Source organism: Parapedobacter sp. SGR-10, assembly GCF_011030405.1.
Classification (GTDB): Bacteria; Bacteroidota; Bacteroidia; order Sphingobacteriales; family Sphingobacteriaceae; genus Sphingobacterium.
In genome coordinates this window covers 1-57,671 of the sequence record NZ_JAAJTJ010000022.1, presented here as the reverse complement: position 1 = coordinate 57,671, position 57,671 = coordinate 1, and the positions used below count along the sequence as shown (strand labels likewise).

The following is a 57,671-nucleotide window of genomic DNA, read 5'->3' as shown; positions in this document are numbered from 1 at the left end:
GTGAAAAGGTACAGTTCGAACTTGAAGGAGCGCCTACATCGCTGGAATTCTATTCCGGTGAATCGGGGCAAGAATACGATCTAAAGAATGGAGAGCTGCGGCCTTCGGGTATGGAGCTGGACTTTTCGATACGTTTTCATTTATCCGCCTCAAGCTGGCCCGTACATAATCCCGAATGGGGCACTATTCCCTGGGACAAGCTTTCCCTGTTGGTGTCCAAGGATTTTGACGGCGATTACAGCTTTGCAGGGGTAAAGAAGGCGACCTGGATAGATATTTCAGACCGGGTTAAGTTTCCGACTGTACAGGCGCGCACGGAACCGGCAGGTCCGATAAATCTGTCGGATCTGGCTGAGGTAGGCAAGCCCTTCTATTTTGCCTTCAGGCTGAAAGACGATCATCCCAAACGGCCTGCATTTTTGATACAGAAGCTAACGTGGAATACGATAATGCCGGGAGGTAAAGAATTGATCGGCCACCTGAAGGCAGGTGATCCGGGAGAGGATACGATCAATCTGCAGCAGGTAGATGAGGATCCCAAAAACCGAGCGGAGGTAAAATATTTTGAGGGACCAAAATATAATGACCGGTTTACGATACGACGAAAAAATAGTCGGGGCTCTCTTGGGAAGGAGACGTGGCTTATCAGCAAGAAGTACGATGGGGTAAAGGAAGTCATGGGAGGTGTAAGTGCGCCGGTCTATATCAAATCACTTGCTGACCGGGCTGTTGCGGGCCATAGCCATATCTATACAGCTCCGGGTACTTATGAAGCTTGTTTTGTGACAACAACGTTGACGGCAGATGGGAAAAAGCAAGAGGAGGTCAGAAGAATAACTGTAGTTGTGGAGAAATAAGGCTGCAATTTACGGATAACATTAAAAATTGTGAGAAAAATATTTTTAGCTATTGCTTTCTTATGTGCATTCCTTATGGTTAATGCACAGTTGACGGATCATGGAATCGTTGCTGCGGTTTCTGAAGGTCGCGGCCTTATCGCCCATCGTACGCCGGAAGGCGAACCCATTATTATAACAATATCCGCAGACCGTTCTGAAAAAGGCCCACGTAGCTCGCTGCTGATTGTTCATGCCAGAACAGGTAAGACCGATCAGTACTGGTGTCCGCCTGAGAGCTCGGAAGGTGAAAACGTGACGGGCGGAGAAAGCTTCGCTTCGATGCTGTCCTCCGATGGAAAGTTTTTCTATACCATGTTTGGCGACCTGTTTTTGGAATTTGACCTGGTGAAGCGTGAATGGACATTCAGCAAGAAGATAGAAGGCATGGTCATGTCTTTTGCCGAAGCTCCGGATGGAAAGGTGTTTTTTGCCAATTATCCACGCTCCACGCTGTATTCTTTTGACCCCAGGAGCCGCGATTTCCGTTATTATGGCCGGTTAGATGATGTGGAGAAATATCCATTTTCGCTGGCTGTAGGTAATGATGGATGGATCTACGCCGGTATCGGTACGGCCAAGAATAATCTGGTGGCCTTCCATCCCGAGTCGGGTGTACGTATCGGTTTGATTGGAGAAAATCAACGGGAAACAGGTGAGGGCTATGTCTTTTTGGGTGAAGATGGTGTCATTTATGCCACGCATCAGAAAAAGCAAAAAACACCTTTATTCCGGATGCAGAATGGCCAGAAAATACCGGTAAGAGATTATTCTTTTCCCTTTCCGAAAAAAGCGGTTACCGGGTTCGCGTTTTGGCAACATCGGTTGAATGATTTTCCGGGCGGCGGTAAAGTCGAAAAGTTTGTTTTACGGGATAAGCGTGGACTGGTTGTCGACGAAAGAGGTACTGTCCATGAGATTACTTTTGACTACAAAACCAATGGTGCCGGAATAACCTCCTTGACCCTCGGGCCGGATGGGACAATATGGGGGTCGACTGCGCACCCCTTTCGACTATGGCGGTATGATCCGGGAAAAGATGTTATTGGAGACTGGAAAGGCATTGCGGAGATCCGCGGGGGCAACTTTCCCAATCTGGTGACTTCGGACAAGAAGATATACGGCGCGCTGTACAATGGCGGGATGGTCTGGCGTTTTGATACGTCTAAGCCCTGGGATAAATCTGCCAACCCTTCCTTGTTGGGCCGGTTTAAGGAGATTGCACGTCCGCGGGCCGCGACTAAAACCTCCGATGGCAAACATATTGTTTTTGGAGGCTATCCCGGATATGGAATAGTGGGGGGCGATCTCGTTTTTGTCAATACCTCCAATGAGGAAGCGATCATGGTCAAGATACAAGATCAGATACCGGGCTTGAGTACGATCGTTATGCGGTCTTTGCCGGGAGGACTATTGGTAGGAGGCACGAGTACGGCCGCTCCGGGTGGAGGATCGGCTACAGCGAAGAAAGCGGTCTTGTATCTCATGGATGAGACCAGTCGCCAAATAGTCTTTCAAACCGTTCCTGTAGCGTCGGGCAGGGATATCATGAGCTTGGAAGTCCGGAATGGACTGGTGTATGGCATTACTGCCGACGCGCAGCTTTTCGTTTTCAACGCCGGGAGCAAAAAGATCATATCGCAGACGGATATCAGCGCATATGGTTTGCCGACAAGGCCCGGGCAATCCTTGATACTGGCGGAGGACGGCAATATCTATGGTGTGATGAGCAAGGGCATCTTTAAAATAGGGAATGATTCGGCCATCACCAAGTTGGCTGATCTTCCGGAGAAAGCGACGGCCGGGATTGCCTTCTACAATAGCAGGCTTTACTTTGGTTGTGGCTCTCGGCTGTGGAGCTATAAAATAGACAAAACATCTTTATGATACGAATTATGTGGCTATCTCATCGAAGATTTTACTATATCGTGGCATCCTTATGGCTGATCCTCTCTTCTTGCCATCGGGAGATCCCACAACCTTCGTCTACAGATGTTGAGGATGAAGATGACAATAATGTCGAGACAGTACTGACCGATCACGGTATTGTATCCGCTGTTTCTGAAGGTCGAGGTGTCATCGCACACCGTACTTCCTCCGGCAACCCTATTATTATCGCGGTATCAATGGATCGTTTTCATGGAAGATCACGCAACTCTTTGCTCATCATCGACGCCAGGACGGGGCAGACGGATCAATACTGGCATCCGCTTGATGGGCCTGACGGTGAAAATGCAGTGTCCCGGGAGTGCTATTCGTCGATGCTGGCATCGAATGGTAAGTTTTATACCATGTTTGGCAACGTGTTCCTGGAGTTCGATCTGGATAAGCGGGAGTGGACATTCCAGCAGGAAATAGAGGGAAGAGCCATGTCGTTTGCCGAAGCTCCCGACGGGAAGATATTCTTTGCCAATTTTTCGCAGTCGACACTCTATTCCTTTGATCCGGTCGGGCGGGAACTGCGGTTGTACGGACAGTTGGATGATGTGCAGCAGTATCCGTATTCATTGGCGGTGGGGGATGATGGATGGGTCTATGCTGGTATTGGAACGGCCCGGAACAATATTGTCGCCTATAATAGGGTGAGCGGCGAGCGGCGTAACCTGATACCGGAAAGTGAACGGGTAATTGGCGAGGGATATGTTTTCCGGGGCGCCGATGGTGTGATTTATGCAACGCACTTAAAGGGACAGAAAGCGCCCCTGTTCCGTTTAGAAAACGGACAGAAAATCGAGGTGCTACCCACACCATCGGCTCTTCCGGCCAAAGCCGTGACGGGATTTATTTTTTGGCAACAGCGGATCAACGATTTTCCGGGAGGAGGTCGGATTGTCGAATTTATCTTGCGGGATAAGCGCGGGCAAATAGTAGATGAAAACGGAATTACCCACACCTTTACTTTTGATTACGCGACCGCCGGTGCGGGGGTAACTTCGCTGGCCATGGGCCCGGATGGTGCAATCTGGGGCTGCACAAGCCATCCCATCCGGCTATGGCGTTATGATCCGGACAAACGGACCATGGGCGATTGGAATGGTATCAACGAAATCAGTGGGGGAAATTTCCCCAATTTAATCACCTCGGGAAAACACATATATGGAGCCTTGTACAATGGAGGAATGGTCTGGCGTTTTGACACGTCCCGGCCCTGGAACAACTACAATAACCCGCTCCAGTTAGGGACGTTCGCCGGGATAGCGCGGCCCCGTGCGGCGGCGGTCACTTCAGACCGGGAACATATCGTTTTTGGAGGCTACCCGGGTTATGGCGTAGTCGGAGGAGACCTTGTTTTCGTCAATATCGTGAACGGGCAGGCTATTCCCATCACGGTACAGGATCAGATCCCGGGACTGAGTACAATTTGCCTGCGGGCACTGGACGGCGGACTACTGGTCGGTGGTACAAGTACGGCCGCGCCCGGAGGAGGAATGCCGACGGCGACTAAGGCCGTATTATATCTCATGGACGACGTTTCCCGGCAGATAATTTTTCAAATAGTGCCGATTCCGTCGGGCAAGGATATCATGAGCCTGGTTGTGAGAGGTGGAATGGTGTATGGTATTACCTCCGATTCTCAACTTTTTGTCTTCGATCCCAATACGAAAAAAGTGACTTTGCAAAAGGATCTTCGGGACTATGGAACACCTGTCAATCCCGGACAGACATTGGTGTTGTCGGATGATGGGAACATTTATGGCGTCATGAGTAGGAGTATTATAAAAATAGATGCTGATGCGGACATCGTTAAACTGCTTGATTTATCAGAGCATGCCACCGCGGGAATTGCTTTCGACCATAGAAAGAACAAGGTTTACTTTGCCTCGGGGGCCAATTTATGGAGTTATCAAATTGAACTATGAATATATTTTTTAAAAGGAGATTCCAGACCATGGTCTGTGTACTCGTTCTCCTCTCTGGCACGGTGTATGAGCGCGTGCATGCACAGGATTATACATCGATGATCACGAAGGAAGATGAGGAGAAGAGGTTGGATAAATACGAATCAGAGCTGGAAGGCTATCTCCGGCATTATTTGGTGGATGAATATGAAGAAAGAGCGAAAGCATATTGGGACCGGGATTATTCCAGCATAGCTGCATTTAAATGGAGCGTAGCACCCAACGTATCGCGCTGGCGGGATGTCGTTATCAAACCTCCCCGATTGAGGGTATCGGGCGAGCTCAAACGTACGCCTTATAATATGGATGGCCTGAAGGGCGAATGGATACAGCTTCCCTTAGGAGACAACATGTCTGCACAAGGTATATTGGTCATCCCACCACAGGCGAGTAAAAACAAGCCAGTGCCACTGGTCATTGTACAACATGGTGTGGGGAGTAGCCCCGAACGTCCCTTTGTAGCAGATGGCAGGAGTTATCATGCCTATGCGAGGGCGCTGGTAGAGGCGGGGTTTGCCGTATTATCCCCGCTGAACCTCAGGAATGTGCAAAGGAGAAATAGGATCGAGAGATACACAAGGTTAGCCGATATCTCTTTGCCGGGTATAGAATTTTCCAGAACCCAAAACCTGCTGGATGTCCTACTTCAAGATGAACGGATCGATGCAGCAAAAGTAGGCATGTGGGGTGTTTCCTTAGGTGGGATGGCCACCATGTTTTGGATGCCATTAGATGAGCGGATAAAGGTGGGGGTAGTCTCTGCCTGGTTCAACGAGCGGAATAATAAAATGGTGGTCCAGGACGACCGATGGAGCAGTTTTTCAAAAAACGGAGAAGACTATGCTTTCCTTACAGGTTGGCTGAACGAGTTTGCCGACCGGGATTTGGTTTCTATGATCTGCCCCCGGCCGTTACAAATCCAACATGGGAAAAACGATGGAATCGCCTATTGGCCGGATGTGGTAAAAGAGTTTGAAAGATCCAAAGCACATTATGATAAACTGGGTATAGGAGATAGGGTAGAACTGATCGTTCATGAGGGAAGACACGAAGCTAAAGTGGAAGAAGGTGTGAGGTTCTTGAAAAAATGGATATCTAACTAAAAAAAGCGACATATGTCGCTTTTTTTAGTTAGATATGAAATATCCTACTGCGCATTCAAGAACATCGATTTCTTCGAAACGAGTTCTCTGAAGAATGGATCCTGAAGGTCTTTAATGAAGCGTATAGCCTCACCTGTAGATTTCATCTCAGGACCTAGCTGTTTGTCTACTTCCGGGAATTTGGAGAAGGAGAATACAGGCTCTTTGATAGCCCATCCTGTCAACTTGCGCTCAATCGTGAAATCTTTCAGCTTATTGACACCTAACATGACTTTGGTCGCAATGTTGATATAAGGTACATCATACGCTTTTGCAATGAAAGGAACGGTACGCGACGCACGCGGATTGGCCTCGATGACATAGACATTCTCATCTTTTATGGCAAATTGAATATTCAACAGGCCTTTTACATTCAATGCTTTGGCCAATTTGATCGAATATTCCTCCATTTTATCTTGTACCTGTTGGGATAAACTGAAAGGAGGTAATACAGCGGAAGAGTCTCCGGAGTGGATACCTGCAGGCTCGATGTGCTCCATCATACCTATGATATGTACGTCCTCACCATCACAGATCGAATCCGATTCGGCCTCTTCGGCACGATCTAGGAAGTGATCGATCAAAATGTGGTTGCCGGGAAGGTTTTTCAATAGATTGACGACTGCTTTTTCCAGATCTTCGTCATTGATGACGATACTCATCCCTTGTCCACCCAATACATAGGAAGGGCGTACCAATACGGGATAGCCTACTTCATTGGCCACTTGGATAGCTTCTTCGGCTGATGTCGCTACACCATACTTAGGATAAGGAATATCCAGTTCTTTCAATAGGTCGGAGAAGCTACCCCGATCTTCGGCCAGATCCATATCTGCAAAGGAGGTACCAATGATTTTTACTCCTAAAGCTTCTAAGCGCTCCGCCATCTTCAAGGCTGTCTGACCGCCTAATTGTACGATCACGCCCTCAGGTTTTTCCAGCTCGATGATCTCGCGTACATGCTCCCAGAATACAGGTTCGAAGTACAGTTTGTCTGCCATATTGAAGTCGGTGGACACGGTTTCAGGGTTACAGTTGACCATGATGGCTTCGTAGCCGCACTCTTTGGCAGCTAGCAAGCCATGTACACAGGAATAATCGAATTCGATACCTTGACCGATACGGTTCGGGCCGGAACCCAGTACGATGATCTTCTTTTTGTCCGATACGACCGATTCGTTTTCATCCTCGAAGGTAGAGTAATAGTATGGGGTATGTGCCGGGAATTCTGCGGCACAGGTGTCTACCATTTTGTACACCCGATGGATACCCAGTTGTTTACGGCGTTCGTAAACCTCGTCTTCGGTGACATTGCCCAGCAACCAAGCGATCTGCACATCCGAATAACCTTTTTGCTTCAAGGTCATGAAGAAATCACGTGGTATATTGGAAAGCTGGTAGCGGCGTAATTCTTGCTCCAGAAGCACGAGCTCCTGTATCTGTACCAAGAACCATTTGTCGATCAACGTAGCCTTACGGATAGACTCCAAAGGAACGCCGAGTTCGAAGGCATCCTTGATATGGAAAAGTCGGTCTGCACTTGGATGTTCGAGGCTGTGCATGATTTCCTCCAGGTTGCGGAGTTGACGTCCGTCAGCTCCCAATCCGGCACGTCCTGTCTCCAAAGATTGTGCTGCTTTTTGAAGGGCTTCGATAAAGGTACGGCCAATGGCCATAACCTCGCCTACGGCTTTCATCTGCAAGCCCAGTTCTTTGTTTGCACCTTTGAATTTGTCAAAGTTGAAACGTGGAACCTTGACGATGACGTAGTCTAGTGTAGGTTCGAAATATGCCGAAGTGGTCTTGGTAATCTGATTTTGCAGCTCATCCAAGTTGTAGCCGATAGCCAGTTTGGCAGCGATTTTGGCAATAGGGTATCCTGTTGCTTTTGACGCCAGTGCCGAAGAGCGGGAGACACGTGGATTGATCTCGATAGCGATGATATCTTCGTTTTCAGGATTGACGGAAAACTGTACGTTGCATCCTCCGGCAAAATTGCCAATCGAGCGCATCATGCGGATAGCTTGATTGCGCATATCCTGGTAACATTTGTCCGACAAGGTCATGCCAGGAGCTACGGTGATGGAGTCTCCGGTATGTATACCCATCGGATCAAAGTTTTCGATCGTACAGATGATGATGACATTGTCGTTGGAGTCACGCAACAGTTCCAGCTCAAATTCTTTCCATCCCAATACAGCCTGTTCGACCAGGACCTCGTGTGTAGGCGAAGCGTGCAGACCTCTGTTCAAGGCAGCATCAAATTCTTCTTTTTTGTGGACAAATCCACCTCCTGTACCACCTAAGGTATAGGAAGGACGGATGACCAATGGATAGCCAATCTCCTGTGCGGCTTCTTTTCCTTCGAGGAAGGAATTGGCAATTTTAGATTTGGCCACACCTACACCGATATCTACCATCAATTGACGAAACTCCTCGCGATTCTCAGTCTTTTCGATAGCGGCTACATCGACACCGATTACCTTTACATCGTATTTTTCCCAGAGCCCTCTGTTGGAGGCTTCGATACATAGGTTGAGTGCTGTCTGTCCACCCATGGTAGGCAGTACGGCATCGATCTGTTGTTCTTGAAGGATTTGTTCGATGCTCTCACAGGTCAGAGGCAACAAGTAGACATGATCGGCGACGACCTTGTCTGTCATGATGGTAGCAGGGTTCGAATTGATGATCGAGACCTTGATACCTTCTTCTTTCAGAGATAGGGCCGCTTGGGAACCCGAATAGTCAAATTCACACGCTTGTCCAATGACAATAGGGCCGGAGCCTATGATCAAAACGGAGTTGATGGAAGAGTTTCTAGGCATTATTTTTTTAAATCAAAAAGTTAAAATTCTAGACTGATGTAATCTGCAAAGCGGGGAAAGTGCTTTTAGTAAGAAGTGCTATTCCGACTGCTTTGTCGGAGTGCAAAGTTATGTTTTTTATTTTGAAAAATAAAACCTTACGGATATATTATTGTGCTTTTATTTGATTGTTTTTGTCCGTCTCCGTCGAGCATTAGGATGTAAGTCAAGATAAATGTACTTTTGCACGGTCAGTCTTAGTCGCCTTACATTCTATGGAACGAAAGAAAGTTATATTGCACAATTATTTTAAGTTGGGTCAAGTCTCCTGTTTGGTTAGCCTGATATGTGCATTGATGGCGTTTTCCATCAAGCATCTTACCGAGCATTTTGAGGTGAAGGTTTTTTTATGGGTGCAGTCTCATCACCCGTTTCTTTTTATATTACTACCGACGATCGGCATCACGACAATTTATTTTTTGCGTAAAATTGCTTTCCGGAACCGAAAAAATAAAGGGATCACGGAAATCTATAAAACATTAGATCAACGGAAGGATCATTTACCTTTTTTTAAAATACCGTCTCATTATATTAATGGTTTCCTTACTGTCGTGTCGGGAGGTTCTACAGGTGTGGAGGTGTCTACGGTGGTCGCGACGGCTACTTTGGGGAATTGGGCATATAAGAAGAACTTTTCGGCTAAGCTATATAAAAGGGAACTGATCTGTGCGGGTGTAGCAGCAGGAGTAGCGGTACTGTTTAATAACCCGATAGCAGGTTTGTTGTTTGCTCTGGAGGTGATTGCGAGAAAGGTGAGTTGGCCTATTTTGTTGAGTTGCGTCGTGTCGGCACTGATCGCATGGGGCGTGATTTTTTTCTTGGGACACGGTACTTTGTTTCCTTTTGTCACGCAGGGTTGGAGTTGGGGAGCTTTGCCTTATTTTTTGCTGCTCAGTATTTTTGGGGGAGCAATATCTGTTTATTTTACGAAGTTAATCTTGTTTATTAAGCATTTTTTTTCGGGTATATCCAATAATTTTGTACGAGTGAATCTTGGTGCTCTGGTAGTGGGAGGGTTATTGCTTCTCTATCCTTGCTTGTATGGGGACAGCTATATCGGGGTCAAGGGGATAATGGATCAGGCTCTTGGAGAGACAACGCTTCCATTGTTGGCATCCTTGCTGTTGTTGGTCTTTTTAAAACCTTTGGCAGCTTCTCTGACGCTGGGTGCCGGAGGGGATGGTGGTGTTTTTGCTCCTAGTATTGTTTCAGGTGCCTTTTTGGGATTGTTGTTTGCAGCTGTTTGCAATATGTTCTTGGGAACAAATTTGGTTCTTGTCAATTTTGCGTTAGCCGGAATGGCGGCAGTTTTGTCGGCTTCTATCCACGCACCTTTTACAGCTCTTTTTTTAGTCTGTGGTCTGATCCCTAACGGTTTTACGCTGTTTTTGCCTTTACTTGTTGTCAGTGTATCCGCTAAATTGTTTGCACAATATATGTTGCCGTACAATGTCTACACCTATGATATGCTAAAAGGGAAGAGTGAGGTCGGTCTGCATTAATTCATTCATAAGAGTAGAATTGATGAGGAATAGGTAAAACATAGAACATTGTTTCCTTTTGTGGATAACCGTTAATTAGTGGATGAATCGGAAAGGAGATAAAGAAGTGGGAATTACTGGATTCGAACCAGTGACCCCTACCTTGTCGAGGTAGTGCTCTAAACCAACTGAGCTAAATTCCCATTGAGGTCTGCAAAGATTAGAAAAAAAAATGAATCCTCCTACTATAAAATAGATTTTTTTATTGCAGGTTTTCAACTTCCCGGCGCTGTTGCGCGAACCGAGCGGAGCGAGCTCATCGTAGATAATTCTTTCGTGTGCTATAAAATAACAAGGTTAGTTTCATTTGCCACGGGCTTAAGCCCGTGGCAAATGAAACTAAATCGGATACGCCGTCTCGCTCTTCGTTTCGGACAGGACAAAATAAGTCTGTACGGTATTGACATGTGGCAATACCGCGAGCTTGTGTCGCAGAAACATGTGATAGGCATCCATATCTTTGGTGGCTATGCGTAGCATAAAATCATAGGAACCCGCCATCTGATAACATTCCATGACTTCTGGAAATTTGGCGACCTCATGTTCGAATTCGTTCAGAACTTCAAAAGTATGGGCTTTGAGAAATACCTGTGAAAAGGAGATCAGACCCAAGCCGATTTTGTGCCGATCGAGAATAGCAACGGTCTTTTTGATGTATCCGGCGGATTTGAGTTTTTTGACACGCTCATGTATAGCCGCGATGGACTTGTGTAGTCTGATTGCCAGCTCTTTATTGCTCAATGTGGCATCTTCTTGAAGTACTCTCAAGAGTTTGGTGTCTGTGGGATCGAGTTGCATATCGTATATTTTTCTGAATTAAAGCTAAATTACTAGTTTAAACCGAAATAATTATTATATTATTTATAAAAAACAATATAATTTATTGTTTTTTATAAATAGTATTGAATAATATCTTGTTTAAGTGGAATTTTGTAGAGATTATTTCTCTGATTCTAAAATAGCAAATGATAACAGAAACCATTTTTAGCAAATGTCTTTCTCCGGAGCTGGATAGCCGTTTCCATCACTTGTGGTGTTTAGTGGGCAATACGCCCATGTTAGAACTCCGGTACACCTATAAAGGCAAGCCGGGTCAGATCTACGTAAAATGTGAGAACTATAATCTGACCGGTAGTGTCAAGGACAGGATGGCATTGTATATATTGTACAAAGCGTATATGAATTGTCAGATACGTCCACAGGATATGATTGTAGAGGCAACGAGTGGGAATACCGGAATTGCCTTCTCGGCCATTGGTAAAGCTTTGGGCCATCAGGTCAAAATCATTATGCCTGACTGGCTGAGCAAGGAGCGTATCGATATCATCAAAAGTATGGGAGCAGACATACAGCTGATATCCAAAGAGGAAGGCGGTTTTTTGGGAAGCATTAAGCTTAGCGAGGAATTGGCAGCAAAGGGTGGTGTATTTCTCCCCCGTCAATTTGAAAACCAGTTCAATGCCGAAGCACACGAAATGACGACAGGTCAGGAAATTGTATCGCAGCTGGAGAAGATGGGTATGGTGGCAGATGCCTTTGTGGCGGGTGTAGGTACTGGTGGTACGGTGATGGGAGTAGGCCGGCAGTTGAAGAAATCCAATCGATTTGTCAAAATACATCCCTTGGAACCGGCAGAGAGCCCTACATTGACGACGGGTTATAAGGTAGGAGCACACCGTATACAGGGCATTTCGGATGAGTTTATCCCGGCTATTGTGAAGTTGGACGAATTGGATGAAATCGTTTGTGCTTCAGATGGAGATTCCATCATCATGGCGCAGAAACTAGCGCAGGAATTGGGATTGGCAGTTGGTATTTCGTCAGGTGCCAATGTAATAGGAGCTATCAAGCTGAGGGAACAGATGGGGGATGATGCGGTCGTGGTGACACTATTGGCCGATGACAATAAGAAATATTTAAGTACGGATTTGGTTAAAGAGGAGCCTGTAAAAGAAGGGTATATGTCTACGGATTTGACCTTTACGGGATTCCAACCTATTAGCCGTTTAGAGAAACCCATCGTGAGAATGGGAGTTCGATAAGTTTGTTTCAGCTTGATGTTGAATCAAGTTTTGTTTGTGTTTAGTGGGTAGGAAGCCGGGTGTCTCATACCCGGTATTCCTATCGTAAGAAAATGAGATGATACAACTTAATCCATATAAAATTATGAAAAGATATATAATATTATTCCTCTGGTTATCGTTGTTCTTGGTCAAAGGATCCTTTGCGCAGGAGGTAGACAGTTTGATTGATTTCAGTGGTATTGAGTTTGTAGAAGGTGATCCGGTTGCTGATACGGAGGATACAACGGAAGTTGATACTGCTGTACAGATCGCGGCAGTCGATACGATCTCTGGAGATTCGCACAAAAATGTAGCTGGTGATTTGGAAAGAGGCTCTTTATGGGGAATATTTATCGGGGGAATATTGGGTGGTTTTGCGGCTTTGTTGATGCCTTGTATTTTTCCAATGCTTCCCCTTACCGTCAGTTTTTTTACCAAAAAGTCTGGCACCAAGAGTAAAGCTGTCACACAGGCATTGTTGTACGGGGTATTTATTATCTTTATTTATGTTGCTCTGGGCATGTTGATTACGATTGCATTTGGTGCAGAGGCTTTGAACTTGTTGTCCACAAATGGTATTTTCAATTTTCTGTTTTTCTTGTTGTTAGTGGTATTTGCGACCTCATTTTTAGGTGCATTTGAGATTACATTGCCCAGTGGGTTTGTGAATAAAATAGATGCGAATTCAGACAAGGGAGGCTTGGTCGGTCTGTTTTTTATGGCGGCTAGTCTTGCCGTGGTATCTTTTTCCTGTACGGGTCCGATTATCGGTACATTGTTGGTAGAGGCGGCAGTCAACGGTGAACGCTTGGGGCCGGCAATCGGTATGCTAGGGTTTTCACTTGCGCTGGCTATACCTTTTGTATTGTTTGCGATGTTTCCTTCTATGCTGAAATCATTGCCAAAATCGGGAGGATGGCTGAATAGTGTAAAGGTTGTCCTTGGTTTTTTGGAACTTGCCTTAGCCTTGAAATTCTTGTCCAATGTGGATTTGGCTTACAATTGGCAACTGTTGGATAGAGAAGTGTTTTTGGCTTTGTGGATAGTTATTTTTGGTTTAATGGGGCTTTATTTGATTGGCAAGATCAGGTTTGCGCATGATAGCCCGCTGGACTTCCTTTCTGTTCCCCGTACGATGTTGGCTATACTGGTGTTTTCGTTTGTCGTGTATATGGTTCCCGGTATGTGGGGTGCACCGCTGAAGTCTATTGCAGCGTTTTTACCGCCAATTGGCACGCAGGATTTTGACCTGGCTTCTGGTGTATCGGTATCCCATGCAGGGAGTGCTGATGCGGCAGGTCGAAAGCATTATACTCATTTTCATAGCCGGGCTACGGTCAAAGGATTTGATCCTTATTACGATTATGAGGAAGCTCTGGCAGCAGCCAAAGCGCAGAATAAGCCTTTGATGATCGATTTCACAGGATGGACCTGTGTCAACTGCCGTAAAATGGAGGCTGATGTCTGGTCGGATCCTGTGGTTCGAAATATGATCAATAATGAGTTTATTCTGGTGGAGCTGTATGTGGATGAGCATGACCTCAAGCTTTCTGAAAGTGAACAGTATATTTCTCCGCACTCGGGCAAGAAGATCAATACGGTAGGAAAGAAGAATACGGATTTCCAGATTACAAGGTTCAAAAGCAATTCGCAGCCGCTGTATGCTTTGATCGATCCGAATACGGAAGAGGCTCTTGTTGCGCCACGAGGTGCAGACTATACGATCACTTCCTACCTTGCGTACCTGCAAAGTGGATTGGACGCATTTAATAACAAATAAAAAAGGCCGTCAGGCCTTTTTTATTTGTTATTATTTATTCCAAACTCCATATCTCATAGATCGGATCGCCTTTTGAGCTTAAGCCGCTGTGGTGCCAATCCCCATCCTTGATTTCGCCTTTAAACTTTAAGCTTGCACCTACACGGGAATTGTCTCTGGAAAAAAAGACAATACTTTCGGTGTAGCCGTTATTGGAGAATGTATATTTTCCACCTCCGGTTCCATAGAACCCTTTTTGTACAGGATTGATGGCAATCCACTGAAAATAACCGTCTACCAGAATCTTTATCGTTTTGCGATCTCCTCGCGCAATAGTTGATGTCTTTTTTTCTGCATTTTGTCGGCCTGTGATTCGCCACACACCATCTAAATCCTGCTTTTTAGCAAGTTGCTTTTGGAAGGTGGTGCCTTCTACGGTCAGTGCGCTATTATTGGCTGATGATGGTACATCGGTCGTTGTACCTACATTCTGTGGGTCAGCATCGTTGTATTCCCAAGTAATCTGCAACGTCTTTCCGTCAAATCGATAAGGGCCTCCCTGCGTAGAGATATATTGCTGATCCTTATAGATAATTTTGCTGCTGTATCCATTTTTGAAGAGCCAAAGTGTATGCGTGTCGTCCGATTTGGCCAGATATGCACCATCCAGATTGATCTCCTGTCCAAAAATTGAAGTAGAAATAAATAAGCAGAGTATAAATGTGAGTGTTTTCATATAGATAAAACAAAAAAAGGCCTATAAGGTTTTATAGAGACTTCCGAAGTTTTTAAAACTTCGGAAGTCTCCTTTCTTTTGTCATCCCGACGATAGGAGGGATCTAAACAATATAGTTAAAAGATCCAATGTTGCATCAGCCCCACAGCCGCCAACACGTCCCTGATGCCTGCTTCGCAGTCGGCAAGCCTCAGGATGACATAAAATAGCAGTTATCTCTTACCCGATCTTCAATTTGTCTTTAATTTCTTTTTGTATGGCCCCTCTATGCAATAGGATGGAAATGGTCTTGTATCGCACAAATTCCTTCGTCACGTACATATATCCTTTGTAATCATTGGTCGTACCCCACGAATTCTTCACGATATAATATTCTTTTCCGTTTTGATCCTTGCTTAGTCCTACAATATGCATACCATGGTCGTCGGTGGTGCTGTAGTCGTCAAACGCAGCTTGGCGTTGGGCGGCATTCACCGAAGCCTCTTCTTTAGGACCGTTGAATATCTGTGCCTGCTCATCTTTGCTCATTTTGTCGAGATCTTTTGCCGGCACATAGGCCACACCATTCTTCCAACTAAAATATTTCTCTGAAACATCGGTAGCCCAAGCTACAGTGTACCCTGTTTTCAAGGCGTGATCTATAATGCTTGTCAAGTCCTGCATTTGTACATTGTAAAAGCTCTCAAATGACCAATTGTCCGGGATCAGCAGCACAAAAGGTTTGTAATAGGGATAGGCTTCAAAGGAGCTGATGCCAATATAATCATCGGGGTTGATGCCGATGATCTGATCAGCCCAAGAACGGGGAGTATAGGTTTTTCCCTTGTATTCGAAGGCTTGGGGTGGGATGCCCAGGTATGCGTCCATGACACCTGTTAAGGCTTTTTTCCAAGTATTGGACAGTTTTTTGTTCTTGACGATACTCTGGCTCATACCTTCCAATATACTGCTCATCTCAGAAAAGTTATTGCGTGTCTGCCCCTCTTGCAGGCCACTGTAGACCTCTTGTGGGACGGCACCGTATTTGCGATATATGGTCAGTACATCGTGCAGTTGTCCTCCTTCACCCTGGCTCTGACCACCGTGTAGCCGTACAAAGTTCTTTGCCTTTTCAAGATAGGTGTAATAGGCTGTGAAGATCGAGGATATTTCTACAGGCTGTCTGCCCATACGGATCATTTCTGATTCGAGGAATGAATTTCCGGCATAGGACCAACAGGTGCCCGAAGAGCCTTGGTCTTTGACGGATGTATTGGTCAGGTTGATGATCTCTGTGAAAGCAAAACCTTCTTTGCTATTGTTGCTGACATTGGTTTTGAGGGAGTTGATTAAGTTGTCCTGTGCAAATGCCTGTGATGAGGCAGTGAATAGGAGGGCAGCTGCCCATAGAGATTTTCTCCAATTCATAATTAATTCTTTTTGCAAAGGTATTAAATCGAATGGAAATACTATGCTGGCATTGTAAAAATATGATGACCTTATTCGATATTACAGTTTTTAAGAAATGGTTATTTTTCGAAGATTCTTTCGAAATGGCTTTCAAGATGATTTCGCATCGCGTTTCTTAATAATTCGGGAGAACCATTTTCAATGACGTCTACGATACCTTTATGTGATACAAACTTTTTTACATTTACCGTTTTTTTCAATAATCCGCTATTATGCACATAATCAAAAATAGGTAAAAGCATTTTCTGGAATTTTTTCATGTTTTCATTGCCCGTGATTTCATATAGTTTGCCGTGAAATGCTATTTCGTGTTCTATATTGAAGATCTGGTCTTCGGTAACGATGGGTTCAGATTCGACTATACGCCTTAATTCGACTATGTCTGAAGGTCGTATCCTTTGAAAAATGAAATCAGCCATCCCTATTTCCAATGCCAATCTGATTTCAAACATTTCGCGTAAGGTATCCTGATCCAGAATATAGGGATTCATACTTTTGCTTAAAATGCTAAACACATCGGGACTGGTAATCACGGCACCTTTTTTCTTTTTTGTCTCAATAAGACCAATTACCCGCAGCCTGATCAGCGCCTCTCTGATTACGGTGCGGCTTACGCCCAGAGTCTCCGATAATTCCAACTCTTTTGGAATAGCATCTCCAACTTTTAGCTTTCTTTCCTGTAGCAATTTTACAAGGTTGGCTTCGACTTTATCTACTAAAGAACTGGTATCTATCAGTTCTACGTTTTCTCTAAATGTTGTTAATGTCACTTTTTATGTATTATATAATGCAAAAATACAAAAAGAAAACAAATTAAAAATAAAATAGATATATGGATAAAAACAAACTTTTTTAAAAATTTACAATTTATTTGGAGTTTATATGAAATTTGTTTTACCTTTATAATGTCATACATAATACAATTAATTCAATTGCCGTTATAGTATGAAGAGACATATTGATAAGCTACAAATTGTAAATCGATTGTACACCTTAAATATTTTAATTATTTAAACTTAAATTCAATGAAAAAGACGAGAAGAAGTGAATCACTGACATTTTTATTTTTTCTATGCATTTTCTTCACTTTACCGCCGATCGCTTTAGCGCAGACGAGAGAGGTCAATGGATTGGTAAAGGATAAGGAGACAGGTATGGTTTTATCCGGGGTTTTGGTTAAGGTCTCAAGCGACGAAACCCAAACAGACAGAGATGGACATTTTGTTGTTCGGTTGAAAGAAGGAGATAAAATTGTATTCCGCCATATGGGATACTCGCTGCTTGAATGGAACTATAAAGGAGAGCCGAATGTAGAGGTACACTTAATCCCACAATCAACATCATTAAACGAAATAGTTGTGGTAGGTTACGGTAAGCAATCTCGGGCAACATTGACAACAGCCATATCAAAATTAGATACAAATGTATTGGCTAATGTTCCTTTTTCGCAAGTGGCTACAGCGTTGCAGGGTACCATTCCGGGGGTTAGGGTACAGACGGTTAATGGACAACCTGGGGCTGCCCCGAGAATAATACTTCGCGGAGGAACTTCTATTAATAATCCCAATGGAGCCAGTCCACTTTATATCGTAGATGGGGTTATTAGGTTGGATATGAATGATTTGAGTGCGGATGATATAGAGAGTATAGAAATCCTTAAAGATGCTGCTGCAACAGCGATATATGGGGCAAGAGGATCCAATGGTGTTGTTTTGATCAGTACGAAAACCGGAAAAAGTGGAAGAACACAATTGGCGTATCGATATAATTTGGGTTTTGCTGAGTTGGCAAGACAATATGATTTCGCTACCGCGGAAGATTACATTAATTACAATAGGCTGGGCATTGTGGCGACATCAGAAAAACACCCTGAACACCTTACTAGATTAAGTAGCTCGACAGGATATGGCATAGGTAACGATCTGACCAATAATACAGCTTATACTACCCAGTACCTGACTGTAGCCAATCAACATAAACTGTCCGAGGGATGGTTGAGTATGCCCGATCCAACCGATCCTTCACAAACTATTATCTATAAGCCTAGCGATTGGCAGGATATTCTCTTTCGGACATCATTGAGCCAAAACCATTACTTGTCCTTTTCAGGCGGGAATGAGAAATCATCTTTTTATGGGGGGGTAGGATACCTAAAAGATAATGGAATAGCTAAAACAACGGGCTACAATAGATTCAATGTGGATGTGAATGGTAGTGTCAATATATCTTCTTCTTTAAAGGCATTTGCTAAGGTTAACTTCAGTAATAGAGATTATCAGGAAGTTTACAGTACAAACCAGCTTTTTCAACGCGCTATAGGGTTGCCTCCTACCGCTAAGTATACCTTTGAAGATGGAACATTAGCTCCCGGTCTAAATAGATCTATGGGTAATCCGGATTATCATTTGACAAGGAGGGAGGCATTTAACAATCTCAACAGGCTGTCTCTGTCCGGGGGACTGGAATGGACGATTCTTCCCGGACTAACCTTTGAGCCATCGGCATCTTTGTATGCTATTCAAGGCGCTACTGCTTTTTTTCAGAAATCTTACAACAATACAGCAACACAACAGGTCACCACAAGAGAAGCCAATGGAAGCCATTCGTTGTTTTGGCAAAAACAGTTTGATGGTATATTGACATACGATAAAACTTACGCACAAAAACATAATTTTCAGGGAAAACTTGGAGCTTCCTACTTTGATCGAAAAAATTATGGTATCAATGCTGCAGGCCAGGGAGCGGTTACAGATTTGGTGCCTACTATGAACGCTTCCTCTACCCCTGTATCCGTATCCAGTACGGCATCCCATCAGGTCATTGCTGGATATTTTGGAAGAGTCACCTATGATTATGATCAAAAATACCTTTTTGCTGCAAATTTCAGATACGATGGAGCTTCTAATTTGGGTAATAATAATAAATGGGGCATGTTTCCCGGTGTGTCCTTAGGATGGAATGTACATAGGGAGGGTTTTTGGAATACTGTACCCGAAGCACTTTCTTCTCTAAAACTTAGAGCTAGTTATGGTGTAAACGGTAATATCAGTGGTCTGGAAGATTTTCATGCACAAGGTCGATATGATGTCGGGGCGATTTATAACGGACGGTCTGTTATTCTTAGCTCCAGGATGGAAAACCAGGACTTGCAATGGGAACGTTCAAAAACCCTTGACTTCGGTACAGACATCGGTTTATTCAATAACCGTGTGACGATACTATTTGACTATTATAGACGCGTTACAGATAATTTATTAACGAGTTTGAATTTACCGCAAGAAACGGGATTTCCAAGTATTCTTACCAATTATGGAAGCTTAGAAAATAGAGGAGTAGAATTTGATATCACAACGGCGATATATAAAGCTAAAGAGCAAGGGGGATTATATTGGAATTTAGGATGGAATGCTGCATTTGTCAAGAATAAGATATTGAAACTCCCTGAAAATGGTAATGAAAACAACAGAGTGGGAGGGATTTATGTCTATGATCCTGCCCGAGGAGACTATGCGTGGCTTGGTGGTCTTCAGGAAGGTCGACCTTTAGGTGATCTATACGCTTACAAACAGCTTTCGATCTACGCTACAGATGCAGAAGCGCAGGCCGGACCCGTCGACGATCTTGTTGTGGGATTAGATAAAACCAAATACGGGGGGGATGTAAACTGGCAGGATGTAGACGGAAATGGAATGATTGATTCCAGGGATCAGGTATATGTGGGCAATATTTTTCCGAAGTGGACCGGAGGTATCCATACGACAGCAGGTTATAGGAACTTGTCAATCACGGTGAGAACAGACTTTTCTTTAGGGCATACAATTTATAACGAGTCAAGAGCACGATTTTTAGGACAGTTTCAGGGAGATATCAATACGATAAAAGAAGTCTATCAATCCTGGCAAAAGCAAGGAGATATTACTGATATCCCAAGATATTATTGGTCAGATCAGGTCGCTCAAAATAATCTTTTCAGAGGTAACTCATATTATTATGAAAAAGGGAACTATTTAGCAATAAGAGAAGTTACCTTAAGCTATTCGGTGCCTAAAGATTGGGTTAATAATTTAAAAATGAGTAATCTACGGATTTATGCTACCGGAGGGAACCTACATTACTTTACAAGTTATAAAGGGTTGCTACCTGAAGAAGGAGGTACTGATTCTGGCAGATATCCAGTGTCCAGGTCAATAATTTTTGGTCTTAATGTTAGCTTTTAATTTGAAATATGATGAAAAGAATAATCGAAAATATAGGAATTGTAATGGTTCTTTTTGCATTGCTGTCGTCTTGTACGAAGAATCTCGAATTGTCTCCGATTAGCGAAATATCTGTGGCATCTCTATGGAAAACAGAGGAAGATGCCAAAGGAGCGATAAATGGTATATATGCAAGATTTCGCACACAGGTTCAAGAGAATTTATACCGATGGGGGGGAGCCAGAAGCGAAGAGATCTCCTACGGGATAAATGGTTCTGAAGGAAGGGAATTTCTTTTTAATAACACGTTAAGCGCTGTAAACCCGGGTCCGGATTGGTTAAGGTTATATTCGGTGTTGCACGACGTAAATCTTGTGCTCAAATATGTCCCTAATATTGATTTTACAGATCAAAAGGAAAAAAACAAAATATTGGCTGAGGCGTATACAATGAGGGCATACATCTACTATATACTGGTTCGTACGTGGGGGGCTGTACCGATTATCAAAGAGCCTACGGAGAGTTTTAATCCATCTGCTCCCGATGCCTATAAAACGCAAAATTCTCCAGAGGAAATCTTTGCTTTTATTAAGGAAGATATAGGCCTTGCTTCGGGACTGTTTGCAGATAATGCGATTCCAGCTGGAAGAGCTTATTGGTCCAAGCCCGCTCTTAACGCTCTAAAAGGAGACGTTTATCTCTGGACAGGCAAAATATTAAATGGAGGAAGGGCTGATTTCGAGATAGCACTTAGCGCATTAGAAGATGTCAAAACTGCCGATGTTACATTGTTAAGTTCATTTGACCAGGTCTTTAGGGGTACAAACAAGGGAAATAAAGAAGTGCTGTTCGCTGTTCAATTCAAACAAAATGAATCCGGAAATCAATATGGGCAAGATATGTATATCGCTCCTACCGAAATACCATCCGATGGAGATGCAGCAAGCAGAGGTTTAATCGGTGTAGGAGGAGGTTTGAACCGTTGGGCACCATCTGAGATACTAAGATCTCAGTTTCAATCCACAGATACTAGAAAAAATGTAACGTTTACAGAAATATACAGGTTTCCCTCAGGGGTTAGAACATTCTACGCTAGTGTGGCCTTAAAATATAAAGGAGGTGTGACAGGTGGGGCGCGACTTTTCCTTGATGATGTGATTATCTACAGATATGCGGATGTTTTATTGATGATTGCAGAGGCTAAGAACGCATTAGACTTGGATCCCTCTGATGAAATTAACGAGGTAAGGCAAAGAGCTTACGGAGCTAATTATGCCGCCAATGTATTTGTCAGTACGGATAAAATTGCCAATGACGAAGCGATCCTAAAAGAGCGTTTGTTGGAGCTGGCGTTTGAAGGTAAGCGTTGGTGGGATTTAATCCGTTTCGATAAGGCCATGGATTTAGTTCCTTCTTTACAAAGCAGGGACAGAGGCTTGTTATTGTTCCCTATATCACAGTCCACCTTAAGCCTAAATCCCAAGCTCATTCAAAACGAAGCTTACAGAAATTGAGACCTTGGAGACAAAAAAATGTAATCATCGATAAACAACTATTAGACGCGATTAAATATAATAAAATGATAGAGAAAATAGAAGGCCTGGTGGCCGCACCATTTACCCCGATGCATCCCGATAAAAGCCTAAATCTGGATATGATACAAGATTATGCAACATTTCTGGAGCAGAACAAAGTTGCGGGAGCTTTCGTGTGCGGTTCGACAGGAGAAGGGGTTTCGTTAAGCTTTAAAGAAAAGCAGGCCTTAATAGAGAAATGGGGCGAAGTGAAGGTAGATAGCCTAAAAAGAATAGCATTGGTTGGTGGTACATCCATTACAGAATGTATAGAACTGGCAGAAATAGCACAAAAATCAAATTTTAATGCTATAGCATTGATAGCACCGTATTATTTTAAGGTGAAAAGCCCTGAGGCGCTTGCTGATTTCTGTATAGAAATAGGAAAGGCAGTCCCACATATCAATATGTATTATTACCATATTCCGGCATTAACGGGAGCTTTTGTAGAGATGCACCCTTTTCTCAAAGCCATGGATGGAAAACTGGATAGTTTTTCGGGCATTAAGTTTACACACGAAGATTTGATGGACTATAAGCTCTGCCTCAATTTTGAAAACCAGAAATACGATTTGCTCTGGGGCAGAGATGAGGTCTTTCTTTCTGCTTTGGCCATAGGAGCAAGGGGAGCGGTAGGAAGTACTTTTAATTATGCAGCACCACTTTACTATGAACTCATCAAGGCCTTTGACACTGGAAATCTCAACCAAGCCCGTTTATTGCAGGATAAATCTATAGCTATTGTAGAGATACTAAAAAAGTATGGAGGTATGGCAACAGGAAAAGCCTTTATGAAGGCTGTGGGAATAGATTGCGGGACGTTCAGATTTCCGATTGAGAATATGCAGGAAGGTAAATACGAAGAGTTTATCCAAGATCTCCGCGATATGGACTTCTTTAAATTAGCATCGAAAAACAGACAGGAAGAACAATTAGTCTAGGCGAGTTAATTAGAACATAGAAATGAATTATAATAAAGAGGAATTGAATCAGCTCAAGGAATTTTATCGTGATCGTTTATTAGGAGATACGTTGCCATTTTGGTTTCCAAAAAGTTTAGACCATGAATATGGCGGTTATCTGTTGATGAGAGATAGAGATGGGAGTTTGCTTGATGATGATAAAGCTATTTGGATACAAGGGCGGTTCGCCTGGCTTCTATCTACATTGTACAATACAGTGGACCAAAAAGAAGAATGGCTTTCCGGAGCGAAATTAGGTGTTGATTTCTTAGAGAAGCATTGTTTTGATACCGATGGAAGAATGTTTTTCCATACTACGAGAGAAGGTAAGCCTATTCGTAAAAGAAGGTATTTTTCTTCAGAAGTATTTGCAATAGTGGCATTTGCGGCCTATTCAAAAGCCAGCGGAGAAAAGAGATATGCAGACTTGGCGAGTGAAGTTTTTGGAAGATGTTTACACTATATACAACATCCCGAAATTCTACCTCCAAAGTTTACAGACACACGTCCTTTGAAGGGATTTAGTATTCCCATGATATTCATATTCGTAGCACAGCAGTTGAGGCAATATACAGATGATGCACGTTGCAACGAATGGATCGACCATTGGATACAGGAAATAGAACGGGATTTCGTAAAAGACGATATCCGTTCTGTAATGGAGCAGGTAGAGCAAGATGGTTCCATTAGCGATCATTTTGACGGTCGTCTTTTAAACCCAGGACATGCCATAGAAGCAGCTTGGTTCATTCTTGACGAGGCAAAATACAGGAACAATGAACCTCGTTTAGTTGATTTAGGGTGTAGAATGCTGGACTATATGTGGGAAAGAGGTTGGGATGATGAATATGGAGGGATATTATATTTCAGAGATGTGTACAATAAACCTGTGCAGGAATACTGGCAGGATATGAAATTCTGGTGGCCACATAACGAAACGATCATAGCCACTTTATTGGCTTACACCCTAACAGGCAACGCAAAATATGCCGATTGGCACAATAAGGTGCATAATTATGCTTATCAGCATTTTCCTGACAAAGAATATGGAGAATGGTTCGGTTATTTGCATAGGGATGGACGGGTGTCGGTTCCGCTAAAAGGAAATATGTTTAAAGGGCCGTTTCATTTACCCCGTCAAGAGTGGTATTGTTGGCAATTGTTGGAAGAACATTTAGGAAATAAGATATGAAATATAGCCCAGTATTGATTTTATTGGTAACGATATTTATGACGGCCTGCGGCAAAAAAGATACTGCTCCAAAACCTTATTTACCAGAGGGAGTTAATACGGTTTATGTAGACAGCAACTATCGGCCGACCACTTACAATGAGCGATTGGCACTCTTCACACAAGAGACAAGATCTAATGCTGACCTTGTTTTTATAGGCAACAGTATTACTGCTGGTGCCGACTGGGGCAAGTTACTGAATGCACCAAGTGCAAAAAATAGAGGTATATCCGGGGATATTACCTACGGTGTTTTAGACCGATTAGACGAAGCACTAAGAGGTCAGCCCGCTAAGGTTTTTATCTTGATAGGGACTAATGATGTCGGTAGGAATATTCCTGAAAGTTATATCATCAATAATTATAAAAGAATAATTAAGAGGATTGATTCGGAAAGTCCAAATACCAAGATTTACTTTCATACTATATTACCGGTGAGCAACAACAATTACGCAAGCAAAAATACCCGTATAAACACAATCAATGCCGCTCTAAAATTGGTCGCTTCCAAAGAAGGCATAAGACTTATAGATTCACATAGTCATTTCAAGGACCACGAAGGTAAACTAGACCAACACTATACAACAGACGGTCTTCATTTAACAGCAATGGGATATGAGCATTGGGTGGCATTGTTGCGACCTTATCTTGAAGAGGATTAATTTATTAAAATATTGGAGGTAAATATGAAGAATATATTGATAATGTGTGTGATTGCACTCATGATAAGTTGTGGTGAAAACGGAAAATTAGCCCCTGAACCTGTGTTGCCAACACCTGTTTTACCTGAAGAAACGGATTTTGTTTTCCAAAATCAAACAAATGGCTATTCCTGTTATAGAATACCAGCTTTTGTAACAGCTCCTAACGGACATCTACTCGCTTTTGCCGAGGGAAGAAAAAATAATTGTGATGATTTCGGAGATGTGGACTTAGTGATGAGAAAAAGTACCGATGGAGGGACGACTTGGGGAGCTGTAGAACTATTGGTCGATAACGGAGTCTATAAAGTTGGGGATATCGCCCCGGTAATTGATTATTCAGATACTAATCATCCCGACGGTCGACTGTTTCTATTTTACAATACGGCAACACAATATAATGTATCATCGGGAGGAACTCGAAGAGTTCGTGAAACATGGTACATCACCAGTACAGACAATGGACTAAACTGGAGCACGCCCACGAATATCACAACATCCGTACTTCGTCCCAACGCTCCTGAGTATAATCCCATATATAATTTTACGCCAAGCTGGATGGGGGTAAATACGCAAGGTCATGCTATACAGTTAAAAAATGGTACTAAGAAAAATAGAATCTACGTGGCAGGAAACAGGTCAGGGACAAAAGCCAATGCGGATGATTTTACCTCCTATTATTCGTATGGCTACTATAGTGATGATCATGGACAAACATGGAGCATCGCTGCTGATGTGAATATGCCCGGAGGAAATGAGAGTACAGCCGCAGAGTTGTCAGATGGAAGTATTATTCAGGCAATCCGTTATCAAACTTTAAATAATCCCGTGAATCAGCCGGCCAATACAAAATATAAACTGATAGCCATCAGCAATGATGGGGGAGAGTCGTGGGGAATACCAAGTTTTGCGACTCAACTGCCCGATCCGATTTGTCAGGGAAATTTATTAGATGTAAAATATGAAGGAGAGCATATCATTTTATTCAGCAATCCAGCGAGCTCGTCGGCTCGTACTAGAATGAGTATAAGTGCGAGTAAAGACGATGGACAAACCTGGCCATATAAGTATTTGGTCGATGAAGGCCCTTCTGCTTACTCGGCTATATATGCATTGGATGATAATCATATCGGATTGTTATATGAAAAAGGCAATATCGGAGGTATCGCATTTCGAAAAATCGACATAGCAGATATATTAGAGTAAACACTAGAATTTATACCATAAAAAAATTACACCACATGCCTTTCCATAAATTACAAAAGACACACATTTTTATATTGTCATTTTTCTTAAGTTCAGCAGTATGTTTTGCCCAAGAGGACTATAATTATATCTTTCAAAATGAAACAGAAGGTTACAACTGTTTTAGGATCCCGGCAATAATTAAAGCGCCAAACGGGGACTTACTGGCTTTTGCAGAAGCCCGAAAGAAAGATTGTGATGATTTTGGCGATGTAGATCTCGTCATGAAACGGAGTAGAAATAAAGGGAAAACATGGAGCACTTTGGAAATAATAGCAGATAATGGTGCTTACAAAGCCGGAGACCCTGCTCCCGTAGTTGATTTTCAAGACCCTCAATATCCAAAAGGAAGGATATTTATCCTTTATAATACAGGGACAGCAACAGAGTTCGATCTCCTGTCAGGAAATGGATTGCGGGAAGTTTTCTATAAAACAAGCTCAGATAATGGAAAAACATGGAGCGAGGCAGTAAATATCACAACACAAGTACATCGACCAAAACTACCGCAATTTAATCCGGCTTATAATTTTGAAGAAGATTGGAGAACGATGACCAATACTCCTGGTCATGCTATACAGATAAAGCAGGGTAAATATAAAGGACGTTTGTATATTGCTGCAAATCATTCAGTTGGCGACAAGCCGAAGAATAATTTTAACAATTATAGGTCACATGGCTTTTTTAGCGATGACCACGGTAAGACTTGGAAATTAGGTTCAGATATTGATTTTGAGGCAGGCAACGAAAGTATAGCAGCAGAATTATCTGATGGAAGTATTCTTCAAAATGTAAGATTGCAGAGCAAGAAATACAGATATAGATTGTTGGCTTACAGCAAAACTGCAGGGCAATCTTGGGACACGGTATATCTCGACAAACAATTGCCCGACCCAATTTGCCAAGGGAGCATGCTAGATATCAAACATAAAAAGAAACATATTATATTATTTAGCAATCCCGACAGTCAATTTAAAAGAGAGAAAATGACGATACGAGCCAGTTGGGATGATGGAAAAACATGGAAGACGGCTTTTTTGGTAGACGAAGGAGCATCTGCCTATTCAGATCTTGTGGAAATTGATCAAAAATGTATAGGTATAGTTTACGAAAGAGGAAACAAAGGGGGAATAGTTTTTGCGCACTTTCCAACAAAAAAAATATTGGATAAATAATTATCAGATAAATGGGAATGGTCTTAAAAAATTTCGCGTATTATAATGAGCAAGACGAGTTGATAACACAACATGCACTATATCTGCAAGATGGTGTCATCAAAGAGCTTTCGCCAGAAATATCGACAGATGAAACTAGTATAGATTTACGAGGAGCTTATTTGGTGCCTGCTTTTGTTGATTTACAGGTGAATGGCGGGATAAAGGTATACTTTTCCCACACGATTACAGAGCAGGTTCTAGAACAAATGTACATCGACCATCTACAGGTTGGAACCGTAAACATATTGCCCACACTGGTAACGACTTCCCTAGAGAATATCCTCAAAGCAGTTGAGGTAGTGAAAACTTATATCTCTAAAGGAAAGCCCGGAGTTTTGGGCTTACATTTGGAAGGGCCTTTCCTAAATATAGAAAAGAAAGGGGCGCATAATCCGAAATACATTAGAAAACCTACAGATGAGGAACTTAAAACCATTCTTGATGCCGGAGAAGGTGTTATAAAAATGATGACCGTAGCACCAGAGCAATTTACAGACGACCAATTATTTTTAATTCAAGATAGAGGTATTGTGATTTCGGCAGGGCATTCTAATTCAACCGCAGCATTTTATAAAACAATATTCGATAAAGGGGTTAATTGTATAACCCATCTGTATAATGCTATGTCACCTTTTATGGGTAGAGAGCCGGGCTTAGTGGGAGCAACATTAGATAGTGATGTGTATGCCGGGATTATAGTTGACGGTTTTCATTGCGATGATACAGCTGTACGATTGGCGTATAGACTAAAGAAAGGGAAGCTTTTTCTGGTTTCCGATGCTACATTCATAGGAGAAGAGGACTTAGAGATGGATGGTATTCAGTTTATACACAAACCGGGAAGATATGTCAATGCAGAAGGAAATCTAGCGGGCTCAAATATCAGCATGTACGATGCGGTGAGGCATAGTATCAATAAAGTGGGCATACCTGCTTACGATGTGTTTAAAATGGCAGCAGAAATCCCTTTCCAATTACTTGGTCTTGCCGACAAACACGGCAAAGTAAAAACGGGTTATTTTGCCGATCTAGTTGCCTTGTCTAAAGACGGTTTGTCTATTACCCATATTTTTAGAAGAGGTGAAGAAATAACGAAAGGAGTAAGCTAGTGACGGCTAGAGAAAAGGTAGAAGAGATTTTCAGGGCAGGTATTGCTGCGGTGCAACCGCAACATATCATTCCTCTATGGGTTCAAAGACAGCATGATATCCTGATTGTAAAAGACGAGAAAATCGAACTGAGCAATGTAGACCATATTTATTTACTGGGAGCCGGAAAAGCATCGGCTGCGATGGCCAACGCCTTAGAAGATATTTTGGGAGATGTCCTAACATCAGGATTGATAGTCACTAAATACGGGCATAGTTTGCCATTGAAAAAAACTCAGATAATAGAGGCTGCACACCCCGTGCCGGATGAGAACAGCCTGAAAGCCACTGAGGATATTTTAGCATTTGCAAGCACGCTTACGAAAAATGATCTGGTTTTCTTCCTACTGTCTGGTGGCGCTTCGTCTTTAATGGCAGATTGTCCGGATGGAACGAATCTTGAAACAATGCAGCAATTATTTTCTAAGTTGCTACATAGCGGAGCGTCTATCCTGGAAATGAATACTGTTCGCAAGCAATTGTCCAAAATAAAAGGAGGTGGTCTGGCAAAAGCCGTTTACCCGGCTAGGCTATTTTCACTTATGATCTCCGACGTACCCGGTGATGATATGTCCATTATAGGCTCTGGGCCAACGGAGCAAGATGTTAGTCCCAAAGAAAAGGCGAAAGATATACTGGAAAAATATAATATATACAAAGGACTTGATGAAGTTATAAAATATCATATTGATGCCGATAAAATACCGGTCGATAAGGCCGTTTTTGAAAATACAACCAATTACATTATTGCCAATAACCAGATGGCGTTAAATGCAGCGGCACAAAAAGCAGAAATTTTTGGATATAAAGCGATCATAAGCCCGAGGACAATAGAAGGCTTAGCGGGAGAAGTAGCTAGAAATATAATGGATGAGGCCAACCGATTAATTTTTGAAGGTCTATCGTGTTTAATTTATGGAGGAGAAACCACGGTGGAAGTAAAGAATAAATCCGGGATTGGAGGGCGTTCTCAAGAACTTGCTTTGGCAGCCTTATCTGAAATCAGGGAAGAAAGACAAATTACATTATTGGCAGGAGGAACTGATGGAGGAGATGGACCCACTTCCGTAGCAGGAGCAATTGTCGATAATGAAACGAAGGCCGTTTCAGAACAGAAAAAAATATCTCCTGAGAAGTATCTATCCGAGAACAATTCCTTTGTCTATTTTCAAGCAGTTGGAGGGCATGTTTATACGGGTCCGACCAATACCAATGTCATGGACATGGTCATAGTTCTTGTCGATAATCCTCAATAAATGCCGGCTATGAAGTTTTTTAAGTGTGTAACTTTCACTTTACTATATATAATGATTCAATTTAATACAGTAGAAGCACAGGTAGAATTGTACGATTCTATCAAATGGGATATTGCTGCACTGTTGCCCTCTTCTTCTGACGAGCAGGAACAGTTGGGATTAGCCGGGCCGGTAACAGGAATTCATACAAATTTTTTAATCGTAGGAGGCGGTGCAAATTTTCCGGACAAAATGCCTTGGCTAGGAGGAAAAAAGAAATATTATGACGATTTATTCGTCTTTACTAGCGACAAAGACAGCCTAATTCATGAGACAACGTTCAAACTACCTTGCCCGATTGCTTACGGTGCATCATGCAGTACACCTCGCGGAATAGTTTATGCAGGTGGGGAAAACGAAGAGGGATTAAGTCGTAGCGCTGTGCTTATCCGATGGAACGACCAATCCAAAATAATTGATTTTGAAGCACTTCCGCAATTACCTTTTGCCGTAGCAAATGCTTCGATGACATCAATAGAAAATAAGGTGTATCTTGTTGGGGGAGAGCTGTCTGATCTTGTTTCTGACAGATCTATGGTGTTGGATCTTGACAATCTTTCCGACGGTTGGCAAATTCTTTCACAATTACCTTATCAGGTTTCCCATGCAGTGATGGTTTCTCAGCCTGATGGAATATATCTAATCGGAGGCAGGAAGAGGAATAATGGTGATATAACGACATTCTATTCTTCTGTTTTACATTTCGATGTGGATACACGGGTTTGGTCTCCCAGAGCAGAGCTTCCTTATGGCCTGTCTGCGGGAACAGGGCTGATGATAGATCACACATCGATACTTTTGTTCGGAGGAGACAGTGGCGAAACCTTTCATAAGGCAGAATCTTTGATTTTGGCTGTAAACAAAGAGGCTGATCTGTCGGAAAAAGAAAGATTAAATCAGGAGAAAATTGTGGTCCAGACGAACCATCCCGGCTTCAATAAGGTAATATTAAGGTACGATATGCAGACAGATATCTGGTCATCGGCTGGTGCTATTCCTTTTGATACTCCCGTAACGACGAATGCACATCTTTGGGAAGGAAGGATTATCATTCCAAGCGGAGAGATTAAAGCTGGCGTGCGGACACCTTATATTTTGTCAGGCAAATTAAAATAGACTTTACAAACATGATACATGCTAAATATTATCCATGGGTATTGGTCGCCCTACTGTGGGTCGTTGCATTGTTGAACTATCTGGATCGACAAATGCTCTCTACCATGCGTCCATCCATGCAGGTGGATATTGTGGAATTGCAATACGCCACAAATTTTGGTCGCTTGATGGCAGTTTTTCTGTGGATATATGGATTTATGAGCCCAGTTTCAGGCATCATTTCTGATAAGTTTAATAGAAAATGGGTTATTGTTGGGAGCTTATTCGTGTGGTCTTTGGTTACTTATGGTATGGGGTATGCCGTGACCTTCGACCAACTGTATGTATTGCGGGCACTTATGGGTATAAGTGAAGCACTTTATATTCCTGCAGGACTGTCGCTGATTGCAGATTTCCATACGTCTAAGACCAGATCTTTAGCAATAGGAATCCATATGACAGGACTGTATATGGGGCAAGCTTTAGGAGGTTTTGGGGCAACTGTAGCACATCGGTTTTCATGGCAGCAAGCCTTTCATATATTCGGATTAGTGGGTATCGTATATTCTGTTATGCTGATCTTCTTTTTGAGAGAAAAAAAATACAACCCAGGCATAGAGGAGGATGCTCAAGTAGCTAAGACGCACGACAAATCATCCATTTTTAAAGGATTGTCTATACTGTTTACCAACATTTCCTTTTGGGTTATTCTTTTCTATTTTGCCGTTCCCAGTTTACCCGGCTGGGCCACAAAAAACTGGCTGCCCACACTTTTTGCCGAAAATCTCGGCATAGATATGTCGACAGCCGGCCCAATTTCGACCGTCACAATTGCGGTGTCTTCATTTATGGGAGTTATATTCGGTGGTATTTTATCAGATAGATGGGTTGAGAAAAATCTTAAGGGGAGAGTGTACACCAGTGCAATAGGTTTGGGCCTGACAATTCCTTCTCTGTTGCTGATCGGTTTCGGACATTCTATGCTTCATATCGTTGGAGCAGCGTTTTGTTTCGGCTTTGGATACGGCATGGCCGATGCCAACAATATGCCTATACTTTGCCAGTTTGTGGCTTCAAAATACAGAGCTACAGCTTATGGAGTTATGAATATGACAGGTGTTTTTGCAGGAGCCTTTATCACAGATCTTTTGGGAAGATCGACTGATGCAGGCAATTTAGGCAAAGATTTTGCCATGCTCGCAGGGGTCGTGGTTCTGGCCTTGATAATCCAACTGTATTTTCTGCGACCCAAAGTCAACGATTTCAAATAAGTACTTTTTTTATGTCGCTTTGATCTGTATCTTTAAGGATTTATACAAATTCGAATATTTTTATGCCACACGTATCTTCTCTGGGAAATTACAATCCGGTCGTTTCCGTTTATCCGGACGCAAAGGTAGCATCTATCGATATTGCTCAGCGTATAGCCTCTTTGATCCGATCCAATCATCAATCAGGCAAACAAACCGTGCTGGGGCTTGCGACCGGATCTACTCCTATCTATGTCTACGAAGAGCTTGTTCGTTTGCATAGGGAAGAGCATCTCAGGTTTAAGGATGTCGTTTCTTTCAACCTGGATGAATATTTTCCGATGCAACCGGATTCTCCGCACAGCTATGTAGCTTTTATGCAGAAGCATCTGTTTGACCATGTCGATATAAACCCGGACAATGTTTATATCCCTGATGGAACACACCCGCGAGAAAGTATAGAAGACTATTGCAGGACTTACGAACAAAAGATAGGGGACCTAGGTGGTATTGATATCCAACTGCTTGGTATTGGACGCACGGGCCATATCGGTTTTAATGAGCCAGGCGCAGAGTTTGATTCCCAAACACGTCTGGTCGAACTGAATGATCTGACACGTACAGATGCTGCTGCCGGCTTTGGAGAGAAAGAGCAGGTACCTACAGAAGCTATCACCATGGGTATCGATACGATTTTGAAAGCTAGAAAAATTATTTTGATGGCTTGGGGCAAAGGAAAGGCAGCTATTATAAAAAAAATGATGGAAAGTGACCTTACTCCAGATATACCCGCCACGTTTTTAAAGACTTGCGAGCGTGTAGAATTAGTGCTCGATACCGAGGCTGCAAGTGATCTTCGAAAGGAATAGATAAATTATCCTTCTTGATAAAGAGGGATATCTATGTAGAATGTGGTGCCTACATTTATCGTACTCTCAAACCGAATGGTACCGTTCATACTCTCGATGGTCTGCTTGACGAAGGCCAAGCCGAGGCCAGTACCCGAACTTTTGGTGGTAAAGTTTGGTCTAAAGATATTGGGTCTAGCTTCTTCGGATACGCCTATGCCATTGTCTTTGACCTGTATCTCTATGCTGTCTGTACCCAATCTGTTGATGACGATGTCGACTGTGAGTTTTCTACGTTTCGAGCTAGCCTCTATGGCATTCTTGATAAGATTGTTGAATGTTCGGAGCAACTGTCCTCTGTCTCCCAGGACGGTTACCTTCTGCAACCTGGTATTGTTCCGCAAGGATATTTGAATATTTGGGTTGCTATTATACGTATCGGTTGATTTGTATATTTTTTCGATGAGGTCAATGGCGACCATCTTGGTTTCGGGGAGTTTGGCAAAAGAAGAAAACTCCGAGGCGATATGAGACAGTGCGTCGATCTGTTCGATAAAAGAGGTGGATATTTTTTTGAAACGTTCTTTCAATTGGGGGTCGTTTTCGTGAAAGGACCTGCTGAGCAACTGTATGCCCAATTTCATCGGTGTTAAGGGATTTTTGATCTCATGCGCCACCTGCTGAGCCATTTCACGCCACGCGGTTTCCCGTTCCTTGTTGCGCAATTGGGTGGCATTTTCCTCCAATTTAATCAACATTTGGTTGTACTCTTTGATGAGTGCTCCTATTTCATCGTTTTTATCCCAGTACAACGGTTCGATCGGTTTGCCGCTCAATGTAGTTTCCGCCAATTTTTGGCCGATGATCTGTAGCGGTTCTGTGATTTTCCGGGCTATAAAAGCGGAGAGGAAAGCCAAAATGATGATGATGATGGTATAGATATTGAGTATGGTATTGAGTAAAATATTTTGGCTGGTCGTTTCTTCCTCATTGGATGCAAAATAGGGTATACTGAGGTAAGCCAATGTTTGGTAATTGGCATTGCGGATTGTCGCATAGGTGACGTCATACCTAAATCCGGCTAAAATTTCCTTGTTCAGAATACCATTTTTCTTCAGGACATTGAGATTCAGTAAGGCATCCATATGAATGTATGGAGAGATGAGCCGTTGATCGTATATCTTTGGCTGGGTCGCATAGAGGAGCTTTCCCTTGCTATTGTACAGGTTGAAGTCTGTCGTCAAGACGTTGGAAGTACTTTTGATCAGGTCCTCGATGTTGGACAATACCTCCTGTTGGGAAAGGTTGTAGATATTGCTCTCTATCCTGTTGGAAATCTTGGATATGTATTCGATTTTTTCAGTTTTGCGGTTTTCTTCTGCTTGATAGCTTATGCTGACAAAGGTAATAATGCCCGAGATAATAACAGCCAGAAGTACAGATAAGATGACCAGCGTCTGTATACGGGTACTGTAGCGAATGTTTTCCCTAAGTCGGTAAAAGCGATAGGCTAGATGCCGAAAAGAGAGTTTTTGCGACATGAATATGGGAATAAGCACTACACCTAGATTGACAAAGGCCATGATGACATACAGCAATAGGAAGGAGGAGGAGGCCAAAGCGATGAATTCCCAATAGGATTGAGCCTCCTTGCTGACGATAATCGTCGTGTAACTGTTTGGCCGGTACAGCATGTGGATGAAACGACCTTCCTCTTTCAATGTAATGTATTCGCCTATCTGCTGGGGAAAGGAGGCATCCGTGCGGGGATAGACAAACTTCCCGTTTTGTGTGATTAAGCTACCATTCTTATAGAAAGCATAACTGTTTTCGCTCAGGTTTTTCTGGCTCAATTGCTGTTCGTTTTTGTCACCGTCCAATATAATAGGAAAAGGGAGAGCTTGATTAAAAGCTTTGTTTGTAAAGTTGAGGAACAGTGTCAACTCATTTTCGTCCGAGATGAGCATCTTTATGACGGCAAAGTATTCCAATGTGCCCAGTTCAGTAGATGCTTTATAGAAGCTGGATTCCGAATTGACTTTCGTCGAATTAATGACCTTTTCCCGGTATTCTTTGATTTTATTGGTATTGTAGGGTTCGACCGGAATATCGTTTATATAATAATATCCTTGAAAATCGTATTTGGACAGATAGCCATTGAGGTATTTTCGTTTGATATAGGATGTCAGGTACTTTCCGTCTACATTTGGATAGGAGAATTCTAATATCTTGGGAAAGTACGTGTCGCTCAAGATGTCATTTTCCATGGAATCAAATTGTACGATGGCTTCAGGATCGTCATTGGATTTCAAGAAGGCTATGGTCTGTCTGAGCTGTTCTTCCTGCACTGTTTTGTAAGCTTTGGAGAAAACGATAGCTGTAATAAAAGCCAAGGCGACCAGACAAATTACCTGGGTAGAAATGTTCTTCTCCTTAAACATCGACTGGTCAAAGGAACGAACCAATATGATCGTCCCGATCAGGACGTTGACCAATGTAAAGTCATTGTTCAAAGCAGCCAGTATCAGAAACTGTACCAGGACGATAAGCTGTATGTTGATGGTGTAAGGTATCTTGTCATAAAGCCTTTTGCCAAGATAGAGGATAAAATCCGTCAACAGGATGAGCGAAAATATATTGATACTATAAGCTAGAACCAGAGAAAAATCAAAAGGGTTTAGCTTTAAGATGTCAATGAAATTGTAGTCCGCGATGGAAGAATGGGTAACGATGGTTCCTAAATAATAGAATATCCTATTGAAGGCAATGTAAAGAAGGCATAGCAACAGATAGAATACAAAGATTCCGTATGGTTTGCCCTTGAGTTTGTCTGGGATGACAAGGATATTTTTGACATATATGCAGTGGCATATGAGCAGCAGAATGACAATACTATTGGCTATAAAGGAGCGTAGATCGGGCGTGAACGGAGGATAAGCGTAATTTTCGGGTTTGAATATGGCTAATGCAGAATTGGCGGTCAGCCAGTTTGTGTGGAAATCCAACAGCCGCAACAAAAAAAACGTGATAGCCAACAGTACAATCGATAGGCCCGGACGTCCACGTTTTGCGATATCCATACATGTTCCTTGGATCAATATGACAAAGGCCAGGCTCGCCAGGATCCAGCACAGCAGTTGAATCTTTACAAAGGTGTTGTTATATCGGTCAGAGGTTAGTTTTACAGAAAATAGATACGTGTTGCTTTTTGAGTATATGTTTTTGACATTTTGATCATCGCTAAAATCGGCTATCTCCAAACTGCTTGTGTAAGGTATCTGCTGTTTAACCAAGGGTTTGCGGTAATCGTCGCTGTTTTTGGATAATCTTTTTACCGTCACCAAAGCCAAAATGCTAATATCTTCATTGATTTCCTTCTTTTTGACGACGAAGGAGCGGTTTTCAGTAGAGATATACGAGAGATCGTTCTTTAATCCGTTCAGTGATTCGGGTACATAGATATTGAAATTCCAAAAAATAGGTTCATTTTTCCGGTAAACAAAAAGATGAATGGACTGCTCTTGGTATTTTTTGGCGATCTCACGTACTTGTAAGGGGTATCTTTCGCAATTGGCAAAGGTTTTCAAGAGTAGCTCATCTTGAAATATGTCGTCGATGATATCTTCTTTGGCGTGGATCTTTTTTGTCAGTGCCTTGCTTTCGGTATCGAGGATATGCTTATCGTGTATGGTGCTGTTTATCGTGATTGCCGTTCCGATAAACAGGAATGTCAGCACAAGTAATAATATCCTGATGTTATTGCTCATTGTTGGGCAGATTGACAATATGCCTTAAATATAAACAAAAAAGTCCTTACAAGTTTTTTTGCAAGGACTTTTTTTAAGCACTGTTAGCGCACAAATCCTTTCGTGTGCTTGTTTATCGAGGCACACGAAAGGATTTGCTTCGTGGTTCGTGCGCCAGCGTTGGTGTGCCTTATCTATTAACTATGTACGTCTTCTTGACGGAATATTTTTGCCGTAAAATATTCTCTGTTCAAGCGGGCGATATTCGTCAATTTGATACCTACCGGACATTCGGCCTCACATGCACCTGTGTTTGTACAACTTCCAAAGCCTTCCTTGTCCATTTGGTCCACCATAGCTTGAGCACGCTCATAGCGTTCGGTCTGTCCTTGTGGAAGCAAGGCAAATTGCGATACTTTGGCCGAAACAAAAAGCATGGCCGAAGCATTCTTACAAGCGGCAACACAAGCTCCACAACCGATACAGGTGGCTGATTCGAAAGCTTCGTCTGCAACACGCTTAGGAATAGGTATGGTATTGGCATCAGGTACGCCTCCTGTGTTGACATTGACGTATCCGCCAGCTTGTTGGATACGGTCAAAGGCAGTACGGTCTACGGCTAGATCCTTCAATACCGGAAATGCTGCCGCACGCCAAGGTTCAATGACGATAGTCTGTCCATCGTGGAAGCTACGCATATGCAATTGACAAGTGGTCGTACCTTCCATCGGACCGTGTGGACGTCCATTGATGACCAATGAACACATACCGCAGATACCTTCGCGGCAATCGTGGTCAAAATAGATAGGGTCTTCTCCTTTGCGGGTCAAATCTTCGTTGACTACGTCAAGCATTTCCAAAAACGACATGTCGTCTGCAATATCATTGGCCTGAATGGTCACGAATTGCCCTTTTGATTTGTTATTTTTTTGACGCCAAACTTTCAGCGTTAAGTTCAAGTGCTTACTCATGTTTATAGTATTTGAGTATTTAGATATTAGTATTTAGACCTTAAGGTTTTCGTATTTAGATTTTAGACCTTCTTTGATTATCTCCAATCTAACTACTAACATCTTTCAATCTAATATCTATTTATAACTCCTTTGTGTTAACTTCACGTTTTCGAATATCAGTTCTTCTTTATGGAGGACTTCGGGCTGATTTTCACCTTTATATTCCCAAGCGGCTACATATGTAAAGTTTTCGTCATCGCGTTTAGCTTCACCTTCCTCGGTCTGCGACTCCAGACGGAAGTGCCCACCGCAGGATTCGCTGCGATTCAGTGCGTCATCTACCATCAATTCACCCAATTCGAGAAAGTCAGCAACACGGCCTGCTTTTTCCAGCGACATATTCAATTCTTCATTTTCACCCAATACACGGGCGTTGCTCCAGAATTCTCTTTTCAATTCCTGGATAAGGCCTTTGGCTTTGGTCAGACCTTCAGCCGTACGGGCCATCCCGCAGTATTCCCACATGATGTGGCCGAGTTGCTTGTGGATGTCGTCGACGGTTTTCTCTCCCTTTAAGGATAATAGTTTGTTGATATTGTCCTCGACATCTTTGCGCGTTTGTTCGAAAGCAGAGTGGTTTTTGTCTACCGGAGCAAATGTTCCTAGGTTAGCCAAATAATCCCCTACAGTGTAAGGGATGACGAAATAACCGTCTGAAAGACCTTGCATCAACGCCGATGCACCTAGACGGTTGGCGCCGTGATCGGAGAAATTGCACTCACCCAGAGCATACAAGCCAGGTACTGTTGTCATCAGGTTGTAGTCTACCCATACACCACCCATGGTATAGTGTACGGCAGGATAGATACGCATAGGCTGTTTGTACGGGTTTTCGTCCGTAATCTTGTGATACATGTCAAATAGGTTGCCATATTTGGCACGTACCGTATCCTCACCGAGACGTTTGATAGCGTCTGCAAAATCTAGGAATACGGCTACACCGGATTTACCTACTCCACGACCATCATCTACAGCTTCTTTAGCATTGCGGGAAGCTACGTCGCGAGGTACCAGGTTGCCGAATGAAGGATATTTACGTTCCAGGAAGTAATCCCTGTCTTCTTCTTTGATATCGTTGGGGCCGATTTCCCCTTTGCGGAGTTTTGCCGCAACCTCTTGTGATTTAGGTACCCACACACGGCCGTCGTTACGCAAGGATTCCGACATCAGCGTCAGTTTTGATTGGTGATCGCCGGTCACGGGAATACAGGTCGGGTGTATCTGCGTATAGCAGGGATTGGCAAAGAATGCACCCCGTTTGTGCGCCCGCCATGCGGCTGTCACGTTACAGCCCATCGCGTTCGTCGAAAGGAAAAATACGTTGCCGTACCCTCCTGTACACAACAAGACTGCATGTCCTTCGTGTGCTTCGATTTTGCCGGTTATCAAGTCACGTGTGATGATACCTTTGGCATGTCCGTCGATCTTGACGATATCCAGCATCTCATGACGGGTGTAGGATTGCACTTTTCCTTTTTTGATCTGACGGTTCAATGCAGAATAGGCGCCCAACAATAATTGTTGCCCTGTCTGTCCACGTGCATAGAACGTACGGGATACCTGTGCACCGCCAAACGAACGGTTATCCAGTAGACCTCCGTATTCACGGGCAAAAGGTACACCTTGCGCGACGCATTGGTCAATAATATTGTTGGAGACTTCGGCAAGACGGTATACGTTTGCTTCGCGCGCACGGTAGTCTCCTCCTTTGATGGTGTCATAAAAAAGACGGAATACAGAGTCTCCATCGTTTTGATAATTCTTGGCGGCATTGATACCCCCCTGTGCTGCAATAGAGTGCGCACGACGAGGTGAATCCTGGTAGCAGAAAGTCTTGACGTTGTAGCCTAGTTCTGCCAATGAAGCTGCCGCAGAAGCTCCTGCCAATCCGGTACCGACCACGATGATCGTAAACTTACGCTTATTGGCCGGATTGACCAATTTCATGTTGAATTTATGATTGGACCACTTTTGGGCCAATGGACCCGCAGGTATTTTTGAATCTAACATATTCTTTTCCTTTCAATAGATGTTATAGACTTTTAAAATAAAAATACAAAGGCATGGCTGCGAAAGCTATCGGTATAATGACACCGAATATCCAAATCCCGATTCCTTTTATCAAACCTATATATCTTCTGTGATTGAATCCTAATGTCTGGAAAGCAGACTGAAAACCGTGGATCAAGTGAAATGCCAAGGCAGCCATAGCGATGACATACAGTAAGACGATCAAAGGATTTTTGAACGTGTATTCCACTTGCTTGTACAGGTCTTTGGTCTGGATGACTTCTACACCATTATTTACGAAAATCTTGTACCCATCATAATTGGGAGGAATTTCATCCGATGCGTTGATCTGACGATTGCCACTTTCCAATTCGGTCTGGTATTCTACATACGGAGTGGTACCGAACTTGTACTGCCACCAAAAATTCTGCATGTGTGTGGCCAAAAAGACCAAGATTACCGTTCCCAAGATACCCATGTTGCGGGAGTTCCATTTACTGTTAGCGTTACCGCTGCTTTGGTAGTAACCAACAGGTCTGGCCGCTTTGTTTTGCCGCGTCAGAACGAGGGCGTAGATCGCATGGACGACAATAGATGCATACAGCAAATAAGAGACAACCTTGATCGGTGTGAAATGGGTCATGAAATAGGCATAATTGTTGAATGCATAGCCCGCATCATCTTTAAATAACTGTAAGTTGCCAATCAAATGAACAACTAGGAACGTACATAAAAAAAGTCCCGTCAAGCTCATGATTAGTTTCTTCCCAAGGGAAGAAGTCAAAACTGGCTTCGATTTACTACTCATTATCCTTTAAGTTTGATTATTTAGCACAAAAGTATCTATTTGCTTTGTTTAAAGCACGTGAGTTCCAAAAAAACATTTAATTTAGAACCAATCTAAGAAAAAAGATATGAAAATAGTAGAGACGCAATGCACTGCGTCTCTATATAGTATCTGATATCTGGCACACACGCGGCATGTGTACACCAAGCTTAGATAAGAGGTTTTGTTAAAAGAAACTATATCCTAAACCGATAGTCCATATATTTAAGGTCTGTTTAGAGCCTTCCTTACGGATATTGCCTAGTCCATATTCATATCGGGCATCGACTGTAAAGTTGCTGATATCTATACCGATCCCACCGATGATAGCTGCAAAATTGCTTTTATAGTTTTCTAAGCCATCTTTAAATGTTGCCGATGCGTTAGCACTATAGGAAGCATTCTGATCCACGACAAAAGAAAATAAAGGTCCTGCCTGTACTCTACCTTTAATGGGGCCGATAGGAAATTTTGTGCCGATGAGTACCGGTATATCAATATTGCTAAATTTCAGATCACCGGTCATCAGCTCTCCTGCAGCTTCGCCGGGACTTTGATCTTTGACGGTCGTGTTTTTGCTTGTAAAATAGACCTCCGGCTGTAAATGGACCATACCCGCACCTACACGTCCCCATGCACCGATGAGGTACCCCGTGTTATTTTCGGAATTTAGCCATTTGTCCTCACTCTTCAGTTTGGAGAAGTTAGCACCTGCTTTGATACCTAGCTTCAGATCCTGTCCAAAGGATATTCCTGTGGCCACAATGAGCCCTAGAAAAGATAATATTGTTTTTTTCATAGATAAAGTGTTATTTTTAACGGTTTAAATTTAGGCATTTTTTATTCAAATAAGATCACATAAATAGTATTAATCATGAGCACGATCAAAATTACGAATTCGGATTGGGAAGTTTTAAAGGTAAAGCTAAGGCGAAAATATAATCATCTTTCGGACACAGACTTGCAATATACAGAGGGCGAGGAGGAAGAATTGATCGAGCGGTTGGCCAAACGTTTACACCGTAATCGGGAATACGTACTGTTTACACTGTCAAAGGAACTGGCTGATTTGAGTAGCAATAGCCTATAAATATCATGGAAGAAATCAGTTGGGCAGATTTTGAAAAAGTAGAACTTCGTGTGGGGACTGTCGTCGCGGTCCACGACTTTCCGGAAGCTAGAAAGCCTGCTTATCAATTGCAGATCGATTTTGGTCAGGAATTAGGGATAAGAAAATCCAGTGCACAGATTACGGCATTGTACACAAAGGAGGAACTTATAGGACGTCAAATCGTTGCTGTCGTCAATTTTCCTAAAAAACAGATCGGAAAGTTTATGTCCGAATGTTTGGTTACCGGATTTTCCGATGCAAATGGAGATATTGTGTTGACGGCAGTAGAGCGTAAGGTGCCGAATGGAGCGAGGTTGATGTGATAATTGTATTGCGTATTGCGATGTGAGTATTGAGAAGCGAGGGATTTGAAAGTTTTGAGGTTGACTTATCACTTACTACTTATCACTGAACACTATAAAGAAGATGCAGATATTCAATTTTGAAGAGGGTTCGGTGCAGGCTACGCCGGATGAGATGTATATGAAAGAAGCGCTGAAGCTTGCGCAGAGAGCTTATGAGGAGGATGAAGTGCCCATAGGAGCAATCATCGTTTGCCAAGGGAAAGTCATCGGCAAAGGTTATAATCTGACTGAGCGGTTGAACGACGTGACGGCTCACGCTGAAATGCAGGCCTTTACGGCGGCAGCAAATTTTCTAGGGGGCAAATATCTCAAGGACTGTACGCTATATGTGACTGTAGAGCCTTGTGTAATGTGTGCAGGGGCTTCTTATTGGGCACAGGTTTCCCGTATTGTATATGGTGCAAGGGATGAAAAACGTGGCTATTCTTCTTTCGGACATAAAATCATCCACCCCAAAACGGAGATCGTCAGCGGTGTCTTGGCTGTCGAGTGCGCAACGCTTATTCAATCATTTTTTCGTAATAAAAGGTGATTTTTCCACATTATCAAATATGTAAGAACAATGCTCTTTCAATTTTGTTATATTCGTACACTAAAAATTTTAAACATTCAATAACTTATAAAAAATAACAAACACTATGGCATTTGAATTAGAAGCGTTACCATACGCAAATGACGCATTAGAACCACATATCGACAAAGAAACGATGGAGATTCATCACGATCGTCACCATCAGGCTTATGTGGACAATCTGAATAAGGCTATCGCCGGTACCGATGCGGAGAATGCTTCTTTGGAAGATATTCTGAAAAATGTAAGCAAGTACTCTCCGGCTGTACGTAATAATGGCGGCGGACATTACAACCATAAATTATTTTGGACTGTATTAAGTGCTGACGGAGGAGGTGAACCTACAGGCGAGCTGGCTACAGCTATCAATGAAACTTTTGGTTCATTTGACGAATTGAAGAGAAAACTGCAAGAGGCTGGAGCTACGCGTTTCGGATCGGGCTGGTCATGGTTGATCGTGACAGCAGACGGTAAATTGGCTGTGACTTCTACGCCAAATCAGGACAATCCTTTGATGGATGTGGCAGAAGTGAAAGGTACGCCGATTTTTGGTATCGACGTGTGGGAACACGCCTACTATTTGAAATACCAGAATAAACGTCCGGCTTACTTGGAAGCTATTTTCAATGTGGTCGACTGGAATGCAGTTGCGGCAAATTATGCTGCGGCTAAGTAACAGGGCAAAAAGACGTTAAGTTCAGTAAATTATTCCGTCATTTCGACGAGGAACGAGGAGAAATCTATAGACGCACAGGGGTAATTTGTTCCCTATATCCTTAGATTTCTCTTCGTCGTACCTCCTCATCGAAATGACGGTTTAAGTTTTGTAGATAGCCTCTTTTTTAAGATATTTGTTTATGTTTCGGTCATTGCGTTATCTGTTTTTGGGTGTAATTGTGTTTTTGTCCTGTGGACAACGTATGCCTGACAGCAAAATAAACGTAAACAAAGAAAATAGAATAAAAATGGAAAATAATGTTGCTATTTTGGCGGGAGGTTGTTTTTGGTGTACAGAAGGACCTTTCATGTTGCTGGAAGGGGTCGAAAGCGTAACATCGGGCTATATCGGTGGCCATGTGGCGCATCCTACCTACAAACAGGTGTGTACGGGAGAGACCGGTCATGCCGAAGCTGTTAAAATCGTGTACGATACGACAAAGGTAAATTATGAACAATTGCTGGAAGTCTTTTTTACGGTGCATGACCCTACGCAACTCAATCGACAGGGCAATGATATCGGTACACAATACCGTTCGGCTATCTTTCCGGTCAATGATGAGCAACGTACAAAGGCCGAATTGTATATTTCGACCTTGAAGGAAGCGCAGGTATTCGATAAGCCGATCGTCACGACCATTGAAGAGGCAGACGCTTTTTATATTGCTGAAGAGTATCATCAAGATTATTTCAACAAAAATCCCGAAGATGCTTATTGTCTTTTTGCTGCCAAGCCCAAATTGGACAAAGTGCGAAAGTTGTTTGCCGATAAACTGAAAAAAGGCAAGTAATCATTGCTATATGAAGCCCATCCAATTCACACTTCCGGTCTACGGAGAAGGAGTTTTTTCCTTGTTGGAGGACAAAAAGGACAATTTCTACAATTACTATCATCGTCATGATGAATTGCAGATCACGTATATACTAAAGGGCAAAGGTACCATTATGGTAGGCAATATTGTGCAATCCTTTCACACAGACGATGTGTTTGTGCTCAAACCCAATGAGCCGCACATGTTTGACAAATATGGCAACGGAGAGCAGGTAGATGAGCAGATACATGCTATCCATGTATTTGTTCACCTCGAACGTATGGGCAAACTATTTGTACTTCCCGAATTTGAAGCCGTGGCTCAGTATTTATTGGAATTGGATGCCAGCCAAAAAATAGATCCCAAGGCAAGCCCCTTACTCAAGACATTTTTTTTGAATCTTTTGACGAGGACGGCTATCCCTAAGTTTGCTGAGTTTATCTATTTGCTGCATACTTTGACACAGTATAAGCAATCATCTATCTCTCTTTATTCAGGTATTCGTAATTTGGCTTATTCGGATCGGGATGGTGTGCGGATCAGCGAAGTTTACAAATACACTTTCGATCATTTTCATGAAGATATAGCTGTGGAAGATGTAGCGTCTATCGTGCATATGACACCGACTTCTTTCTGCAAGTTCTTCAAGAAACATAGTATGAAAACTTATATTGGTTTTTTGAACGAGGTACGGATCGAGAAGGCTTGCCAGATGCTTATCAATAAGCATACCGAAAGTATCTCGGAAACCGCTTTCCAAGTAGGATTCAACAATGTGGTACACTTCAACCGGGTGTTCAAACAGGTGACCGGATTGTCGCCCAGGCAGTACCTGACACAGCATCAAGTGTAGTGATCTGGTGGCGCAACGCTACCTGTCCGGTGGGCAGGTTTCTGCTTGCGCTGGTTGTAGAGACGTAAGATCTCACATTTCTACGAACAAAAAATATCATCAATCGATTGGCCTTATCAAAAACCTATCCCTTTTTACTTTGTTGATAAATAGGTGGTTGTTGATTTATATTGGAGGTTTTTTGAATTTTTATAACCTTCTTGAAGATAAAAAATGTTAATTCATGGACAGTTGCAGTATATAAAACGGTCAAGTTATTTCGTTTTTTTACAAAAAAGAAAATTAAGCTATGTTAAAGGGATTTTTTAATGTTCCGGCACCGGCCAACGAACCGGTTTATTCCTATGCGCCCGGAACGACAGAACGCGCCTTATTGAGAGCGGCTATCGAGGAGGCTCGGAGCCGGAAAATAGATGTGCCGATGTATATCGGTGGTGAAGAGGTACATACAGCTAAAAAAGTAAAACTGACACCTCCTCACGACCATACACATGTATTGGGGTATTATTCCCAAGGTGTAAAATCGCATGTCAAGCAGGCTATCCAAGCGGCATTGTCTGCCAAAGAGGATTGGGAAAACCTTCCATGGGAACAGCGTGCAGCCATCTTTTTGAAAGCAGCCGAGTTGATTTCCGGCAAATATCGTTATAAGCTCAATGCTGCTACGATGTTGGGACAGTCCAAGAACGCTTTTCAGGCAGAGATCGATTCGGCCTGTGAGATTGTGGATTTCCTACGTTTCAACGTCAAATATATGGCCGAAATCTATGGACAGCAACCTCCTGCAAATAGTAAGGGTGTATGGAATAGGGTAGAGCAGCGCCCCCTGGAGGGGTTTGTGTTTGCTTTGACCCCGTTCAATTTCACGGCTATCGCGGGCAATCTGCCGACGAGTGTGGCGATGATGGGCAATGTCGTCGTGTGGAAGCCTTCCAATACGCAGATATATTCGGCGAATGTACTGATGCAGGTCTTTCGGGAAGCCGGATTGCCGGATGGTGTGATCAATTTGGTCTATGTATCCGGGCCGGATGCGGGAGAGGTAATCTTTAAGCATCCCGATTTTGCCGGTATACATTTTACGGGATCTACGGGGGTATTCCAGGATATATGGAAAACCATCGGTCAGAATATCCATTTGTACAAATCTTATCCGCGTATTGTCGGTGAGACCGGAGGCAAAGACTTTATCCTTGCGCATGCTTCAGCGGATCTGGATGTATTAAGTACGGCTTTGGTACGTGGTGCGTTTGAGTATCAGGGGCAAAAATGTTCTGCGGCTTCCCGTGCTTATATTCCGAAGTCGTTGTGGAAGGATCTGAAAAAAATGATGGAAAAGGATATTAAGTCCTTCAAAATCGGTGGTACCGAGGACTTTGGCAATTTCATCAATGCCGTGATTGATGAGAAATCGTTTGATAAAATTAGTAAATACATTGATCGGGCAAAAAAATCAAAAGATGCCGAAGTCGTTATAGGTGGTGAGTATGACAAATCCGAGGGGTATTTTATTCATCCCACTGTAATTTTGGCTAAAAAACCGGATTATGAGACCATGTCCGAAGAGTTGTTTGGCCCGGTGCTGACGGTCTATGTGTATGATGACAAGAAGTGGGCTGAAACTTTGAAACTGGTCGACGGTACTTCTATCTACGCTTTGACAGGAGCTGTTATAGCACAGGATCGCTATGCGATACAGGAGGCTACCCATGTTTTGCGCAATGCTGCGGGCAACTTCTATATCAACGATAAATGTACCGGTGCGGTCGTAGGGCAACAGCCATTTGGTGGTGCCCGTGGTTCGGGGACCAATGACAAGGCGGGGTCGATGATCAACTTACTGCGTTGGGTTTCGCCGCGTACGATCAAGGAGACATTCAATCCCGATACGGATTATCGGTATCCTTTCTTGTCAGAGGAGGAATAATAGATCCTGACCGGATATTATTTTGTAGAGACGCGATTAATCGCGTCTCTACGTATTTTATAGGGACAGTCTGCTCTTTTATATATTCTCTAAATAAACACCCTTTTATCTTTTATTGACTATATTTGTAAAACAACTGTAAGTTGTTCAATTTCAATACTTCAATCTGATATTTGTATGAAAAGGTCTGTAGCTATAGCGTTGGTGTTTATATGGATAGGTTTTGTATGTGCGATCAGTTTTATGGAAGCTTGGCTAAAATTTCAGGCTCCCGGCGTGAGTGTCGGTATAGGATTGGGGATAGGGCGTTTGGTTTTTGGAGCGCTTAATAAGGTGGAATGGGGCTTGTTTCTGATCAGTGCGGTATGTCTCTTTCCGTGGCGGCACGAAAGGCAGGCGGTGCAGGGATTGATACTAGCATTATGCATAATACTGCTTGCACAGACATTTTGGATGTTGCCTGTATTGGACGCCCGTGCAGAACTCCATATCACAGGAGCACCTGTGCCTTCGTCCAATATACACTTTTATTATGTTGGGTTGGAGATCATAAAGGTTATAGGGCTTGTTTTTGTGGGAATGGGTTTGTTGGATAAGCCTCTGGTACTGGGTATTAAAAAATCGTTATAAATATGCAAAACAAGTCTGAAAATTATAGCTATGATACGCTTAGCGAAGCTGTCAACGATCTACAAAGACGGGGGTATACCGAGGACTTTCTACTCGGCGATGCTGAGGAATGTCTGATCTGTAAAAAGCATTCTTTGGAACTGTCTCCTGACGAATTTATCATTGACGAAATCTATCGCTTTGAAGGTATGACCGATCCAGCGGACGAAAGCATAGTTTTTGCTGTTTCGTCGGACAAATATGCTATCAAAGGATTGGTGATCAATAGTTTTGGTGCTGACTTTGGATATCGGGCGTCTAAGCTCGTCGAGGGACTGCAACGGAAAAGGGAAGATTGAACGGTACATTTTGTTTATGCTTTATAAATAAAGTAACTTTGTGCAATCAAAATCTGTATCGTCATGATTGGTCCTAGTATTATATTTTATATTTTTTTTGCTATTCCATATATTATCCTGATGTATTGGCTGGTCAAGCAGGACAAAAAGAAATATGTGTGGGGCATAAGTATTGTGACTGTTATTGCTATTTTGGGGATATATGTCTCCCAAAAGGCTAGCAAGAATGCTATAGAGAATTATAAACAGCATCAGATCGATGCCCGTGAGCAGGAAGCAGAGATGCGAGATAGTGTAGTTCATGAATAAAGGCCGCGCACCTTCGGTGCGCAGCCTTTATTCAATTTATTTTGTGATGCCTTCCAACTTTAGTATAAACGCATATTCCAAAGCTTGGTCTTTCAGGTAGTCAAATCTCCCCGATGCGCCGCCGTGACCAAATGCCATATCCGTTTTTAAGAGTACAACGTTATTACCTGTTTTGATCGCTCGCAACTTAGCTACCCATTTTGCCGGCTCGAAGTATTGCACTTGGCTGTCGTGTAGTCCTGTGGTGATCAATAGATTGGGGTATTCCCTGGCTTCGATATTCTCATAAGGCGAATAGGATTTCATATAGTCGTAAGCCTTTTTTTGATTGGGATTTCCCCATTCGTCATACTCATTTGTAGTCAAGGGAATGGTTTCGTCCAACATAGTATTGACCACATCCACAAAAGGTACGGCGGCAATGACACCGTTCCACAGATCCGGAGCCATGTTGATGACTGCACCCATCAGTAGCCCTCCTGCACTACCTCCTTCGGCATAGAGATGGCCTTTGGACGTATATTTTTGATCAATCAGGTATCTGCCGCAGTCGATAAAATCGGTAAAGGTATTGATTTTTTTCATCAGCTTACCGTCCTCGTACCATTGTCTCCCCATTTCCTCTCCACCTCGTATATGAGCTATTGCATAGATAAATCCTCTGTCCAACAGGGATAACCGTGCGGAACTAAATGTAGCGTCTGTCGAGGAGCCATAGGATCCGTAGGCATAGAGATAGAGGGGAGCTGAGCCATCTTTCTTCGTTCCTTTTTTATAGACCAACGAGACGGGGACTTGTGTGCCATCGGTCACAGGGACGAAAAGCCGTTCGGTTATGTATTTATTCGCATCATACCCTCCCAACACTTCTTGTTGTTTCAACAAAGTTTTCTCCCGGCTCTGCATATTGTAGTCGTACGTGGAAGAGGGTGTGACCAAGGATGTGTATCCGTAGCGTACTTTATTTGTGTTGTATTCTTCGTTTGTACTTGGGTAAACGGTATAAGCGGCTTCGCCAAATTCCAAATCATGTTGTGAATGGTCATGTATGTTGTGGATAGCAAGGTTGTTCAGCCCATTTTTGCGTTCGGAAACGACGATAAAATCCTTGAACTCATCTATCCCTTCGATCAGTACATCCGGACGATGTGGAATGTAGTCTTTCCAGTTTTCTTTTTGCGTTTTGTCCAACGGCGTTTGCACGATTTTAAAGTTTTTTGCTTGATCATTGGTCACGATCAAAAAGCAATCGTCCAGCGATACGACTGAATAGAGTACATTCTTCCGACGGGGTTGAAAGATATGGAAATCTCCATACGGGTTGTCTGCGGAAAGATAACGAACCTCTGAACTTGTTGTGTTTTGAGATTGTATAAAGATATATTTTCCGTTTTTTGATTTGCCTACACCAATATAGTTGGTGTTGTCTTTTTCGTCGTACACGACTACATCCTGCTCGGTGGATGTACCCAATACATGGCGTTTTATCTTTTCGGACAATAGGGTAAGCGGATTTTTGGATGTGTAAAACAGCGTTTTGTTGTCGGCCGCCCATGTGGCTCCGCCTGTTGTCTGTGGTATTCTGTCTTGTAGGATTTCTCCTGTTTCCAGATTTTTGATGTGGATAATGTATTCTCGACGGGATACGGTATCTACACCGTAAGCCAATAGCTTATTGTCGGGGCTGACTTCATATCCACCGATTGCATAATAGGCAAATCCTTTCGCCATTTTGTCTACATCCAACAGGATCTCTTCTTTGGCATCCAAGCTTCCTTTTTTGCGGCACAGCTTATAGTATTGTTTGCCTTCCTCGGTGCGGCGATAATAATAGTAGCCATTTTTGAAGTAGGGTACTGATTCGTCTTTTTCCTTGATACGGGATTTCATTTCATTGAATAGACGGGCTTGCAAGCCTTCGGTATCCTTCATCATGGCAGTGGTATACGTGTTTTCGGCTTCTAGGTATTGGAGCACTTTCTCTGCGTCGGGTCCCTGTTTGAAATAATCGTTGAGCCAATAATAATTGTCTACTACCGTATCACTGTGTATGACACGGTGGTGTGGCTTTATTTCTGCGATGGGGGGCTGTACGTCCGGCCAGTTTATCTCGGAGGGAGTTTTCTTTTGCTCGGTACAGGAAGTCAGGATAGCTCCTAAAACGATCATATAGCTGATTTTTTGAATGTTCATGTGTATTATGGAAAATTGATCAAAAGTACGAAATAGTATCTGATTTCTTTAGTTTATGATTGGAGTCGTCAGATCAAATGCTTCTTGTTTTTTTGATATTATATATGGAGGGTTATTTTAGACATATCAATTTTCTATCTCCCCCTACACGGTCCATTCGGCCTCTATGCCGGCCTGGCATCCGACTTGGAAAGGGCCCAAGTCGGCAAGGCCCCTTGTCCAATCAATGTGGTCTGTCACACAGGCTTCCCTCACGTCAGCAGATCCCGTCAAGGCTGGGAAGAATTCCGAAGCCTTAGGATGGGGCTTCGGAAATATCCCTTAGGCCTTGTCCTTCCCACCATCCCCGGTATCTGCTGTCGTCTGCCACCACTTGTGATTGGACGGAGCGCATTCTACATCCGATAGCTTATCCCTGCATATAATGTGCTGATATGCAGGCAAAGTAGTCCCGTATTAGACAGCGTCCGTCCATTTCACCAGCATCGGCAGGAATAGCCCTGCAACGGGAGGCTGTGCGGTGGGATGCCCCTAGTTCCGTTCAGTTTTGTTGATGGGACTGTGGGCAAAGGCCCTAGGGAGACAAAACCAAGGGCAGCAGTTGCACAGGGCTATTGAGTGAGGAGATGTGCGACAGGATGCCTTGAAATGGACAAAGGTTTATCTTCGATGAGCTCCACTTCGTTCCGATTTGGTCCTTTTGCCTTACAAAAGGACTAGGCCTGTCTGACCATGAAGACGGAGAGGTAGTGGGGTGGAAAACAGAATTTAGTTGCTTAAAATAACCCTCCCTTTTAACTCAACACCATTTATAGCAATAAAAAAATGATGCCTTTGTTCTGTTCGGATTGTGGGCTAAAGAAACCATTTTTAGTTTTATCAGTTTTTAACACTATAAAACAAACCGTAACGCTATCTTTGTAAGATTAAGAAAAAATATATGCATAAATCAAAACTTTTTATTGCCTTGTTAGGGTTGGGGATACTGCCGTTCATGGGTCTTGCCCAAAACAAGAAAGATACTCCTCCGGCCAATTGGTATAATCTGGATTACAAGTCCGATGGTGTCATGGGCATCAGTACGGAGAAAGCCTACGAATTGCTGAAAGGACGCAAATCCTCTCCTGTGGTCGTAGCGGTTATTGATGGAGGAGTGGATGTACAGCATGAAGACTTGAAAGAGGTGGTATGGATCAACAAGAAAGAAAATGATGACAACGGCAAGGACGATGATAATAATGGGTATATAGACGATAAGTACGGGTGGAATTTTATCGGGAATCCCAATGGTGAGAATGTAAACCATGACAATCTGGAAGTGACCCGATTGATTGCCAAATTAGAACCCAAGTATATTTCCGTATTGCCTACAACGCCTTTGTCAGAAGCCGAAAGGCGTGAATTTGTGGCTTACCAAAAGATGGTATCCGATTATACCAGCAAAATGGACGAGGCTCAGTTTGGAGACTTGAATTATGGTCGTCTCAAACAAGAGATAGATCGCATGATATCTAAGATTGGAAAGGAGCCCAAAGATATCACGAAGGAGGATGTCGGTAAATTCTCTGCGGATAGTGATGGCCAAAAACTGGCGTTACGCGTGACTAAAAAAGAAGTGGACGACAAGTCTTTTGAAAAATTTTATGAAGAACTGAAAGAAGGGGTAGAATACTATAGCAATCAGGTCAAATATCACTTGAATAAAGACTATGATCCCCGTCGTATTGTAGGTGATAATTATGAAGATGCCAATGAAAGGTATTATGGCAACAATGATGTCAAAGGCCCGGATGCGGATCACGGTACGCATGTCGCCGGAATCATCGGTGCCAAAAGAAATAACAATATCGGGATCAACGGGGTGGCAGATAATGTAGAGATCATGGCGGTAAGAGTGGTGCCTAATGGTGATGAAAGAGACAAGGATGTGGCTAATGGGATACGCTACGCTGTGGATAATGGTGCGAAGATCATCAATATGAGTTTTGGAAAAGGATATGTGTATAACAAAAAGGCTGTAGATGATGCGGTAAGGTATGCTATGGAGAAGGATGTGTTGTTGGTGCATGCTGCGGGCAACGACGGGAAGAATATCGATATTCACCCGAACTATCCGACCAAGTATTATACCGATAGCTTAAATGCGGTCATGGGAGAAGCGAAAGCTTGGATTACAGTAGGGGCGACAGCTTGGAAACAAGATGAAGACTTGTTGGCTAGTTTTTCAAACTACGGATACAAATCGGTAGATGTATTTGCACCGGGGGTATCCATACACTCTACCATGCCGGACAATAAGTATAAGGATCAGCAAGGAACGAGTATGGCAGCTCCTGTTGTATCTGGGTTGGCAGCTATGTTACGCGCGTATTACCCCCAGCTTTCAGCCGAGGAAGTCAAACAGATTATTCTGAAGTCTGTTGCTAAAGTAGATCAAAAGGTCAAAGTTAAGCAGGAGGGTTCCAGCAAGAGGGTGTATCTGGATGAAATAAGCGTAAGCGGTGGTATTGTCAATGCCTATAATGCTATAGTGGAAGCTGATAAATATATTTCTGTTAATAAAAAGTAAAAAAATGTTAAATACGCTACAATATTAACTTCGGTTTTGCGTTTAGAAGATAAGACGTTAAATCAGAGGCTTATGGTAGAAAATTTTACTACAATTGAAGAGAAGACCTACACGAGTGACGTAAAAGAAGCAACTGTTCCGATGGATAATGAATTTGAAGCCAACATTAGGCATTGCGTTCAGAGATTGGCCAAGGAACCACGTCAAAGTGTTATTGATGGTTTGTTGGATTATTCCAAGTCCTTGTATCAAGGAGAAAACTAAAAAGACCGCCAAACGGCGGTCTTTTTAGTTTTTATACTAGACTCATAAAAGACTAGTCTGCAATAATCAAAAAATAATTTTTCTTGCCCTTTTGGGCGACCAAATACCTGTCGTTGATTAGGCGGGAACTGTTGATTACTTGCTCGGTGTCTGTTAGCTTTTCCTTATTCAAGGAGACCCCACCCCCTTGGAGCATTTTTTTAGTTTCTCCTTTGGAGGGGAAGACCTGCGTTTTGACAGCCAATAGGTCCAGGATAGGGATGCCTGCTGACAATTCGGATTTGCTGACGTTGAATTGTGGTACCCCGTCGAATACTTCTAAGACATTGTCGTGATCCAGGCTGGCCAGAAACTCCAATGATCCATTTCCGAATAAAAATTCGGAGGTTTTGACGGCCATTTCGTAATCTTTTTCGGAGTGGGTACGTATGGTGATGTCTTTGGCCAAGGCCTTTTGTACCGCCCGTTGGTGCGGTGCGGCATCGTGTTCGGCAATGATCGCATCGATCTCTTCTTTGGTCTTCAGCGTGAATATCTTGATCCAGTTTTTGGCGTCTTCATCCGAAGCATTCAACCAAAACTGATAGTATTTGAACGGTGACGTTTTTTTAGGGTCTAGCCACACGGCTCCGGATTCGGTCTTGCCGAATTTTTGGCCGTCTGATTTTTTGATCAGTACGGTCGTCAATGCATAGGCTGTCCCTTGATCTTGACGACGGATCATCTCACTGCCCGTGACGATATTCCCCCATTGATCTGAACCGCCCATCTGAATTTTGCAGTTGTGGTGTTTCCACAGGTAATAGAAGTCATACCCTTGGATGAGCTGGTAGGTAAACTCGGTGAATGAAAGACCGTTATCACCTTCCAGACGCTTCTTTACCGAATCCTTGGCCATCATGTAGTTGACAGTGATCAACTTGCCCACATCACGAATAAAATCCAGAAACTTGAAATCTTTGAACCAGTCGTAGTTGTTGACCATTTTGGCATCGTTTTCACCTTCGCCAAAATTCAAGAATTTTGCTAACTGAGTTTTAAGACAGTCTACATAATGATTTAATGTGGGTTCGTCCAAAAGATTTCTTTCTGCCGACTTGAAGGAGGGATCTCCGATCATTCCGGTTGCTCCGCCGACGAGGGCCACGGGTTTGTGTCCGGCATTCTGAAAATGGATCAGTGTCATGATCTGGGTCAAATGACCGACATGTAAAGAATCGCCCGTTGGGTCAAAACCGATATATCCAGCCACTTTTTCTTTGCCCAATAGCTCTTCGGTGCCCGGCATGATGTCTTGAAGCATGCCTCTCCAACGTAATTCTTCTACAAAGTTCATAACAATATGATTTAAAAAATTAAATTAAGATTGCAAAGATAAGAGATTATGACGTATCTTACGGCATCAATTACGAGATAAAGGCATTGTCGTGAACTTTTTGTCGCATTATTACTTCGAACGTTTTGCTTCTGTACCGGAGCAAGTGTTGGGGGGGCTGCTCCCGGACCTGTTGAAGAATGTTGACAAAAATTATTCTTTTCAGCTTCAGAAACTCGAACAGGAACTCTCTTTTCATCCTAAGAGTAAAGCCATCACAGAAGGTTGGCATAGGCATGTAGAAGTGGATAAACTTTTTCATGGCTCTGATTTTTTTTATGAGCATACGCATCGTATTCGGAAACAGATCGAGCATGTGGTCGAGGATTTGCCTGTGCGATCGTCTTTTCTGGCTCATATTTCCCTGGAATTATTATTGGACCACTTGCTGATCGAACAGCATGTGCTGAATGTTGGCCGTCTGTATGAGCATTTGGAAGCCGTAGACAGGAAGGTTTTGACGGTGTATCTTCAGCAGCTGGGTGGGGTAGATATAGATCGCTTTTTTGATTTTTATGATCGTTTTTTGCAATCGCGGTATATCTTTGATTACAGGGAAATGGATAATCTTCCGCATGCTTTGTATAGTATCTGCAAGCGTGTTTGGGATTTTGAAGTCGGTAGCCGACATTTTGAGGAATTGTCCAAACAACTGGAGGAATACAAAAGGAATTATCTTGAAAATTATAGGGAAATTTATACTTTTATCCAAGATAAGATAGCGTGATTTATTTTTTAGCTAAATCTGGCGCAAGTATTCGTGAAGCTGTGCTTGTGACTAAATATGGGCACAAGCGGGATCCCGATGTTCGGGACGCCAGCCAAGATGTAAATCGTGGTTAAAAAATAATAAAAATGAAATAATAAAATATGAAAAACCAACTTTTCAGAAAGAAAAGTGTCAGCCAAATATTATCCGATTCAGCGACACACGGGTCAGGTTTAGCAAAAGTTTTAGGTGTACGTGATCTAGTGTCCTTGGGTATTGCCGCGATTGTAGGGGCAGGAATCTTTAGCACGATAGGCTTGGCTGCCTTCAACGGAGGACCGGCAGTATCGTTGCTTTTTGTTTTTGTTGCTTTTGCCTGCGTATTTACAGCCTTGTCGTATGCACAGTTTGCCAGTACGGTGCCTGTGTCAGGAAGTGCCTATACCTATGCTTATGTCGCATTTGGTGAGCTCTTTGCGTGGATTATCGGTTGGGCTTTGGTGCTCGAATACGCTGTGTCAAATATGGTGGTGGCTATTTCCTGGTCACAGTATTTTGTGTCCATGTGTGAAGGGTTTGGTTTGCACATTCCCAAATGGCTGACCATGGCACCGGGATATGCGTTGGATGCTCATGAGAAAATGCTTGAGGTCGGTTCGGCTAACCTGGCAGGTATGGACAGAATCGCTATACAGGCTTATGAAACTGCTCCCCGAATAGGAGATATACCTGTTATTTTTGATTTGCCTGCGGGGCTGATTACTGTTTTGGTGACCTGGTTGGTATATATTGGGATCAAGGAGTCGCAGCGGGCCAGCAATATTATGGTCGTTATCAAGATCGGTATTATCCTCGCCGTCATATTGGGAGGAGCTTTCTTTGTCAAACCGGAAAACTGGACTCCGTTTGCGCCGAATGGATTAGGAGGGGTGCTTAGCGGTGTAGCCGCTGTATTCTTTGCCTTTATCGGCTTCGATTCGATCTCGACGACGGCAGAGGAATGTAAAAATCCCCAAAGGGACTTGCCCAAGGCTATGATATACTGTCTGGTTATCTGTGCTGTATTGTACGTCGCTATTACCTTGGTATTGACAGGGATGGTCCATTATACCGAACTTAATGTGAAAGATCCATTGGCCTATGTGTTTGAATATGTAGGATTTGATTATATGGCTGGGATTATTTCGGTCACGTCGGTTATTGCCATTACCAGTGCTTTGTTAGTTTTTCAATTGGCGCAACCGCGTATATGGATGACGATGAGCCGGGATGGCCTGCTGTGGAAGAAGTTTGCGACGATTCATCCGAAGTATAAGACACCATCATTTGCCACTATCGTGACAGGAATTGTGGTGGCTGTGCCGGCTTTGTTTTTTAAGATGGATTTCTTTGTAGACCTAACTTCGGTAGGTACATTTTTTGCCTTTATTCTGGTCTGCGGCGGTGTACTGTATATGGATAAGACCGGTCTGTCAAAACAGTCGAAATTCAGAGTGCCGTATATGAATGGTAAATACTTGGTCGGTCTGGGGTTTATTCTGGGATTGGTATTGATGTATATATATGGACAGGATAGCCTTGCGGAATGGAAAACATTGGGTACTAAGGAAGTAATTTTGCACAAGTCTCTCGTCTTGGTGTTTTGGGGCACGTGGTTGGTGCTGAGTATTTTGAGTTTTAAGCACAGTTTTTCATTACTTCCTGTGACAGGTATCTTGGTCAATCTGTATCTGATGAGTGAATTGGGTACGAGTAACTGGCTTATCTTTGTGGTATGGTTGCTGATAGGATTAGGAATATACTTTATGTACGGGTATAAGCATTCGAGATTAAGGGAATAGGGATGCCATCCCTATTCCCTTAATCTCTTCGTATAAAATCCCGGTCTTCGTCGGATAAGTTTGATGTGGAATAGGGGGATTGCTCTGGAGACGCGGATGTTGTTGCGGCGGATGTCTCGGTGGCATTTGGATTACTTATGCCGTATTCTTTGGGATGTTTCTTGCGTCTGCGGAATAGTACACCTCCCGTGATGACACCCAATAGGTAAAAGCTGCCCAATATAATCAATTTGGAAGTGCGGATTTCACCGAATAACCAAAATGTACTTTCTTCCTTGTTGTAGAAGAGAACAATGACCACAAGTGCCAATAGGATAGCTATAATGATAGTTTTTGGTTTCATAATCGTCTTTGTTTCTATGCACAAACATAATAAAAAAA

The 57,671-nt window shown here is 43.0% G+C and carries 46 protein-coding genes and 1 tRNA gene (1 of these 47 running past the window's edge); 33 read left to right on the top strand and 14 right to left on the bottom strand.

Going from position 1 to position 57,671, the window contains the following annotated elements:
* The 4 genes in view from G5B00_RS14025 to G5B00_RS14010 are tightly spaced (at most 30 nt apart) and all read left to right on the top strand, a layout consistent with a single transcriptional unit that may run on beyond the window.
* Positions 1 to 857 carry the 3' portion of a DUF5017 domain-containing protein gene (locus G5B00_RS14025; protein WP_163876624.1) on the top strand. The gene continues 127 nt to the left of window position 1, outside the view, so 857 of the gene's 984 nt are visible here — the last part of the coding sequence; its start codon lies off the left edge, out of view; its stop codon occupies positions 855 to 857.
* A gap of 30 nt (positions 858 to 887) precedes the next feature.
* Complete coding sequence (locus tag G5B00_RS14020; RefSeq protein WP_163876621.1) at positions 888 to 2,783, top strand: hypothetical protein; 1,896 nt, start codon at positions 888 to 890, stop codon at positions 2,781 to 2,783.
* Positions 2,780 to 4,756: a hypothetical protein gene (locus G5B00_RS14015; protein WP_163876618.1), complete on the top strand. Its 1,977-nt coding sequence runs from the start codon at positions 2,780 to 2,782 to the stop codon at positions 4,754 to 4,756. The genes G5B00_RS14020 and G5B00_RS14015 overlap by 4 nt, the downstream gene beginning before the upstream one ends.
* A complete protein-coding gene (locus G5B00_RS14010; RefSeq protein ID WP_163876615.1) occupies positions 4,753 to 5,898 on the top strand; it encodes an alpha/beta hydrolase family protein in 1,146 nt (381 codons plus the stop codon). Before G5B00_RS14015 ends, G5B00_RS14010 begins: the two co-directional genes overlap by 4 nt.
* Positions 5,899 to 5,942: 44 nt before the next feature.
* On the opposite strand, the gene carB is transcribed toward G5B00_RS14010, so the two are convergent.
* Entirely contained in the window at positions 5,943 to 8,762 is a 2,820-nt protein-coding gene (carB, locus tag G5B00_RS14005; RefSeq protein ID WP_163876612.1) for a carbamoyl-phosphate synthase large subunit, read from the bottom strand.
* A 254-nt stretch (positions 8,763 to 9,016) separates the two neighbouring features.
* On the opposite strand from carB, the gene G5B00_RS14000 reads away from it, so the two are divergent.
* The gene (locus G5B00_RS14000) at positions 9,017 to 10,303 is read left to right on the top strand and encodes a chloride channel protein (RefSeq protein ID WP_163876609.1); all 1,287 of its coding nucleotides are present in this window, start codon (positions 9,017 to 9,019) and stop codon (positions 10,301 to 10,303) included.
* A gap of 107 nt (positions 10,304 to 10,410) precedes the next feature.
* Here G5B00_RS14000 and G5B00_RS13995 read toward each other — a convergent pair.
* Both G5B00_RS13995 and G5B00_RS13990 read right to left on the bottom strand, forming a co-directional pair.
* A tRNA-Val gene (locus G5B00_RS13995) sits at positions 10,411 to 10,485 on the bottom strand.
* A gap of 196 nt (positions 10,486 to 10,681) precedes the next feature.
* Positions 10,682 to 11,140 (bottom strand): Lrp/AsnC family transcriptional regulator, encoded by a 459-nt coding sequence (locus G5B00_RS13990; protein WP_163876606.1) that lies wholly within the window; start codon positions 11,138 to 11,140, stop codon positions 10,682 to 10,684.
* A gap of 167 nt (positions 11,141 to 11,307) precedes the next feature.
* Between G5B00_RS13990 and G5B00_RS13985 the strand changes: the two genes are divergently transcribed.
* Together G5B00_RS13985 and G5B00_RS13980 are read left to right on the top strand one after the other, a co-directional pair.
* Entirely contained in the window at positions 11,308 to 12,384 is a 1,077-nt protein-coding gene (locus G5B00_RS13985) for a PLP-dependent cysteine synthase family protein (protein WP_163876604.1), read from the top strand.
* Between the two features lie 124 nt (positions 12,385 to 12,508).
* On the top strand, positions 12,509 to 14,185 hold the full coding sequence (locus tag G5B00_RS13980; protein WP_163876601.1) for a protein-disulfide reductase DsbD family protein: 1,677 nt from the start codon (positions 12,509 to 12,511) through the stop codon (positions 14,183 to 14,185).
* A 34-nt stretch (positions 14,186 to 14,219) separates the two neighbouring features.
* On the opposite strand, the gene G5B00_RS13975 is transcribed toward G5B00_RS13980, so the two are convergent.
* The 3 genes from G5B00_RS13975 to G5B00_RS13965 all read right to left on the bottom strand — a co-directional run bounded on the left by G5B00_RS13975 (position 14,220) and on the right by G5B00_RS13965 (position 17,119).
* On the bottom strand, positions 14,220 to 14,900 hold the full coding sequence (locus G5B00_RS13975) for a hypothetical protein (RefSeq protein WP_163876598.1): 681 nt from the start codon (positions 14,898 to 14,900) through the stop codon (positions 14,220 to 14,222).
* A 219-nt stretch (positions 14,901 to 15,119) separates the two neighbouring features.
* Positions 15,120 to 16,307 (bottom strand): aminopeptidase C, encoded by a 1,188-nt coding sequence (locus G5B00_RS13970; protein ID WP_163876595.1) that lies wholly within the window; start codon positions 16,305 to 16,307, stop codon positions 15,120 to 15,122.
* 101 nt (positions 16,308 to 16,408) lie between these two features.
* Positions 16,409 to 17,119 carry a FadR/GntR family transcriptional regulator gene (locus tag G5B00_RS13965; protein WP_163876591.1) on the bottom strand — a complete coding sequence of 237 codons (711 nt, stop codon included), beginning with the start codon at positions 17,117 to 17,119 and terminating at the stop codon, positions 16,409 to 16,411.
* Between the two features lie 255 nt (positions 17,120 to 17,374).
* On the opposite strand from G5B00_RS13965, the gene G5B00_RS13960 reads away from it, so the two are divergent.
* From G5B00_RS13960 to nagB, 12 genes are all read left to right on the top strand, one after another.
* Positions 17,375 to 20,566: a SusC/RagA family TonB-linked outer membrane protein gene (locus G5B00_RS13960; RefSeq protein WP_163876588.1), complete on the top strand. Its 3,192-nt coding sequence runs from the start codon at positions 17,375 to 17,377 to the stop codon at positions 20,564 to 20,566.
* A gap of 8 nt (positions 20,567 to 20,574) precedes the next feature.
* Positions 20,575 to 22,059 (top strand): RagB/SusD family nutrient uptake outer membrane protein, encoded by a 1,485-nt coding sequence (locus tag G5B00_RS13955; protein ID WP_240894496.1) that lies wholly within the window; start codon positions 20,575 to 20,577, stop codon positions 22,057 to 22,059.
* A gap of 65 nt (positions 22,060 to 22,124) precedes the next feature.
* Entirely contained in the window at positions 22,125 to 23,060 is a 936-nt protein-coding gene (locus G5B00_RS13950; protein ID WP_163876585.1) for a dihydrodipicolinate synthase family protein, read from the top strand.
* Between the two features lie 22 nt (positions 23,061 to 23,082).
* Complete coding sequence (locus G5B00_RS13945) at positions 23,083 to 24,273, top strand: AGE family epimerase/isomerase (RefSeq protein ID WP_163876582.1); 1,191 nt, start codon at positions 23,083 to 23,085, stop codon at positions 24,271 to 24,273.
* Positions 24,270 to 24,974, top strand: a complete 705-nt coding sequence (locus G5B00_RS13940) for a GDSL-type esterase/lipase family protein (protein WP_163876579.1) — start codon at positions 24,270 to 24,272, stop codon at positions 24,972 to 24,974. Before G5B00_RS13945 ends, G5B00_RS13940 begins: the two co-directional genes overlap by 4 nt.
* A 24-nt stretch (positions 24,975 to 24,998) precedes the next feature.
* Complete coding sequence (locus G5B00_RS13935) at positions 24,999 to 26,219, top strand: sialidase family protein (RefSeq protein WP_163876575.1); 1,221 nt, start codon at positions 24,999 to 25,001, stop codon at positions 26,217 to 26,219.
* A 35-nt stretch (positions 26,220 to 26,254) separates the two neighbouring features.
* Positions 26,255 to 27,433, top strand: a complete 1,179-nt coding sequence (locus G5B00_RS13930; RefSeq protein ID WP_163876572.1) for a sialidase family protein — start codon at positions 26,255 to 26,257, stop codon at positions 27,431 to 27,433.
* Positions 27,434 to 27,444: 11 nt separating this feature from the next.
* A complete protein-coding gene (gene nagA / locus G5B00_RS13925; RefSeq protein WP_163876568.1) occupies positions 27,445 to 28,584 on the top strand; it encodes an N-acetylglucosamine-6-phosphate deacetylase in 1,140 nt (379 codons plus the stop codon).
* Complete coding sequence (locus G5B00_RS18365) at positions 28,584 to 29,879, top strand: glycerate kinase (RefSeq protein WP_163876566.1); 1,296 nt, start codon at positions 28,584 to 28,586, stop codon at positions 29,877 to 29,879. The genes nagA and G5B00_RS18365 overlap by 1 nt, the downstream gene beginning before the upstream one ends.
* Positions 29,880 to 29,930: 51 nt before the next feature.
* Complete coding sequence (locus G5B00_RS13915; RefSeq protein WP_163876563.1) at positions 29,931 to 31,034, top strand: kelch repeat-containing protein; 1,104 nt, start codon at positions 29,931 to 29,933, stop codon at positions 31,032 to 31,034.
* A gap of 11 nt (positions 31,035 to 31,045) precedes the next feature.
* Positions 31,046 to 32,284, top strand: coding sequence for an MFS transporter (locus G5B00_RS13910; RefSeq protein ID WP_163876560.1), 1,239 nt, complete (start codon positions 31,046 to 31,048; stop codon positions 32,282 to 32,284).
* 62 nt (positions 32,285 to 32,346) lie between these two features.
* Positions 32,347 to 33,132: a glucosamine-6-phosphate deaminase gene (gene nagB, locus G5B00_RS13905; protein WP_163876557.1), complete on the top strand. Its 786-nt coding sequence runs from the start codon at positions 32,347 to 32,349 to the stop codon at positions 33,130 to 33,132.
* A gap of 5 nt (positions 33,133 to 33,137) precedes the next feature.
* Here nagB and G5B00_RS13900 read toward each other — a convergent pair whose 3' ends face one another.
* From G5B00_RS13900 to G5B00_RS13880, 5 genes are all read right to left on the bottom strand, one after another.
* The gene (locus G5B00_RS13900; RefSeq protein WP_163876554.1) at positions 33,138 to 36,878 is read right to left on the bottom strand and encodes a sensor histidine kinase; all 3,741 of its coding nucleotides are present in this window, start codon (positions 36,876 to 36,878) and stop codon (positions 33,138 to 33,140) included.
* Between the two features lie 176 nt (positions 36,879 to 37,054).
* A complete protein-coding gene (locus tag G5B00_RS13895; RefSeq protein WP_205966428.1) occupies positions 37,055 to 37,828 on the bottom strand; it encodes a succinate dehydrogenase/fumarate reductase iron-sulfur subunit in 774 nt (257 codons plus the stop codon).
* Positions 37,829 to 37,945: 117 nt separating this feature from the next.
* Entirely contained in the window at positions 37,946 to 39,880 is a 1,935-nt protein-coding gene (locus G5B00_RS13890) for a fumarate reductase/succinate dehydrogenase flavoprotein subunit (protein WP_163876551.1), read from the bottom strand.
* Positions 39,881 to 39,902: 22 nt separating this feature from the next.
* Positions 39,903 to 40,688 (bottom strand): succinate dehydrogenase cytochrome b subunit, encoded by a 786-nt coding sequence (locus G5B00_RS13885; RefSeq protein ID WP_163876548.1) that lies wholly within the window; start codon positions 40,686 to 40,688, stop codon positions 39,903 to 39,905.
* A gap of 205 nt (positions 40,689 to 40,893) precedes the next feature.
* Entirely contained in the window at positions 40,894 to 41,505 is a 612-nt protein-coding gene (locus G5B00_RS13880) for a porin family protein (protein WP_163876545.1), read from the bottom strand.
* Positions 41,506 to 41,580: 75 nt separating this feature from the next.
* Here G5B00_RS13880 and G5B00_RS13875 point away from each other — a divergent pair, with 75 nt between their 5' ends.
* The 10 genes from G5B00_RS13875 to G5B00_RS13830 all read left to right on the top strand — a co-directional run bounded on the left by G5B00_RS13875 (position 41,581) and on the right by G5B00_RS13830 (position 48,339).
* Positions 41,581 to 41,796, top strand: coding sequence for a hypothetical protein (locus G5B00_RS13875; protein WP_163876542.1), 216 nt, complete (start codon positions 41,581 to 41,583; stop codon positions 41,794 to 41,796).
* A gap of 5 nt (positions 41,797 to 41,801) precedes the next feature.
* A complete protein-coding gene (locus G5B00_RS13870; RefSeq protein WP_163876539.1) occupies positions 41,802 to 42,140 on the top strand; it encodes a tRNA-binding protein in 339 nt (112 codons plus the stop codon).
* A gap of 103 nt (positions 42,141 to 42,243) precedes the next feature.
* Complete coding sequence (locus tag G5B00_RS13865) at positions 42,244 to 42,714, top strand: nucleoside deaminase (RefSeq protein ID WP_163876536.1); 471 nt, start codon at positions 42,244 to 42,246, stop codon at positions 42,712 to 42,714.
* Positions 42,715 to 42,820: 106 nt separating this feature from the next.
* Positions 42,821 to 43,429, top strand: a complete 609-nt coding sequence (locus G5B00_RS13860; RefSeq protein ID WP_163876533.1) for a superoxide dismutase — start codon at positions 42,821 to 42,823, stop codon at positions 43,427 to 43,429.
* A 289-nt stretch (positions 43,430 to 43,718) separates the two neighbouring features.
* The gene (msrA, locus tag G5B00_RS13855) at positions 43,719 to 44,261 is read left to right on the top strand and encodes a peptide-methionine (S)-S-oxide reductase MsrA (RefSeq protein ID WP_163876530.1); all 543 of its coding nucleotides are present in this window, start codon (positions 43,719 to 43,721) and stop codon (positions 44,259 to 44,261) included.
* A 10-nt stretch (positions 44,262 to 44,271) separates the two neighbouring features.
* The gene (locus G5B00_RS13850; RefSeq protein WP_163876527.1) at positions 44,272 to 45,135 is read left to right on the top strand and encodes a helix-turn-helix transcriptional regulator; all 864 of its coding nucleotides are present in this window, start codon (positions 44,272 to 44,274) and stop codon (positions 45,133 to 45,135) included.
* A 289-nt stretch (positions 45,136 to 45,424) separates the two neighbouring features.
* The gene (gene pruA, locus G5B00_RS13845) at positions 45,425 to 47,062 is read left to right on the top strand and encodes an L-glutamate gamma-semialdehyde dehydrogenase (protein ID WP_163876524.1); all 1,638 of its coding nucleotides are present in this window, start codon (positions 45,425 to 45,427) and stop codon (positions 47,060 to 47,062) included.
* A gap of 177 nt (positions 47,063 to 47,239) precedes the next feature.
* Positions 47,240 to 47,692, top strand: a complete 453-nt coding sequence (locus G5B00_RS13840; RefSeq protein WP_163876521.1) for a hypothetical protein — start codon at positions 47,240 to 47,242, stop codon at positions 47,690 to 47,692.
* Between the two features lie 2 nt (positions 47,693 to 47,694).
* Entirely contained in the window at positions 47,695 to 48,030 is a 336-nt protein-coding gene (locus tag G5B00_RS13835) for a phosphoribosylpyrophosphate synthetase (protein WP_163876518.1), read from the top strand.
* 63 nt (positions 48,031 to 48,093) lie between these two features.
* A complete protein-coding gene (locus G5B00_RS13830; protein WP_163876516.1) occupies positions 48,094 to 48,339 on the top strand; it encodes a hypothetical protein in 246 nt (81 codons plus the stop codon).
* Positions 48,340 to 48,375: 36 nt separating this feature from the next.
* Here G5B00_RS13830 and G5B00_RS13825 read toward each other — a convergent pair whose 3' ends face one another.
* Positions 48,376 to 50,532, bottom strand: a complete 2,157-nt coding sequence (locus tag G5B00_RS13825) for a S9 family peptidase (protein WP_205966427.1) — start codon at positions 50,530 to 50,532, stop codon at positions 48,376 to 48,378.
* A 940-nt stretch (positions 50,533 to 51,472) separates the two neighbouring features.
* On the opposite strand from G5B00_RS13825, the gene G5B00_RS13820 reads away from it, so the two are divergent.
* Together G5B00_RS13820 and G5B00_RS13815 are read left to right on the top strand one after the other, a co-directional pair.
* Positions 51,473 to 53,101: a S8 family serine peptidase gene (locus tag G5B00_RS13820; RefSeq protein ID WP_163876513.1), complete on the top strand. Its 1,629-nt coding sequence runs from the start codon at positions 51,473 to 51,475 to the stop codon at positions 53,099 to 53,101.
* Positions 53,102 to 53,173: 72 nt separating this feature from the next.
* A complete protein-coding gene (locus G5B00_RS13815) occupies positions 53,174 to 53,365 on the top strand; it encodes a hypothetical protein (RefSeq protein ID WP_163876511.1) in 192 nt (63 codons plus the stop codon).
* A gap of 52 nt (positions 53,366 to 53,417) precedes the next feature.
* Here the strand turns inward: G5B00_RS13815 and tyrS are convergent, their stop codons facing one another.
* The gene (tyrS, locus tag G5B00_RS13810) at positions 53,418 to 54,701 is read right to left on the bottom strand and encodes a tyrosine--tRNA ligase (RefSeq protein WP_163876509.1); all 1,284 of its coding nucleotides are present in this window, start codon (positions 54,699 to 54,701) and stop codon (positions 53,418 to 53,420) included.
* Positions 54,702 to 54,792: 91 nt separating this feature from the next.
* On the opposite strand from tyrS, the gene G5B00_RS13805 reads away from it, so the two are divergent.
* Together G5B00_RS13805 and G5B00_RS13800 are read left to right on the top strand one after the other, a co-directional pair.
* Positions 54,793 to 55,467, top strand: a complete 675-nt coding sequence (locus tag G5B00_RS13805) for a hypothetical protein (RefSeq protein WP_163876506.1) — start codon at positions 54,793 to 54,795, stop codon at positions 55,465 to 55,467.
* Between the two features lie 143 nt (positions 55,468 to 55,610).
* Positions 55,611 to 57,290 (top strand): amino acid permease, encoded by a 1,680-nt coding sequence (locus tag G5B00_RS13800; RefSeq protein WP_163876503.1) that lies wholly within the window; start codon positions 55,611 to 55,613, stop codon positions 57,288 to 57,290.
* A 19-nt stretch (positions 57,291 to 57,309) separates the two neighbouring features.
* Here G5B00_RS13800 and G5B00_RS13795 read toward each other — a convergent pair whose 3' ends face one another.
* A complete protein-coding gene (locus tag G5B00_RS13795; RefSeq protein WP_163876500.1) occupies positions 57,310 to 57,633 on the bottom strand; it encodes an LPXTG cell wall anchor domain-containing protein in 324 nt (107 codons plus the stop codon).
* Positions 57,634 to 57,671 lie beyond the last annotated feature (38 nt).

What these genes read in the sequence shown, in the direction of transcription:
- G5B00_RS13830 (WP_163876516.1), top strand. Translation starts at nt 48,094, where the DNA reads ATGATTGGTCCTAGTATTATATTTTATATTTTTTTTGCTATTCCATAT.
- G5B00_RS13910 (WP_163876560.1), top strand. Translation starts at nt 31,046, where the DNA reads ATGATACATGCTAAATATTATCCATGGGTATTGGTCGCCCTACTGTGG.
- G5B00_RS14015 (WP_163876618.1), top strand. Translation starts at nt 2,780, where the DNA reads ATGATACGAATTATGTGGCTATCTCATCGAAGATTTTACTATATCGTG.
- G5B00_RS13895 (WP_205966428.1), bottom strand. Translation starts at nt 37,828, where the DNA reads ATGAGTAAGCACTTGAACTTAACGCTGAAAGTTTGGCGTCAAAAAAAT.
- G5B00_RS13940 (WP_163876579.1), top strand. Translation starts at nt 24,270, where the DNA reads ATGAAATATAGCCCAGTATTGATTTTATTGGTAACGATATTTATGACG.
- G5B00_RS13875 (WP_163876542.1), top strand. Translation starts at nt 41,581, where the DNA reads ATGAGCACGATCAAAATTACGAATTCGGATTGGGAAGTTTTAAAGGTA.
- G5B00_RS13800 (WP_163876503.1), top strand. Translation starts at nt 55,611, where the DNA reads ATGAAAAACCAACTTTTCAGAAAGAAAAGTGTCAGCCAAATATTATCC.
- G5B00_RS13980 (WP_163876601.1), top strand. Translation starts at nt 12,509, where the DNA reads ATGAAAAGATATATAATATTATTCCTCTGGTTATCGTTGTTCTTGGTC.
- G5B00_RS13950 (WP_163876585.1), top strand. Translation starts at nt 22,125, where the DNA reads ATGATAGAGAAAATAGAAGGCCTGGTGGCCGCACCATTTACCCCGATG.
- G5B00_RS13890 (WP_163876551.1), bottom strand. Translation starts at nt 39,880, where the DNA reads ATGTTAGATTCAAAAATACCTGCGGGTCCATTGGCCCAAAAGTGGTCC.
- G5B00_RS13985 (WP_163876604.1), top strand. Translation starts at nt 11,308, where the DNA reads ATGATAACAGAAACCATTTTTAGCAAATGTCTTTCTCCGGAGCTGGAT.
- G5B00_RS13930 (WP_163876572.1), top strand. Translation starts at nt 26,255, where the DNA reads ATGCCTTTCCATAAATTACAAAAGACACACATTTTTATATTGTCATTT.
- G5B00_RS13885 (WP_163876548.1), bottom strand. Translation starts at nt 40,688, where the DNA reads ATGAGTAGTAAATCGAAGCCAGTTTTGACTTCTTCCCTTGGGAAGAAA.
- G5B00_RS13900 (WP_163876554.1), bottom strand. Translation starts at nt 36,878, where the DNA reads ATGAGCAATAACATCAGGATATTATTACTTGTGCTGACATTCCTGTTT.
- G5B00_RS13975 (WP_163876598.1), bottom strand. Translation starts at nt 14,900, where the DNA reads ATGAAAACACTCACATTTATACTCTGCTTATTTATTTCTACTTCAATT.
- G5B00_RS13970 (WP_163876595.1), bottom strand. Translation starts at nt 16,307, where the DNA reads ATGAATTGGAGAAAATCTCTATGGGCAGCTGCCCTCCTATTCACTGCC.
- G5B00_RS13850 (WP_163876527.1), top strand. Translation starts at nt 44,272, where the DNA reads ATGAAGCCCATCCAATTCACACTTCCGGTCTACGGAGAAGGAGTTTTT.
- msrA (WP_163876530.1), top strand. Translation starts at nt 43,719, where the DNA reads ATGGAAAATAATGTTGCTATTTTGGCGGGAGGTTGTTTTTGGTGTACA.
- nagA (WP_163876568.1), top strand. Translation starts at nt 27,445, where the DNA reads ATGGGAATGGTCTTAAAAAATTTCGCGTATTATAATGAGCAAGACGAG.
- G5B00_RS13835 (WP_163876518.1), top strand. Translation starts at nt 47,695, where the DNA reads ATGCAAAACAAGTCTGAAAATTATAGCTATGATACGCTTAGCGAAGCT.
- nagB (WP_163876557.1), top strand. Translation starts at nt 32,347, where the DNA reads ATGCCACACGTATCTTCTCTGGGAAATTACAATCCGGTCGTTTCCGTT.
- carB (WP_163876612.1), bottom strand. Translation starts at nt 8,762, where the DNA reads ATGCCTAGAAACTCTTCCATCAACTCCGTTTTGATCATAGGCTCCGGC.
- G5B00_RS13865 (WP_163876536.1), top strand. Translation starts at nt 42,244, where the DNA reads ATGCAGATATTCAATTTTGAAGAGGGTTCGGTGCAGGCTACGCCGGAT.
- G5B00_RS13870 (WP_163876539.1), top strand. Translation starts at nt 41,802, where the DNA reads ATGGAAGAAATCAGTTGGGCAGATTTTGAAAAAGTAGAACTTCGTGTG.
- G5B00_RS13815 (WP_163876511.1), top strand. Translation starts at nt 53,174, where the DNA reads ATGGTAGAAAATTTTACTACAATTGAAGAGAAGACCTACACGAGTGAC.
- G5B00_RS13915 (WP_163876563.1), top strand. Translation starts at nt 29,931, where the DNA reads ATGATTCAATTTAATACAGTAGAAGCACAGGTAGAATTGTACGATTCT.
- pruA (WP_163876524.1), top strand. Translation starts at nt 45,425, where the DNA reads ATGTTAAAGGGATTTTTTAATGTTCCGGCACCGGCCAACGAACCGGTT.
- tyrS (WP_163876509.1), bottom strand. Translation starts at nt 54,701, where the DNA reads ATGAACTTTGTAGAAGAATTACGTTGGAGAGGCATGCTTCAAGACATC.
- G5B00_RS13935 (WP_163876575.1), top strand. Translation starts at nt 24,999, where the DNA reads ATGAAGAATATATTGATAATGTGTGTGATTGCACTCATGATAAGTTGT.
- G5B00_RS13840 (WP_163876521.1), top strand. Translation starts at nt 47,240, where the DNA reads ATGAAAAGGTCTGTAGCTATAGCGTTGGTGTTTATATGGATAGGTTTT.
- G5B00_RS13945 (WP_163876582.1), top strand. Translation starts at nt 23,083, where the DNA reads ATGAATTATAATAAAGAGGAATTGAATCAGCTCAAGGAATTTTATCGT.
- G5B00_RS13825 (WP_205966427.1), bottom strand. Translation starts at nt 50,532, where the DNA reads ATGAACATTCAAAAAATCAGCTATATGATCGTTTTAGGAGCTATCCTG.
- G5B00_RS13990 (WP_163876606.1), bottom strand. Translation starts at nt 11,140, where the DNA reads ATGCAACTCGATCCCACAGACACCAAACTCTTGAGAGTACTTCAAGAA.
- G5B00_RS13860 (WP_163876533.1), top strand. Translation starts at nt 42,821, where the DNA reads ATGGCATTTGAATTAGAAGCGTTACCATACGCAAATGACGCATTAGAA.
- G5B00_RS13960 (WP_163876588.1), top strand. Translation starts at nt 17,375, where the DNA reads ATGAAAAAGACGAGAAGAAGTGAATCACTGACATTTTTATTTTTTCTA.
- G5B00_RS14000 (WP_163876609.1), top strand. Translation starts at nt 9,017, where the DNA reads ATGGAACGAAAGAAAGTTATATTGCACAATTATTTTAAGTTGGGTCAA.
- G5B00_RS14010 (WP_163876615.1), top strand. Translation starts at nt 4,753, where the DNA reads ATGAATATATTTTTTAAAAGGAGATTCCAGACCATGGTCTGTGTACTC.
- G5B00_RS13880 (WP_163876545.1), bottom strand. Translation starts at nt 41,505, where the DNA reads ATGAAAAAAACAATATTATCTTTTCTAGGGCTCATTGTGGCCACAGGA.
- G5B00_RS13795 (WP_163876500.1), bottom strand. Translation starts at nt 57,633, where the DNA reads ATGAAACCAAAAACTATCATTATAGCTATCCTATTGGCACTTGTGGTC.
- G5B00_RS13955 (WP_240894496.1), top strand. Translation starts at nt 20,575, where the DNA reads ATGATGAAAAGAATAATCGAAAATATAGGAATTGTAATGGTTCTTTTT.
- G5B00_RS13820 (WP_163876513.1), top strand. Translation starts at nt 51,473, where the DNA reads ATGCATAAATCAAAACTTTTTATTGCCTTGTTAGGGTTGGGGATACTG.